This is a genomic window from Bacillus sp. FDAARGOS_527, assembly GCF_003812125.1.
Classification (GTDB): domain Bacteria; phylum Bacillota; class Bacilli; order Bacillales; family Bacillaceae_G; genus Bacillus_A; species Bacillus_A paranthracis.
Genome location: NZ_CP033795.1, coordinates 3,152,452 through 3,209,631 on the forward strand (window position 1 = coordinate 3,152,452; position 57,180 = coordinate 3,209,631).

General features: G+C 35.2%; 67 protein-coding genes, 2 pseudogenes and 2 riboswitches (2 of these 71 cut by a window edge). Of the genes and pseudogenes, 20 read left to right on the top strand and 49 right to left on the bottom strand.

What is annotated here, in order from left to right:
- From malD to EGX95_RS18825, 3 genes are all read right to left on the bottom strand, one after another.
- Nucleotides 1–93, bottom strand: partial view of a maltosaccharide ABC transporter permease MalD gene (gene malD / locus EGX95_RS18815; RefSeq protein WP_001022608.1) — the start only. It extends 750 nt beyond the left edge of the window; only the first 93 of its 843 coding nucleotides appear in the window; it begins with the start codon at nt 91–93; its stop codon lies beyond the left edge, outside the window.
- A complete protein-coding gene (gene malC / locus EGX95_RS18820) occupies nt 94–1,395 on the bottom strand; it encodes a maltosaccharide ABC transporter permease MalC (RefSeq protein WP_001194989.1) in 1,302 nt (433 codons plus the stop codon).
- Nucleotides 1,396–1,460: 65 nt separating this feature from the next.
- Entirely contained in the window at nt 1,461–2,720 is a 1,260-nt protein-coding gene (locus tag EGX95_RS18825; RefSeq protein WP_000709919.1) for an extracellular solute-binding protein, read from the bottom strand.
- A 324-nt stretch (nt 2,721–3,044) separates the two neighbouring features.
- Between EGX95_RS18825 and EGX95_RS18830 the strand changes: the two genes are divergently transcribed.
- Nucleotides 3,045–4,805 (top strand): alpha-glycosidase, encoded by a 1,761-nt coding sequence (locus EGX95_RS18830; protein ID WP_000910091.1) that lies wholly within the window; start codon nt 3,045–3,047, stop codon nt 4,803–4,805.
- Between the two features lie 40 nt (nt 4,806–4,845).
- On the opposite strand, the gene malL is transcribed toward EGX95_RS18830, so the two are convergent.
- The gene (gene malL, locus EGX95_RS18835; RefSeq protein ID WP_000415195.1) at nt 4,846–6,522 is read right to left on the bottom strand and encodes an oligo-1,6-glucosidase; all 1,677 of its coding nucleotides are present in this window, start codon (nt 6,520–6,522) and stop codon (nt 4,846–4,848) included.
- A 261-nt stretch (nt 6,523–6,783) separates the two neighbouring features.
- Here malL and EGX95_RS18840 point away from each other — a divergent pair, with 261 nt between their 5' ends.
- Nucleotides 6,784–7,884 carry an ABC transporter ATP-binding protein gene (locus tag EGX95_RS18840; protein ID WP_000818923.1) on the top strand — a complete coding sequence of 367 codons (1,101 nt, stop codon included), beginning with the start codon at nt 6,784–6,786 and terminating at the stop codon, nt 7,882–7,884.
- A 55-nt stretch (nt 7,885–7,939) separates the two neighbouring features.
- On the opposite strand, the gene EGX95_RS18845 is transcribed toward EGX95_RS18840, so the two are convergent.
- The 3 genes from EGX95_RS18845 to EGX95_RS18855 form a co-directional block, all read right to left on the bottom strand.
- Complete coding sequence (locus tag EGX95_RS18845) at nt 7,940–8,449, bottom strand: SDR family NAD(P)-dependent oxidoreductase (protein ID WP_000218426.1); 510 nt, start codon at nt 8,447–8,449, stop codon at nt 7,940–7,942.
- Nucleotides 8,450–8,513: 64 nt separating this feature from the next.
- Nucleotides 8,514–8,612, bottom strand: coding sequence for a hypothetical protein (locus tag EGX95_RS18850; RefSeq protein ID WP_000145651.1), 99 nt, complete (start codon nt 8,610–8,612; stop codon nt 8,514–8,516).
- 174 nt (nt 8,613–8,786) lie between these two features.
- Nucleotides 8,787–9,242 carry an RDD family protein gene (locus EGX95_RS18855; RefSeq protein ID WP_000769088.1) on the bottom strand — a complete coding sequence of 152 codons (456 nt, stop codon included), beginning with the start codon at nt 9,240–9,242 and terminating at the stop codon, nt 8,787–8,789.
- 132 nt (nt 9,243–9,374) lie between these two features.
- On the opposite strand from EGX95_RS18855, the gene EGX95_RS18860 reads away from it, so the two are divergent.
- Entirely contained in the window at nt 9,375–9,806 is a 432-nt protein-coding gene (locus EGX95_RS18860) for a DUF3997 domain-containing protein (protein ID WP_000758783.1), read from the top strand.
- Nucleotides 9,807–9,853: 47 nt separating this feature from the next.
- Here EGX95_RS18860 and EGX95_RS18865 read toward each other — a convergent pair whose 3' ends face one another.
- Both EGX95_RS18865 and EGX95_RS18870 read right to left on the bottom strand, forming a co-directional pair.
- A complete protein-coding gene (locus EGX95_RS18865; RefSeq protein WP_000973892.1) occupies nt 9,854–10,618 on the bottom strand; it encodes a hypothetical protein in 765 nt (254 codons plus the stop codon).
- A 36-nt stretch (nt 10,619–10,654) separates the two neighbouring features.
- Nucleotides 10,655–11,383 carry a DUF4184 family protein gene (locus EGX95_RS18870; RefSeq protein WP_001116880.1) on the bottom strand — a complete coding sequence of 243 codons (729 nt, stop codon included), beginning with the start codon at nt 11,381–11,383 and terminating at the stop codon, nt 10,655–10,657.
- Nucleotides 11,384–11,531: 148 nt separating this feature from the next.
- Here EGX95_RS18870 and EGX95_RS18875 point away from each other — a divergent pair, with 148 nt between their 5' ends.
- Nucleotides 11,532–11,801 (top strand): hypothetical protein, encoded by a 270-nt coding sequence (locus tag EGX95_RS18875; protein ID WP_000059970.1) that lies wholly within the window; start codon nt 11,532–11,534, stop codon nt 11,799–11,801.
- A gap of 10 nt (nt 11,802–11,811) precedes the next feature.
- Nucleotides 11,812–12,564, top strand: a complete 753-nt coding sequence (locus EGX95_RS18880; RefSeq protein ID WP_000567994.1) for an AAA family ATPase — start codon at nt 11,812–11,814, stop codon at nt 12,562–12,564.
- A gap of 30 nt (nt 12,565–12,594) precedes the next feature.
- Here the strand turns inward: EGX95_RS18880 and EGX95_RS18885 are convergent, their stop codons facing one another.
- The 3 genes from EGX95_RS18885 to EGX95_RS18895 form a co-directional block, all read right to left on the bottom strand.
- Nucleotides 12,595–13,770: an acetyl-CoA C-acetyltransferase gene (locus EGX95_RS18885; RefSeq protein WP_063246707.1), complete on the bottom strand. Its 1,176-nt coding sequence runs from the start codon at nt 13,768–13,770 to the stop codon at nt 12,595–12,597.
- Between the two features lie 139 nt (nt 13,771–13,909).
- Nucleotides 13,910–14,359, bottom strand: a complete 450-nt coding sequence (locus EGX95_RS18890) for an NUDIX hydrolase (protein WP_000540524.1) — start codon at nt 14,357–14,359, stop codon at nt 13,910–13,912.
- 107 nt (nt 14,360–14,466) lie between these two features.
- On the bottom strand, nt 14,467–14,760 hold the full coding sequence (locus EGX95_RS18895) for a DUF3928 family protein (RefSeq protein WP_000288327.1): 294 nt from the start codon (nt 14,758–14,760) through the stop codon (nt 14,467–14,469).
- A 160-nt stretch (nt 14,761–14,920) separates the two neighbouring features.
- On the opposite strand from EGX95_RS18895, the gene EGX95_RS18900 reads away from it, so the two are divergent.
- Nucleotides 14,921–15,538 (top strand): ImmA/IrrE family metallo-endopeptidase, encoded by a 618-nt coding sequence (locus tag EGX95_RS18900; RefSeq protein ID WP_000371611.1) that lies wholly within the window; start codon nt 14,921–14,923, stop codon nt 15,536–15,538.
- Between the two features lie 15 nt (nt 15,539–15,553).
- Here EGX95_RS18900 and EGX95_RS31070 read toward each other — a convergent pair.
- The 4 genes and pseudogenes from EGX95_RS31070 to EGX95_RS18920 all read right to left on the bottom strand — a co-directional run.
- Nucleotides 15,554–15,724 (bottom strand): annotated as a pseudogene (locus EGX95_RS31070) (DNA-binding protein); the annotation flags it as partial.
- Between the two features lie 52 nt (nt 15,725–15,776).
- Nucleotides 15,777–16,445, bottom strand: a complete 669-nt coding sequence (locus tag EGX95_RS18910) for a DUF1129 domain-containing protein (protein ID WP_001167281.1) — start codon at nt 16,443–16,445, stop codon at nt 15,777–15,779.
- 13 nt (nt 16,446–16,458) lie between these two features.
- Nucleotides 16,459–17,226: a DUF1129 domain-containing protein gene (locus tag EGX95_RS18915; protein ID WP_000950442.1), complete on the bottom strand. Its 768-nt coding sequence runs from the start codon at nt 17,224–17,226 to the stop codon at nt 16,459–16,461.
- A complete protein-coding gene (locus EGX95_RS18920) occupies nt 17,226–17,558 on the bottom strand; it encodes a PadR family transcriptional regulator (protein WP_000107966.1) in 333 nt (110 codons plus the stop codon). Before EGX95_RS18920 ends, EGX95_RS18915 begins: the two co-directional genes overlap by 1 nt.
- 195 nt (nt 17,559–17,753) lie before the next feature.
- Between EGX95_RS18920 and EGX95_RS18925 the strand changes: the two genes are divergently transcribed.
- A complete protein-coding gene (locus EGX95_RS18925) occupies nt 17,754–18,530 on the top strand; it encodes a 3-hydroxybutyrate dehydrogenase (RefSeq protein WP_000258438.1) in 777 nt (258 codons plus the stop codon).
- Between the two features lie 30 nt (nt 18,531–18,560).
- Here the strand turns inward: EGX95_RS18925 and EGX95_RS18930 are convergent, their stop codons facing one another.
- The 6 genes and pseudogenes from EGX95_RS18930 to EGX95_RS18955 form a co-directional block, all read right to left on the bottom strand.
- On the bottom strand, nt 18,561–18,722 hold the full coding sequence (locus tag EGX95_RS18930) for a YvrJ family protein (protein ID WP_000393331.1): 162 nt from the start codon (nt 18,720–18,722) through the stop codon (nt 18,561–18,563).
- A 74-nt stretch (nt 18,723–18,796) separates the two neighbouring features.
- Nucleotides 18,797–19,852 carry an S-methyl-5-thioribose-1-phosphate isomerase gene (gene mtnA, locus EGX95_RS18935; RefSeq protein ID WP_000109054.1) on the bottom strand — a complete coding sequence of 352 codons (1,056 nt, stop codon included), beginning with the start codon at nt 19,850–19,852 and terminating at the stop codon, nt 18,797–18,799.
- Nucleotides 19,849–21,030, bottom strand: a complete 1,182-nt coding sequence (mtnK, locus tag EGX95_RS18940; RefSeq protein WP_000542705.1) for an S-methyl-5-thioribose kinase — start codon at nt 21,028–21,030, stop codon at nt 19,849–19,851. The genes mtnA and mtnK overlap by 4 nt, the downstream gene beginning before the upstream one ends.
- A gap of 91 nt (nt 21,031–21,121) precedes the next feature.
- Nucleotides 21,122–21,263, bottom strand: a riboswitch (SAM riboswitch).
- Between the two features lie 72 nt (nt 21,264–21,335).
- Nucleotides 21,336–21,458 (bottom strand): annotated as a pseudogene (locus EGX95_RS18945) (carbon-nitrogen family hydrolase); the annotation flags it as partial.
- 116 nt (nt 21,459–21,574) lie between these two features.
- Complete coding sequence (ltrA, locus tag EGX95_RS18950; RefSeq protein ID WP_000914978.1) at nt 21,575–23,407, bottom strand: group II intron reverse transcriptase/maturase; 1,833 nt, start codon at nt 23,405–23,407, stop codon at nt 21,575–21,577.
- Between the two features lie 715 nt (nt 23,408–24,122).
- Nucleotides 24,123–24,878: a carbon-nitrogen family hydrolase gene (locus tag EGX95_RS18955; RefSeq protein WP_140421434.1), complete on the bottom strand. Its 756-nt coding sequence runs from the start codon at nt 24,876–24,878 to the stop codon at nt 24,123–24,125.
- Between the two features lie 14 nt (nt 24,879–24,892).
- Here EGX95_RS18955 and EGX95_RS18960 point away from each other — a divergent pair, with 14 nt between their 5' ends.
- The 6 genes from EGX95_RS18960 (at nt 24,893) to EGX95_RS18985 (ending at nt 29,910) form a co-directional block, all read left to right on the top strand.
- A complete protein-coding gene (locus EGX95_RS18960) occupies nt 24,893–26,071 on the top strand; it encodes a pyridoxal phosphate-dependent aminotransferase (protein WP_000834735.1) in 1,179 nt (392 codons plus the stop codon).
- 64 nt (nt 26,072–26,135) lie between these two features.
- A riboswitch (SAM riboswitch) is annotated at nt 26,136–26,241 on the top strand.
- A gap of 64 nt (nt 26,242–26,305) precedes the next feature.
- Complete coding sequence (gene mtnW / locus EGX95_RS18965) at nt 26,306–27,550, top strand: 2,3-diketo-5-methylthiopentyl-1-phosphate enolase (protein WP_000014185.1); 1,245 nt, start codon at nt 26,306–26,308, stop codon at nt 27,548–27,550.
- Nucleotides 27,547–28,206: a 2-hydroxy-3-keto-5-methylthiopentenyl-1-phosphate phosphatase gene (mtnX, locus tag EGX95_RS18970; RefSeq protein ID WP_000027468.1), complete on the top strand. Its 660-nt coding sequence runs from the start codon at nt 27,547–27,549 to the stop codon at nt 28,204–28,206. Before mtnW ends, mtnX begins: the two co-directional genes overlap by 4 nt.
- Nucleotides 28,203–28,841, top strand: a complete 639-nt coding sequence (locus tag EGX95_RS18975; protein ID WP_000811326.1) for a methylthioribulose 1-phosphate dehydratase — start codon at nt 28,203–28,205, stop codon at nt 28,839–28,841. The genes mtnX and EGX95_RS18975 overlap by 4 nt, the downstream gene beginning before the upstream one ends.
- On the top strand, nt 28,819–29,331 hold the full coding sequence (locus EGX95_RS18980) for a 1,2-dihydroxy-3-keto-5-methylthiopentene dioxygenase (protein ID WP_000057306.1): 513 nt from the start codon (nt 28,819–28,821) through the stop codon (nt 29,329–29,331). Before EGX95_RS18975 ends, EGX95_RS18980 begins: the two co-directional genes overlap by 23 nt.
- Nucleotides 29,332–29,634: 303 nt before the next feature.
- Nucleotides 29,635–29,910: a hypothetical protein gene (locus EGX95_RS18985; RefSeq protein WP_000054669.1), complete on the top strand. Its 276-nt coding sequence runs from the start codon at nt 29,635–29,637 to the stop codon at nt 29,908–29,910.
- A 38-nt stretch (nt 29,911–29,948) separates the two neighbouring features.
- Here EGX95_RS18985 and EGX95_RS18990 read toward each other — a convergent pair whose 3' ends face one another.
- The 4 genes from EGX95_RS18990 to EGX95_RS19005 all read right to left on the bottom strand — a co-directional run bounded on the left by EGX95_RS18990 (nt 29,949) and on the right by EGX95_RS19005 (nt 33,689).
- Entirely contained in the window at nt 29,949–30,281 is a 333-nt protein-coding gene (locus EGX95_RS18990; protein ID WP_000365613.1) for a DUF3909 family protein, read from the bottom strand.
- 5 nt (nt 30,282–30,286) lie between these two features.
- Nucleotides 30,287–31,165, bottom strand: coding sequence for an NAD(P)-dependent oxidoreductase (locus EGX95_RS18995; RefSeq protein WP_000681094.1), 879 nt, complete (start codon nt 31,163–31,165; stop codon nt 30,287–30,289).
- A 4-nt stretch (nt 31,166–31,169) separates the two neighbouring features.
- Entirely contained in the window at nt 31,170–32,306 is a 1,137-nt protein-coding gene (locus EGX95_RS19000; RefSeq protein ID WP_000591947.1) for a serine hydrolase, read from the bottom strand.
- 90 nt (nt 32,307–32,396) lie between these two features.
- Nucleotides 32,397–33,689, bottom strand: coding sequence for a GGDEF domain-containing protein (locus EGX95_RS19005; protein ID WP_001023204.1), 1,293 nt, complete (start codon nt 33,687–33,689; stop codon nt 32,397–32,399).
- A gap of 332 nt (nt 33,690–34,021) precedes the next feature.
- Between EGX95_RS19005 and EGX95_RS19010 the strand changes: the two genes are divergently transcribed.
- From EGX95_RS19010 to EGX95_RS19020, 3 genes are all read left to right on the top strand, one after another.
- Nucleotides 34,022–34,639 carry a nitroreductase family protein gene (locus EGX95_RS19010; protein WP_000180604.1) on the top strand — a complete coding sequence of 206 codons (618 nt, stop codon included), beginning with the start codon at nt 34,022–34,024 and terminating at the stop codon, nt 34,637–34,639.
- Nucleotides 34,640–34,928: 289 nt separating this feature from the next.
- A complete protein-coding gene (locus tag EGX95_RS19015; RefSeq protein WP_000100487.1) occupies nt 34,929–35,147 on the top strand; it encodes a hypothetical protein in 219 nt (72 codons plus the stop codon).
- A gap of 196 nt (nt 35,148–35,343) precedes the next feature.
- Nucleotides 35,344–35,715: a DUF3915 family protein gene (locus tag EGX95_RS19020; RefSeq protein ID WP_000468014.1), complete on the top strand. Its 372-nt coding sequence runs from the start codon at nt 35,344–35,346 to the stop codon at nt 35,713–35,715.
- Between the two features lie 97 nt (nt 35,716–35,812).
- Here the strand turns inward: EGX95_RS19020 and ptsP are convergent, their stop codons facing one another.
- The 4 genes from ptsP to glcT all read right to left on the bottom strand — a co-directional run bounded on the left by ptsP (nt 35,813) and on the right by glcT (nt 41,176).
- A complete protein-coding gene (ptsP, locus tag EGX95_RS19025; protein ID WP_000174221.1) occupies nt 35,813–37,525 on the bottom strand; it encodes a phosphoenolpyruvate--protein phosphotransferase in 1,713 nt (570 codons plus the stop codon).
- A complete protein-coding gene (ptsH, locus tag EGX95_RS19030) occupies nt 37,525–37,788 on the bottom strand; it encodes a phosphocarrier protein HPr (protein WP_000411079.1) in 264 nt (87 codons plus the stop codon). The genes ptsP and ptsH overlap by 1 nt, the downstream gene beginning before the upstream one ends.
- A 136-nt stretch (nt 37,789–37,924) precedes the next feature.
- The gene (gene ptsG / locus EGX95_RS19035; protein WP_000473192.1) at nt 37,925–39,988 is read right to left on the bottom strand and encodes a PTS glucose transporter subunit IIABC; all 2,064 of its coding nucleotides are present in this window, start codon (nt 39,986–39,988) and stop codon (nt 37,925–37,927) included.
- A 339-nt stretch (nt 39,989–40,327) separates the two neighbouring features.
- Nucleotides 40,328–41,176, bottom strand: coding sequence for a glucose PTS transporter transcription antiterminator GlcT (gene glcT, locus EGX95_RS19040; protein ID WP_000073863.1), 849 nt, complete (start codon nt 41,174–41,176; stop codon nt 40,328–40,330).
- 165 nt (nt 41,177–41,341) lie between these two features.
- Between glcT and EGX95_RS19045 the strand changes: the two genes are divergently transcribed.
- A complete protein-coding gene (locus EGX95_RS19045) occupies nt 41,342–42,148 on the top strand; it encodes a Cof-type HAD-IIB family hydrolase (protein ID WP_000594229.1) in 807 nt (268 codons plus the stop codon).
- Between the two features lie 70 nt (nt 42,149–42,218).
- Here EGX95_RS19045 and EGX95_RS19050 read toward each other — a convergent pair whose 3' ends face one another.
- The 6 genes from EGX95_RS19050 to scpA all read right to left on the bottom strand — a co-directional run bounded on the left by EGX95_RS19050 (nt 42,219) and on the right by scpA (nt 47,479).
- Complete coding sequence (locus EGX95_RS19050) at nt 42,219–42,950, bottom strand: GntR family transcriptional regulator (protein WP_012644586.1); 732 nt, start codon at nt 42,948–42,950, stop codon at nt 42,219–42,221.
- Nucleotides 42,880–43,668, bottom strand: coding sequence for a glucosamine-6-phosphate deaminase (gene nagB, locus EGX95_RS19055; protein WP_001024206.1), 789 nt, complete (start codon nt 43,666–43,668; stop codon nt 42,880–42,882). Before nagB ends, EGX95_RS19050 begins: the two co-directional genes overlap by 71 nt.
- Nucleotides 43,669–43,672: 4 nt before the next feature.
- The gene (nagA, locus tag EGX95_RS19060) at nt 43,673–44,815 is read right to left on the bottom strand and encodes an N-acetylglucosamine-6-phosphate deacetylase (protein WP_001993693.1); all 1,143 of its coding nucleotides are present in this window, start codon (nt 44,813–44,815) and stop codon (nt 43,673–43,675) included.
- 208 nt (nt 44,816–45,023) lie between these two features.
- Nucleotides 45,024–45,926, bottom strand: coding sequence for a ComEC/Rec2 family competence protein (locus EGX95_RS19065; RefSeq protein WP_001214088.1), 903 nt, complete (start codon nt 45,924–45,926; stop codon nt 45,024–45,026).
- Nucleotides 45,927–46,004: 78 nt separating this feature from the next.
- A complete protein-coding gene (scpB, locus tag EGX95_RS19070; protein ID WP_000376223.1) occupies nt 46,005–46,577 on the bottom strand; it encodes a segregation/condensation protein ScpB in 573 nt (190 codons plus the stop codon).
- A 158-nt stretch (nt 46,578–46,735) separates the two neighbouring features.
- Nucleotides 46,736–47,479, bottom strand: a complete 744-nt coding sequence (scpA, locus tag EGX95_RS19080) for a segregation/condensation protein A (protein ID WP_123805729.1) — start codon at nt 47,477–47,479, stop codon at nt 46,736–46,738.
- A gap of 169 nt (nt 47,480–47,648) precedes the next feature.
- Between scpA and EGX95_RS19085 the strand changes: the two genes are divergently transcribed.
- Entirely contained in the window at nt 47,649–47,744 is a 96-nt protein-coding gene (locus tag EGX95_RS19085) for a YjcZ family sporulation protein (protein WP_000510194.1), read from the top strand.
- 98 nt (nt 47,745–47,842) lie between these two features.
- The gene (locus EGX95_RS19090) at nt 47,843–48,361 is read left to right on the top strand and encodes a DUF309 domain-containing protein (RefSeq protein ID WP_000283586.1); all 519 of its coding nucleotides are present in this window, start codon (nt 47,843–47,845) and stop codon (nt 48,359–48,361) included.
- 20 nt (nt 48,362–48,381) lie between these two features.
- On the opposite strand, the gene ribT is transcribed toward EGX95_RS19090, so the two are convergent.
- From ribT to EGX95_RS19105, 3 genes are all read right to left on the bottom strand, one after another.
- On the bottom strand, nt 48,382–48,750 hold the full coding sequence (gene ribT, locus EGX95_RS19095) for a GNAT family N-acetyltransferase RibT (RefSeq protein WP_000908397.1): 369 nt from the start codon (nt 48,748–48,750) through the stop codon (nt 48,382–48,384).
- A 68-nt stretch (nt 48,751–48,818) separates the two neighbouring features.
- A complete protein-coding gene (locus EGX95_RS30830; RefSeq protein WP_002028396.1) occupies nt 48,819–49,001 on the bottom strand; it encodes a hypothetical protein in 183 nt (60 codons plus the stop codon).
- 213 nt (nt 49,002–49,214) lie between these two features.
- The gene (locus EGX95_RS19105; RefSeq protein ID WP_000853792.1) at nt 49,215–49,652 is read right to left on the bottom strand and encodes a peptidylprolyl isomerase; all 438 of its coding nucleotides are present in this window, start codon (nt 49,650–49,652) and stop codon (nt 49,215–49,217) included.
- A gap of 187 nt (nt 49,653–49,839) precedes the next feature.
- Here EGX95_RS19105 and EGX95_RS19110 point away from each other — a divergent pair, with 187 nt between their 5' ends.
- Nucleotides 49,840–50,706: a DUF1002 domain-containing protein gene (locus EGX95_RS19110; protein WP_000850502.1), complete on the top strand. Its 867-nt coding sequence runs from the start codon at nt 49,840–49,842 to the stop codon at nt 50,704–50,706.
- 30 nt (nt 50,707–50,736) lie between these two features.
- Here the strand turns inward: EGX95_RS19110 and EGX95_RS19115 are convergent, their stop codons facing one another.
- From EGX95_RS19115 to EGX95_RS19160, 10 genes are all read right to left on the bottom strand, one after another.
- The gene (locus EGX95_RS19115; RefSeq protein WP_001993687.1) at nt 50,737–51,540 is read right to left on the bottom strand and encodes a Cof-type HAD-IIB family hydrolase; all 804 of its coding nucleotides are present in this window, start codon (nt 51,538–51,540) and stop codon (nt 50,737–50,739) included.
- 96 nt (nt 51,541–51,636) lie between these two features.
- Nucleotides 51,637–53,109: a spore germination protein SpoVAF gene (gene spoVAF / locus EGX95_RS19120; RefSeq protein ID WP_000165582.1), complete on the bottom strand. Its 1,473-nt coding sequence runs from the start codon at nt 53,107–53,109 to the stop codon at nt 51,637–51,639.
- Nucleotides 53,096–53,665, bottom strand: coding sequence for a stage V sporulation protein SpoVABEA (locus EGX95_RS19125; protein ID WP_001254415.1), 570 nt, complete (start codon nt 53,663–53,665; stop codon nt 53,096–53,098). Before EGX95_RS19125 ends, spoVAF begins: the two co-directional genes overlap by 14 nt.
- A gap of 5 nt (nt 53,666–53,670) precedes the next feature.
- Nucleotides 53,671–54,021 (bottom strand): stage V sporulation protein AE, encoded by a 351-nt coding sequence (gene spoVAE / locus EGX95_RS19130; protein ID WP_000384637.1) that lies wholly within the window; start codon nt 54,019–54,021, stop codon nt 53,671–53,673.
- 3 nt (nt 54,022–54,024) lie between these two features.
- Nucleotides 54,025–55,041, bottom strand: coding sequence for a stage V sporulation protein AD (gene spoVAD, locus EGX95_RS19135; protein WP_123805731.1), 1,017 nt, complete (start codon nt 55,039–55,041; stop codon nt 54,025–54,027).
- A 13-nt stretch (nt 55,042–55,054) separates the two neighbouring features.
- A complete protein-coding gene (spoVAC, locus tag EGX95_RS19140; RefSeq protein WP_000147736.1) occupies nt 55,055–55,513 on the bottom strand; it encodes a stage V sporulation protein AC in 459 nt (152 codons plus the stop codon).
- Between the two features lie 14 nt (nt 55,514–55,527).
- Nucleotides 55,528–55,944, bottom strand: coding sequence for a stage V sporulation protein SpoVAB (gene spoVAB, locus EGX95_RS19145; protein ID WP_000572932.1), 417 nt, complete (start codon nt 55,942–55,944; stop codon nt 55,528–55,530).
- Nucleotides 55,937–56,557 carry a stage V sporulation protein SpoVAA gene (gene spoVAA / locus EGX95_RS19150; protein WP_000438356.1) on the bottom strand — a complete coding sequence of 207 codons (621 nt, stop codon included), beginning with the start codon at nt 56,555–56,557 and terminating at the stop codon, nt 55,937–55,939. The genes spoVAB and spoVAA overlap by 8 nt, the downstream gene beginning before the upstream one ends.
- Nucleotides 56,558–56,673: 116 nt before the next feature.
- The gene (locus EGX95_RS19155; RefSeq protein ID WP_000016826.1) at nt 56,674–56,772 is read right to left on the bottom strand and encodes a methionine/alanine import family NSS transporter small subunit; all 99 of its coding nucleotides are present in this window, start codon (nt 56,770–56,772) and stop codon (nt 56,674–56,676) included.
- Nucleotides 56,772–57,180, bottom strand: partial view of a sodium-dependent transporter gene (locus EGX95_RS19160; protein ID WP_000450064.1) — the end only. The gene runs 1,118 nt beyond the window's last position; 409 of the gene's 1,527 nt are visible here — the last part of the coding sequence; its start codon lies beyond the right edge, outside the window; it ends in the stop codon at nt 56,772–56,774. The genes EGX95_RS19155 and EGX95_RS19160 overlap by 1 nt, the downstream gene beginning before the upstream one ends.

Sequence of the window (57,180 nt, forward strand, 5' to 3'; positions counted from 1 at the left end):
CCATAATAATGGATAGAAAATGATGGCACACATTACGAAAATAACGAGATAACTTAATGAGAGACGTAACATCTTTTGTCTTTTAATATTCATTTACATCATATCCTCTTCTTGGAATGATTTTGTTCTCTTAAATTGCCATAACGCAACTGTAATAACGATTAACGATAAGATCATTGTAAGAGCTGCTGCTTTTCCGTACTGCGCGGAAGTCATCGTTAACTTATAAATCCATGAAATTAAAATATCTGTTCCACCTGCGTCTTGTCCAGCTACAGCAGGACCTCCGCCGTTAAATAGATAGATGATACTAAAGTTATTAAAGTTAAACGTATATTGCGTAATTAATATTGGTGCTGTTGCATATAGAACAAGTGGCAATGTAATTTTACGAAACTGTTGCCAAGCTGTAGCTCCATCTACTGTAGCCGCTTCGTATAATTCTCCTGGAATCGATTGCAGTATACCTGTTGTCATTGCAAAGACGAACGGGAATCCAAGCCACGTTTGAATCATAATTAAAGCAATCTTCGCCCAAAATGGATCTGTCATCCAAGCAATCTTTTCAATTCCGAATAAAGCTAATACTTGATTGTTAATCGCTCCAAATGTTTCATTAAACATACCAGAGAAAACAAGAATAGATACGAATGCTGGGACCGCCCACGGTAAAATGAAGATTGTTCGAATAATCGCCTTCCCTTTAATACCAGGCTGATTTACGATAATCGCTAAGAAAATACCAAGTGCAACTTGTAATGTCGTTGCAACGAATGTCCAGATGACAGTCCAAGAAAATACACTTAAAAACGTTTCTCTCCACATCGGTAATGTAAAGATATCAATAAAGTTTTTAAATCCTACCCAATCTACTAATTTAGCTGGAGGAGAATGATATAAATCATAGTTCGTAAATCCAATTAAAATTACGAAAATGATTGGAAATACAACGACAAAGATAAGTAATAAAAACCCTGGTGAAACCATTAAATACGGAAAACCTTGGTCTAGTAAATTACGGTATTGCTCTTTTACAGAGTTTAACGGTGTTCCTATATCCCGTTTCTTTCCGTTTTGGTATGCATCATATAAATTAAATGCATATATTCCGAGTCCAAACACGATGACAATGAGTGCCAAGATTCCTTCTACTAATAGAAAGACAGAATGGTCACGTGGAACTTCTGTACCAAGCGTTACAATTCCCCATAATCCCATATTTAATAAATCAGCAAAGGCTACAATAAATGAACCTGTTAATACTAGAAAAATAAGACCTTTTACAAATTGTTTATTATACATTTGGCCCACGCCTGGAATGATTGATAACATGGTTGCCATTTTCCTATGTTTTGAACCGTTTAAGCCGTTTGCTGGTTCCATAGATGTTTGCATGTTCCTTCCCCCTTTTTTCTTGGGAGAGAATTCGTGCCCCTCATATTAGAGGCACGAATTTCACCTTATTTTTTCTTACTATGATTTGCCTCAATATTACCTTTAATTTGCTTCACTGCATTATCAAGTGCTGCTTTTGGTGCCTCTTTATCCGTAACAACTAATTGAAGCGCATCTCCAGCTGGTTTCCATACTTCTTGCATTTCTGGAATGTTTGGCATTGGAATTCCATTTTCAGATTGTGTTGCAACTGCTTTTGCAGCTTCGTTATCTTTAATAATTGGATCTTCCATTACTGCTTTTACTGGAGGAATTTCTTTCGTCTTCTCAAATCGAGTTTTTGCGTTTTCTTCATTCGTTACCCATTCAGTGAACTTTGTAGCTAAATCATTTTGTTTAGAGAAACTTGTTACATGCCATCCTTTAACCCCAACAAACGTTTTCATTGGTTGACCATTTGGTAATTTCGGCATTGGAGCAACGCCATAATCAATTCCGTTCTTTTCCATTGCTTGGAACGCCCAAGGGCCGTTCATGATAGATGCTGCTTTTCCTTCATTAAATAGCCCATCAGCAGCAGGTCCACCAGATTCACCGATAATACCTTTCGGGAATAACTTTTCTTTGTACCATTTTTGAAGATACTCAGCACCTTGTACTGCTCCGCTATTATTTAATCCAACATCACTTGCATTTGGCTTTCCATCTTTTTCACCAAACACATAACCACCCATACCTGCCATGAATGCATTAGCAAAGTAGAAGTTATCTCCTAATGCTAAAAATCCGTACTTGCCATCTTTCGTAAATTCTTTTGAGAAGTTAAACAGCTCGTCCATCGTTTCTGGCGCTTTTGGCATTAGTTTTTTATTGTAAATAAAGACTGGTGTCTCAATTGCTTTTGGTAAACCATATAATTTTCCGTTATATGTCTGTGCTTCTATTGATGAATCAGTAAATTTACTCTTTACAGCATCATCAGCTTTCACTTCAGAAAGTAAACCTTCTGTTACTGCATTTCCGATTTGATCATGTGGCAATGTTACAACATCTGGTCCCGTCCCCGCTGGTCCATCAAGGCGTAACTTCTTCACTTGATCTGTCATTTGCATTTCAACAACTTTTACTTTTACTTTATATTTTTCCTCAAAGCTTTTCACTGCTGGTTCTAACCCAACACCTTTTTTATCATCTTCCCAAACGAGTAGATCGTAATCTTTCTTTGCTTTACTTTCTTCTTTTTTCCCTGAATCTTTCGGTCCACATGCAGATAACATACCAATTGATAATGCTGAAACCGTTAATAATGATAATGCTTTCTTCATCCCAAAAACCTCCCTGAATTGTATATGTACCTTACTAATTGAAAACGTTTGCATTGAATAGTTTAATAGAAGCGCAAACGATATCTTAATCTATGAAAACGTTTGCGCTATTTGTCTATCATTATACATTCTTTTATTCATTTTGCAAATATTAATTTTTAAAATATTATTACTACACTCTTTATAGATTGACTTTATATGAAATGAATACTACTCTTATAAGCAATATTAAAGCTATGCAAAAAGCAATCGTTTGCAACATATGCTTTAATATTATACTTAAGGGAACAATATGCATAGAGATAGTAAAGGGGGATTTTTTATATGCTTAAAGACGCCATCTATCATAGGCCAAAAGATAATTACGCATACGCTTACGATGAAAAAACGATTCATATCCGAATACGTACGAAAAGAGACGATGTTCAAAGCACCAATCTTATTTATGGTGATCCTTATGAATGGACAGACGGGAAGTGGATTTCTTCAAGTGCACCGATGAAAAAAACTGGTTCTACTGCATTATTTGATTATTGGTCCATTTCCATCGAGCCAAAATTTAAGCGCTTACGTTATGGATTTGAATTAAAAGCAGAGACAGAAACGCTTATTTATGCAGAACGCGGATTTTTTTCCAGCATTCCAAATGATGACGTTGGTAACTTTTTCTGTTTTCCATTTATTCATGCAAATGATGTATTCAAAGCACCTTCCTGGATTAAAGATACTGTTTGGTATCAAATTTTCCCAGAACGGTTCGCTAATGGAGATCATACGTTGAATCCAGAAAACACCCTTCCTTGGGGCAGCGCTGAACCAACTCCAACTAATTTTTTCGGCGGAGATTTTGCTGGTATTATGCAAAACCTCGATTACCTTGTTAAGCTTGGAATTTCAGGAATATATTTCACACCTATTTTCAAAGCACATTCAAACCATAAATATGACACAATTGACTACATGGAAATCGATCCTCAATTTGGCACAAAAGAAACATTCAAAGAACTTGTTGAGGCATGTCATACACACGGTATAAAAGTAATGCTCGATGCCGTATTCAATCACAGTGGATACTTTTTCGATAAATTTCAAGACGTACTAAAAAATGGTGAACAGTCAGCATATAAAGAATGGTTTCATATTCATGAGTTCCCAATTAGAACTGAGCCACTTCCGAATTATGATACTTTCGCGTTTACACCGTATATGCCGAAATTAAACACTGCACACCCGGATGTAAAAGAATACTTACTTGAAGTAGGGCGTTATTGGGTAAAAGAATTCAATATAGACGGTTGGCGCCTTGATGTAGCAAATGAAGTCGACCATAAATTTTGGAGAGAGTTCCGAAGTGAGATAAAAGCATTAAATTCTGAAGTATATATTTTAGGAGAAATTTGGCACGATGCACTTCCTTGGCTACAAGGAGATCAATTTGATGCTGTAATGAGCTACCCTGTTACAAACGCTCTACTGTCTTACTTTGCTAACAATTCCATTAAGGCAAATGAATTTATGAAACAAATTATAGAATCTCTACATTCCTACTCTATGAATGTAAATGAAGCAGCATTTCATTTATTAGACAGCCATGATACACCAAGAATATTGACAACATGTAACGGAGATAAAAATAAGTTAAAGTTACTTTATGTATTCCACCTTTCTTTCATCGGCTCTCCTTGTATTTATTATGGAGACGAAATTGGTATGGATGGCGGTATGGACCCTGATTGCCGCAAATGTATGGTTTGGGATACGAAAGAACAAGATCATCTATTATTTACACATGTACAAACATTAATTTCGTTACGAAAGCAATATAAAGCATTTGGAGGACATGGTACTTTCCAATTCATTGAAGCAAATGATGAACATAATTATATTTCTTATACAAAAACATATGAAGATGAAACTATCTTTTTCGTTTTAAATCCGACTAATAGTGATATTACAGCTTCACTGCCTCTCCATGTTACTGGAAAGAAAATCATTAATATTTATACAAACGAAGAATTTTCAGCGGAAGCAAGTGTATTACAAGTTACACTTCCTCCATATGGATTCTCCATATTAAAATGGTAACCAAAAAAATCCTTATACCAAAGTGGTATAAGGATTTTTCTTATTTCAATTTGAACACGATTGCTTCATACGGACGTAATGTCATGTTATCTATCGGTCCATTCTCTACGTCGTAATTGTGTATAAATAACTCTGCTTCACTATAACTAATGTCCTCAGGCAATTCAAATACACATTCTTCCGCAGTAAAGTTTGCAATAACAAGAAGTTTTTCTTCTCCATACGTTCTTACATATGCAAAAATAGATGGATTATTCTCCAATATTAAATCATATGATCCATACACAACTATTTCGTTATTTTTGCGTAACTCAATTAATTTTTTATAATAATAAAAAATTGAATCTTTATTTTGGATCGCTTGTTTCACATTGATTTCTTTATAGTTAGGGTTTACCGTAATCCAGGGCTCACCTGTTGTGAATCCAGCATGATTTTTATCATCCCACTGCATCGGTGTTCTAGCATTATCTCTGCCTTTTATATAAATAGACTGCATCACTTTATCTATATTTTCACCGCGCTCTATCACTTTTTCCTTATACATATTTAATGTTTCAATATCTCGATATTCATCAATCGATTCAAATCGAACATTTGTCATTCCGATTTCTTCGCCTTGATAAATATAAGGTGTTCCTTTCATCATATGAAGCACCGTCGCTAACATTTTCGCAGATTCAATGCGATACATTCCATCATTACCAAAACGAGATACAACACGAGGCTGATCATGGTTATTCCAATACAGACTATTCCAGCCTGTATGTTCTAATGCTTTTTGCCACTTCGTTAAATTCTCTTTTAAAGTAAGAAGTGAACATGGTTTTACATCCCATTTTCCGCCTTCTCCTGAGTCTAAATCCATATGTTCAAATTGGAATACCATCTGCAGTTCTTTTCGTTCTTCCCCGGTATACAATTTCGCTTCTTCTGTCGTTACACCAGGCATTTCACCAACCGTCATAATATCATAATGAGACAATACTTCTTCATTCATTTCATGTAAATATTTATGAATGTTTGGACCGTTCATAAAATACTTATGACCTGAAACATACCCCTCTTCTTCTGTTTCAACAGCTGGTAATCCCTCTTCTTTAGAAATAAAATTAATAACATCCATACGGAAGCCATCAATTCCTTTTTCTAACCAAAACTTCATCATTTCATAAACATCTTGTCTTACCTTTTCATTATCCCAATTTAAATCTGGCTGTTTTTTAGAAAACAGATGTAAATAATATTCATCTGTCATTTCATCATACTGCCATGCAGATCCGCTAAACGCTGCTCCCCAGTTATTCGGCTCTTTTCCTTCTTTTCCAGGGCGCCATATATAGTAATCTCTATATTTATTATCTTTTGATTTACGTGATTCAATAAACCAATTATGTTCATCAGAAGTATGATTAACAACTAAGTCCATCATAAGTTTCATATTACGTTCGTGCATTTCATGTAATAGCTCATCCCAATCTTCCATTGTTCCGAACTCATTCATAATTTTACAATAATCACTTATATCATAACCATTATCATCATTTGGAGATTCATAGACTGGTGATAACCAAATTACATCAATCCCTAATTCTTTTAAGTAATCTAACTTTGAAATAATACCACGAAGATCCCCGATGCCATCACCGTTGCTATCCATAAAGCTACGAGGATAAATTTGATATACTACACTTTCTTTCCACCACTGTTTTTCCATTATGCTACCCCATTTCATTCATAATTCGATTTTCTCTTTTTAAGGCGCAAACGTTTTCATTAATGAATGATAACAGATTCTATCTTAATTTAAAATAGCGCTTACAACTTTTATTCTTATTTTTCTAAGAAAACATATGAAAATCACTAATAACTATCCAATATATGAAAACGTTTTATTTTTTTGTTTATTTTTTGAATCTATTCGTTTATAATGAACTCAAAGAAAACGTTTGCATAATTATTTCTAGGGGGAAATACCATGGCAGAACTGAAATTAGAAAACATTTATAAAATATATGATAATAATGTAACAGCTGTAACAGACTTCAATTTACACATTCAAGATAAAGAATTTATCGTATTTGTCGGTCCTTCTGGATGCGGAAAATCTACAACATTACGAATGGTTGCTGGACTAGAAGATATTTCAAAAGGAGAGTTTTCAATTGATGGTAAGCTAATGAATGATGTCCCTCCAAAAGATCGCGATATCGCAATGGTCTTCCAAAACTATGCCCTATATCCACATATGAGTGTATATGATAATATGGCATTTGGATTAAAACTTAGAAAAATACCAAAAGATGAAATTGATCGTCGTGTAAAAGATGCAGCAAAAATTTTAGGACTGGAACAATATTTAGATAGAAAACCGAAAGCATTATCTGGTGGACAACGTCAACGTGTTGCGTTAGGGAGAGCAATCGTTCGAGACGCGAAAGTGTTCTTAATGGATGAGCCATTATCTAACTTAGACGCTAAATTACGTGTTGCAATGCGCTCAGAAATTTCTAAGTTACACCACCGCCTTGGTACGACAACAATTTATGTAACGCATGATCAAACTGAAGCGATGACAATGGCTTCTCGTCTTGTTGTTATGAAAGACGGAAAAATTCAACAAATCGGTACTCCAAAAGAAGTATATGAAACACCTGAAAACATTTTTGTTGGTGGATTTATCGGCTCTCCAGCGATGAATTTCTTCCGTGGTAAATTAACTGAAACCGATTTCGTTATAGACAATGCTGCAAAAATTAAAGTAACTGAAGGAAAAATGAAGATATTACGTGAACAAGGCTATGTAAATAAAGACATTGTTTTAGGTATTCGTCCTGAGGACATTCATGATGAACTATTATTTTTAGAAGCTTCACAATCTACTGCCTTCACAACAAAAATTGAAGTTGCTGAGTTATTAGGTGCTGAATCTATTTTATATATGAAACTTGGAAATCAAGATTTTGCAGCACGTGTTGATGCAAGACATACATTTTCACCTGGTGACCAAATTAAACTAGCATTTGATATGAATAAAGCGCATTTCTTTGATAGTCAAAACGAACAACGCATTCGTTAAAAAATAATTTTCATACAAAAAAACCGTCCACATATATTGAGGGCGGTTTTCACTATTATACGAGGGCTTCTACTGTATGAAATGATTGTCCTTTCGTGCTAATAATACCGAAAATCGGTAAGTCACTTAGCACCACTTCTTCTTGCTGTTTCATAAAAGATGACGTTAATTGTTTTATCTCTATCCATACGTCATTAATACAAAGTACATTGGAATCGTTCTCTTGTTGGCGTGAAAATATAGAATCTATTTTATATAAACCAGCATTTTGAAAAAGCATATCAATGCGACTGAATGCATTCAAAGTAATGCTGATTACGCGTTGCCAATCTCCTTGTTTTTCCATATTATAGGATACAAAAAGTGCTTCTCCGCCTAGATTCGTAATTTCCTCCACTGTTGCTTGTCCACTTTCTTGATCAATGTCCGTCACAATTACTTTTGCGCCTTGTTTAGCCAACAAAAGAGCTGTATTACGTCCAATACCGATGCCACCGCCAGTTACGATAGCAACTTTTCCTGCAAGCTTCATTTTCATTACCCCTTCTATAAGTCTTACCGTCATTCAGTATACTCCTTTATGAGATTAGTCTGCAAGCAAGAAAAGTTGCTTACTCATTTGTAAACGGTTACTTTTTTACTCCTTCTTTTTTCTTATTATTACGCTGATCGAAAACTAAACCGATGAAAATTAAAATCCCCCAAAAGATTACGCTACCTCCAGTCACTTCAATTTCCCCCTTATTATATAAACATATTATTTTAATCATTATAACATTTTCTTAATTTTCAATCTATTAAATTCGAAAATGATATAGATTAACTTTTTCCCTATTATATATCCATTAAAATATATTTGTATAACAAAAAGAGACCTTTTTACATAAAAAGGTCTCTTTTTGTTATACAAGACTTATCACTTTCGTTTTTGTAATTAAATCCTGAAAACCACAATTATCTTTGCGGAATAACATCATATATACGTTACATAATATCGGAATTCCAAGCAGTAATATGTTCGGTAATAACAATACAAAAAATCGAATCGTTAATGTTTGTAATGTTAACTTTTCACTCTTCAATGAAATTAATTTTATTCTCGTTACCTTTTTACCAAGTGTTACACCGTTCCAAATAAAGGGTAGCAAAATAAAATATATCGCCATTAATATAAAAACTACTGCAAGATCATATCTATAATCGCCAAAACTAATATTAAAGCGATTAAAAATAGCACTATAATTTCCAGTCATAACAGCTACTACTGCACCATACATAACCGAGATTAAAAACATGTCAATTAGGGAAGCACCTATGCGGTTCATTACAAGCGCTGGACGATGCATCTTTAACTTCATTTTTATGTCGACTCCTTCATATCCTTCTTTACCCGTCTCATCGTACCACTTCTAAAAAACATTGTAAACTAGCGTTTCTCTTACTTTTCTTGTACAATGTGTTACAACAGCATTGTAAAGGAGGTTCCCATATTGAAAAAATGGATAATCCTATTCGTCGCATTCCTATTAGCCGGTTGTGCTGGAAATACAAATCATATAACATATACGATTAACGATGAATACGAACTCATACGTACTTCTGGAAATGCATTTGAACTTTTCCCCACGCAAGATGCTGTATATGCCACACAATACATTCCTGCAAAAATTACAGACATAGCCTGGGATGATAAATACATTATTGCAAAACAAACTGAGGAAAAGTCAGATCCTAATAATCCTGACGCAGCAATTGCAAATAAAAAAAGCGAGCATTATTGGATTATTGACGTAAAGCATAATAAACGTTTTGGCCCCTATAATGAAAAACAATTTCATGAACAAAAAGATGCGTTTAAAATTAAGGTACCTTTTCAAAGTGTAGATTCATACATAGAAGAACAGAAAAAACAGTCAGCATAATAGTTTGAGCGCTGACTGTTTTTTTCTTACATATATTTAAAAACAACTTACTCAGAAAGTGAGATGTTAAAAGTTTGTGGCTCTTTTACAACATCTTGCGTTTCTGTATTTGCTGCGATTACATTATCTGTTGTAAATTTAATATCCTTTACCTTTTCTTTTCCATCATCAAGTATTAGGCCGATAATACCATCTCTTGTTTCACCAGGCTTATAGTCTTCCCTTGATACATTTTTTGTACCAACGAGCGTATCTTCATCATATAAAAAGTTTTGCGTTGCTACTTTAAAATGTTGTTTATCATTAATCGCAACATCATTCATAGAGAAAAATTGTATATTTTTATTCCCGCTATTTTCCACCTTATATGTAATTTCAACGTAACGAATCGTATCACTAATCTCTGTACCACTTAGCGATGCATATAACTCCGCATCTTCTTGACTGACTTTATCTCCTAATCTACGCTTTACTTCTTCAGGAGTTAATGCCGTATATACTTTTAATGTATTTTTTGCATCTTTACTCATCTGTGATAAAGAGATTACTTTCACATCTTGTACGTGAATTTTCATTGGTGCTACTTCAAATGTTTGATTTACTGAATGAATCTGCTCTAACTTAAAAGTACCCCATCCAGTTTCTTTCACTTTTTGTCCTACTTTTTTCAGCTCACGCCCACCATATTCTTTTGTTTCAGGAATAGATTCTTTCTTCTTCGGTTCAGCTTTCTTTTCTTCTTGATGGAAGCAACCACTTAACATAAGAAGAAAACTACATAAAACAAAAATACTTTTCCATGCTTTCATCATATAATTTCTCCTAACACTATCATTCATTAATATTAATTAGTCCTTTGCTTTGTAAACTATAGAAACAATGAGAAGTCCACAAAACGAACTTGTCAGTCCAGATACTATTATACCCCCTATTTGGAAAATATGAAAATAGGGATCTACGAACGCGTGCACGATAAATATAATAGCTGCCACAACAATTATCGAAATCCAATATTTTATTTTTTCCGAAGCTAAAATAAGGTCTTTACCCATTTCATTTCTACACTTCCATAAAACGTATACTAATAACAGAAAACCAATACATGTACTTCCATGTTGCATATATTTATAAACAGAGATACCGTACCATTCTCTTTGCAATAATGGTATTTTCATAACAAAATAGCCTGTCTTATGAGTGAATGCATCCCAAACAACATGCGTTAACATACTGAATAATGCTGAATAACAAAATACAAAGAAATCTTTCCTTGTGTAAAGCCCCCACCTCTCATCTACTGCATATGTATAGTAGCCAGCAAATGGTTTAGGTAAATGTGTTATAAACGGCTTTTTTAAAATGTAGTGATATATGTATGCTAATAAAAATACGAGTGGTAAATTAAAATATAAGAATCCAAGCCACGTATGCCCAATTACACCATACGGTCTAAAGTGTAGGAAATATTCAAAGTCAGGCGCCATACTACCTAATATAAGAGCTGTTACTGAAATATGTTGAGAATACTTTTTTGCAAAAGGAAGAACTGCTGCTGGATGTGCAAATGTAAACGGCATGTTTTAACTCCTTTTTATAATTACAATAGATTACATACTATCATAACGACATGAATAATCTCCATGCAATATTTATTTTCACATTGGAATATGATAGTTTAAATGATATAATCCACATAAAATATTCAGAAAATAAGGAGGGATTCACGTGTCATTAACACTTGTCTTTTTTCTTGTTCTGTTTACCTTGTTTTTAAGTACATACATTGGCTTCTATCTATGGAAGCACTACAAAATTATAAAATATATACCTGCTCTCGTTGGTTTTATAAGCATTCTTTTTATTTTCATATGGAAGAGAATGACTTTCGGCTGGGAAGGTCTTGGCTTTGGCGCACTTCAATATACAATACTATTTGCAAGTTGTCTTACCCTTGTATTTGCTGCTTTTTTAGAATCAAAATCCGTTATGAATTGAGGTTTCTATATTGATTGACGTACCCTTTTTACAAAATGTCACATTAAAAAAAGAAAATATCCCTAGTTTCTCCGCATATCCTTACTGTTTACCCGCTATTCGAACATTACAATCACTAGCTTTCCATCCAAATGTAACATTCATTATTGGAGAAAACGGAACGGGGAAGTCAACATTACTCGAAGCGATTGCAATTGCTTTAGGATTTAATGCAGAAGGTGGAACGAAAAACTTCCGTTTTAGTACAAACGATTCACATTCATCTTTACATGAACATCTTCGAATTTCCAAAAGTTTCAATACACCAAACGATGGTTTCTTTCTTCGTGCTGAATCGTTTTATAATGTTGCTTCTTATATTGATGAAATGGATGCCGATTCAGAAGCACGTGGAAATCCAATTATTGACTCATATGGTGGTACTTCACTACACGCCCAATCACACGGTGAGTCATTTTTCTCCTTATTTATGAATCGTTTTTCAGGACAAGGCTTATACATTTTAGATGAGCCCGAGGCCGCTCTATCACCAATGAGACAACTTTCTATGCTCATTCGAATGCATGAACTAGCGGAACAAGGTTCACAATTTGTTATCGCAACGCATTCTCCTATTTTAATGGCTTATCCCGAATCCACTATATATTCTTTAACACAAGAAGGGATTCATGAATCCACATTAGAAGAAACTGAGCATTACCAAACGACGAAACTTTTCTTTGAAAATCGTGATCGATTATTTCATCATTTATTTGAATCATAAAAAAAGAAGCAGCGATTGCTGCTTCTTTTTTTATAGTGCTTCTATAAATAATGCTACCCCAATACCGCCGCCGACGCATAGAGAGGCAATTCCTTTTTCTAATCTGCGTCTTTTCAATTCATGAATTAAGCTTACAGTGATACGAGCTCCTGTACAACCGATTGGATGTCCAAGTCCTACACCACTACCGTTTACATTCACCTTTTCACGATCTAAACCTAATTCTTTCTCTACAGCTAAGTATTGTGCAGCGAAAGCTTCGTTAATTTCCAGCAAATCTGCATCTTCTAATGACCAATCTACTTTTTCTAACCCTTTACGAATTGCTGGTGCTGGTCCAATACCCATAATTGTTGGATCTACTCCAGCTACTGAATATCCAACAATTCTAGCTAACGGTTGTAAGCCTTTTTCTTTCGCTTTTTCTTCGCTCATTAATACTAGAACCGCACTTCCGTCATTCAGGCCAGATGCATTCCCTGCCGTTACAGATCCGTCTTTACGGAAAGCTGGTTTTAATCCTGCTAATTTTTCTGCTGTAATGTCAGCACGTGGATGTTCATCCTTTGAAAATACTACTTCTTTTCTACGTTCTTTTATTGTAATAGGAACAATTTGATCGTCAAAGTATCCAGACTCGATTGCCTTCAATGCCAATGTATGACTACGAAGCGCAACTTCATCTTGTTCCTCTCTTGTAATTTCATATTGTTCAACTAAATTTTCCGCTGTTTCCCCCATCATAATATGATGAATTGGATCTTCTAATACTTCCCACACCGTATCACGAATTTCTCCGTGTTGTAGGCGTTGTCCCCAGCGGTGTTGTTTTAATGCATAAGGGCTTGAACTCATTGCTTCTACTCCACCTGCAACGACAACTTCACTTACACCTAATTGAATTTGCATTGCAGCCGACATAATTGCTTGCATACCTGAAGAACATTGGCGTTGGATTGTATAACCTGTAACTGTGTCAGGAAATCCTGCCGCTAATGCAGCCGTTCTTGCCGTATTTGCTTCATCAGTTCTTTGAATACAATGACCTAAAATCACTTCATCAACTTCGTGTGGTTCTACCCCGCCTCGTTTTACAGCTTCCTGAAGTACAGGAACAGCTAATTCTACTGGCGTTACATTTTTTAGCGCTCCCCCAAAAGTTCCAATTGGCGAACGAACTGCCGCTGTAATAACAACATTATGCATTTTGCACTTGCCCCTCTCTTATGTACCCTAGTCAGTTTTTAGGTGAAATTCCATAAGATGTATGTCTACACCTATCATACTATAAACATACTAAAAAATCAAAATATTTAATATAATAAAAATAGAAGGAATTAACCTTCTATTCTGTTAATGCATATAGAAATTTTTGTAAAATTTTCTCAGTTGTTTTATTCAAATTCGGTAACTTATCTACAGGAAAATATTGAAGCTGTAATCCTTCATGGTCAAGCCTTAATTCCCCGCTCACATGATGCCCCTGATACAGATGAATGACATTAAAAATTTCATCTCCATTTGGATATTGGAAGTACACTTCTTTTCCCGAAAGAACCCCGATAAATTGCATAATTTTCGCATTTAGTCCCGTCTCTTCAAATAGTTCTCTACGAGCAGTTTCTTCTGTCGTTTCTCCTAGCTCCATCGCTCCACCAGGTACACCCCAATCATATGTATCTGAACGATATTGAAGCAATACTTCTTGATTATCATTTAAGATAATAATTGCTGATCCTACTAGAATAAGCGGCCTTGTACCAACGACTTTGCGTAACTCTTCAATATACCCCAATATGTAAACTCTCCTTTCCTCACCCTCCCTTATCATAACAAAATTTTTCTCCTTTTGTTGATGTAATTTTAAAGAAAAAAGGAAGCTTTCGCTCCCTTTTTTCACCTTTATTTCTTAAAACTTTCATATTTTACAGCTTCAAAAGCTTCTTCTATTTCATCATTACGATAATGGACATATGTAAAACGCCCTAATTCTACTAATCTTGCTATTTCTTGTAACGCTTTATGTTGCTCATATGTTTCCTCAAGCTTAATATGTACATAAAATTTCATTAAAGGATGTTCATATAAAGGTTCTCCCACCTCTACATATACATCTTCCACCCCTTGTACAACTCTTACATAACTTGCAAATTGATACAGTGCTTCTCTGTCTGAAACGATTTTTAATGTATACATATATTCTCCCCCTTTCCTTTACTATATCAAAAAGACAGCCAAACCATGTTATAGAACTATGAAATTTTTTCGACTTGTAATAAACAAGGCGTTTATCCATACATAGGATCTTTTCCCAACATATATTATAGAAAGAATTTTTTCAGTTGAGGTGTTCCTTATGGATCCATACGTCAATATATGTATTTGCATTACGCCAGGCGCCGATATTTCTGATGACCGTATTGCAAAAGATTTAGCAGTTGCAGAGTCAATTTGGCACCCCATTACATTTCAAATTCAAGAAGTAATTGTTTTAAATGAACTTTTTCGTTTTTCTGACCGTGAAATTAGTTATAAAGATTCTATTCAAAGTCAGGAAAAATTAGCATCCTTTTTTCAAACTTGTGTAAATGAAGCTCCTGCATGCGACCTTTACATTTGTTATATTGGCAGTGATTATTTCAAAGAAACAGCAGTAATTGCCTGTGCCTACTCTTTAGCAAAACAACAGCAACTTACAGGGTATATCGTTTTAACAAACTCGGCTGCTCCTATGAAAAATATATATACGCTCGCTCATGAAATTGGTCATATTTTATTTACAAGACGTGTTCACGGAAAACTTACTCACGCAGATCCTCATTCCCCAACTGGCTCGGAGCACCATCCTTCTCCAACAAATCTTATGTATCCGATAGTCCCACGCCCTGAAAATGTTCCTATTCAATCCCTATTAACGAACGAACAAAAAGCACTCTCTTTACAAAGCTCTTTATTGCAAAGAAAAAAACAGTAACGATTTTGTTACTGTTTAAAACAATAGATTCCAATCAATAAACCACATTCCGGCTGCAACGGATGCAAATATACAACTAAACATAAATACAATTACTCTAAAAATCTCTATATAATATTTCTTTGGAAATATTTTTTTGCATATCCAGAGCAGCCACTTTCCTATTAAACCGAAGAACAAAACATATCATAATATACAGTATAATTATGATTATCCTTTGTATTTCTAGAGCTTCTTCTTAGAAATACACTCTTACTATTTGTTCAACCATAAATATCATAAAAATTGGGATTCCTAAAACAAGTAAACCAATCCAACCAAGAGACCGAACATTCACAATCGTTGTTATCAATAGCATAACTCCTCCAATTAAATATCTTCCTAATTGAGGGAGTTCATATAAAGGCAAACTGTACCAACCCTTTAAGAACATTATTAATATTGGTAAATAAGTGAGTATTACTGCTCCAAATAGCAGTAAGCCTTTTTTCAACATACTCCTTTGAAAACTAGCACCTCTTAAAAATAAAACCCCTCCCATAATCATTAACAGTAAGATAACCGGATATCCGATTAATCCTATTAAAGAAATGGTATAAGGTTCATTTAAATTTCGAAATAAAAGATCTGGAATAGTCCAATAGCATAATATACTCATAACAGCTGTAGCTAGCCATCCTAAATTCCGTTTATAATCAACTTGCATTTCTTTTACAAGTTGATTTGCATATTCCTTTGGTGAATCACCAAATATATCCTCTACATTCTTGCCTCTTTTTTCACCTTCTATTAAATGAAGCTCTGCATCTTCTAAAAAGGCATCCACATCTTCTTCTTTCATTCCTTTTGTTGTTAAATACACTTTCGTATCGATTAAAAACTTTTCTCCTTCTTTAGAAATCTGCATGATACTCCCTCCCTTATTTAATCGCTTCTCTTCTATTCGTCTTCATCATAATTTCAACAAAAATTAAAATAAACAAACTTCCGTATAAACATATAATTTGAAATAACATTGGAACAAGGTCTTCTGATGTAAATGTTTTAAACACTAACATAATAGAAAGCGGGATGATTAAATATAAGTTTTTAAACCATCCATTAAAATATATATTTATTGCTACTGTAATGATGAAAATACTACCAGCTAATATATAACTTTGCATTTGGGTGAATATAAACATTTTTGTAGGATAAATCACATCTAATATCGTTACAGCCCCTATTAGAAACATTGGTGCGATTATGACTAACGACCACATAGCAAACCATGTTTTTGTAAAACTTGTTACGAAGGTCATTTTGCGAAGTAGAAAATTAGGACCTATCACAACTAAAATCAATGACAAACTATATCCAACGCACTGAATAAGTGACATCTGTAATAATCCGTTATTCACTATTAGGATAGAAGCAATAATCCAAAACGATACGATATTCATTACTGTAAAACCAATTTGCTTCCACGTTTCCTGTCTATCCCTTTCCATCACTTTTACAAGTTCATTTGCATATTCTTTCGGTGAGCTTCCGAAAATTTCTTCTACACTTTTCCCATCACTCTCACCTTCTATTAAATGAAGTTCTGCGTCTTCAATAAAGCTTTCAATATCGCTTTCTTTCACACTCTTTGCAGTCAAAAACAATCTCATATCTAATAAAAATTTTCGTGCTTCATTTGATAGCATTATTTTCTTCTCCCCTTCCCTTCAAGTAGACGTTCCACACTACTTTGCATCGCTTCCCAGCGATCCATAAATTCATCCAGTGCATCTTCGCCATTTTCTGTTAACGTATAATACTTCCGTTTTGGACCAGATGGGGATTCCTTCATTACACTTTTTATGAATCCTTCTTTTTGCATTCGTATTAATAACGGATAAATACTTCCCTCACTCGCCATTGTAAAGCCATACTTTGCTAGCTTCTCACTCATTTCATAACCGTATATTTCACCTTCAGAAATAATAGCAAGTAAGCATCCTTCTAAAATCCCTTTCAGCATTTGACTTGTCGACATAATTCAAATCCTCCTACTATCTTGTTTTACAAGATAGATAAGCGTAAGTATCTTGCTTTACAAAATAGTATAGCAGAGACTATTTTGCAAAACAAGATAGCCAACAATATTTTTCCAAATCTTTGCAGGATTTTTCTTATCCACTCTCTAAATAGAGCAATATGAGAACTTTATTACGAAGGGATGTTTTTCATCATGGTTACAAATCGAGTTGTTTTTTTAACAGGTGCTGCAAGTGGTATTGGATATGAAATGGGAAACGCTTTTGCAAAAGAAGGGGCAAAAGTTGTTATTACCGATCGTCTTGAAGAACGTGCAAAAGAAGCTGCTGAACAACTACAAAAAGAGGGCTTTCAAGCTATCGGCTTAAAATGTGATGTTACATCCGAAGAAGAAATAGAAGCATCCATTTCTCAAACTGTTACTCATTTCGGTTCATTAGACATATTAATTAATAACGCAGGCATGCAACACGTTTCACCAATTGAAGATTTTCCAACCGAAAAATTCGAGCTACTCATTAAAATTATGCAAATCGCTCCTTTTATCGCCGTTAAGCATGCCTTTCCCATTATGAAAAAGCAAAAATATGGCCGAATTATTAATGTAGCTTCCATTAATGGCCTCGTTGGATTCGCTGGAAAAGCTGCTTATAATAGCGCAAAACATGGTGTAATTGGATTAACAAAAGTTGCCGCTTTAGAAGGGGCTACTCACGGAATTACTGTTAATGCGCTTTGTCCCGGTTATGTCGATACCCCTCTCGTACGGAATCAATTACAAGACTTGGCCACTACACGAAATGTACCACTTGAAAATGTTTTAGAGGATGTCATTTATCCACTTGTCCCACAAAAACGCTTATTACAAGTACAAGAGATTGCTGATTATGCGATGTTTTTAGCGAGCGAAAAAGCTAAAGGTATAACTGGACAAGCTGTCGTTATCGATGGTGGTTATACTGCTCAATAAAAAATAAAGTTTGCTCACGAAGAGCAAACTTTATTTTTTATCGCGAGGATCATCATACTGTAGTAATTGCCGTGGCAACTTCTCTATTGCAACAATTACCCCATCTAATTTACTTTCAATTCGATGAAGTAAATATAATGTTACAACAATTGGAAACCCTACATTACCTATCATCTTGATCCACTCTTCCATCTTTTTCTCCTCCCTTCATTATATAAATAAGAAAAAAGAACACATTTAGGCATAGAAAAACAAGCTATTATGTATTAGCTTGTTTTTTCAAACAATGATGCAATTTCTCGCTTATAATCTCCACGTATAATACCTTGCTCAGTAATAATACCTGTAATTAATTCATTCGGTGTTACATCAAATGCAGGATTATAAACAGTAGTTCCAACTGGCGTTACCTGTTTCCCAAAAATTTTCGTAACTTCTGTTTCATCTCTTTCTTCAATAACAATTTCTGCACCTGTTTGTTTCGTAATATCAAATGTAGATAGTGGAGCTGCAACGTAGAACGGGATATCGAAATACTTTGCTAATATAGCTAAATTCATCGTTCCGATTTTATTTGCTGTATCCCCATTTGCGACAATTCGGTCCGCTCCTACAATAATTGCGTTGATTTCTTTCGTTTGAATAGCATGAGCTGCCGTATTATCTGTAATAAGTGTTACATCAATACCTGCCTGTTTTAATTCCCAGGTCGTTAAGCGACCGCCTTGTAAAACCGGTCTCGTTTCACATGCATATGCATGTAAATGTACACCTTTTTCTTTCCCAATATAAAACGGTGCTAATGCAGTACCATATTTAGCAGTTGCAATACTGCCAGCGTTACAAATTGTTAAAATGTTATCACCGTCTTTAAAGCATGTTAATGCATGTTCTCCAATACTCCGGCATACCGCTTCATCTTCTTGCTGAATACGAAGCGCTTCTTCTTCTAATATTTTTTGCGCTTCTTTTATTGTAGTAATTTCTTGAATAGATTCTCTCATACGATCGATTGCCCAAAATAAATTGACTGCTGTCGGGCGTGACGTCCCTAAATAATTACAATCTCTATTAAACTTCTTTTGAAATTCTTCAATATGTAAAGTAGTATATTTTTTTGATGCAAGCGCCAAGCCAAATGCAGCTACAATTCCAATTGCAGGTGCTCCTCGTACTTCTAGCATGACAATACTTTTCCATACCTCTTCAATCGTCGTTAATGTTTTGTATTCTGTGCTATGCGGCAACTTTGTTTGATTTAATACTGCAATGGCATCACCTTTCCAACTGACAGACCTCGGAATCGTAACAACTGTACTCATGCTTTTACCCCTCCAGAAACTGTCTGTTGGAATAATGCTCGGAACAGTTGAATATCAGCGTTCTTAGATTCATATTTTATTAGTTCTCTACCTAAGGATAACGCTTGTTTCTTAGCTTGAATTCTCGTTTCTTTATTTGCTATTTCATCTAAATCAGCTACATGTGCTAAGCCAATTGTTCTTCGGATAAGCTCACATCCAGCAAATCCGACCACATCCGTAAAAATATTTTGCAAAATAATCGGCAACCATTGTTTCTCTTTCGTATATGCTTCTACACCTTCTCCAATCCATAACTTCGTAAAAGTGTCTACGAAATAGCTCCATGTTTTCTCAATATGGAAAAATAGCACACTTCTCTGTTCTTCCTCTCTAGATAGAGCATTTAATAATAGATTTGCAATAAATTGCCCGATGTCAAATCCAAATGGACCGTACGTTGCAAATTCTGGGTCAATCACTTTCGTTTCAGAAGGTGATGAAAAAATACTTCCAGTATGTAAATCTCCATGAATGAGTGCCTCTTTTCTCGTTAAAAATTTATATTTATATTGCGCTACTTTTAGTTTTAAAGTTTTATCACTCCATAGTTCATCTACAGCCAATTGTAACTCCGACTCATAATCATTCGTATCGTAATGCCCAAACGGATCTGTAAACACTAAATCTTCTGTAATTTTGCAAAGGTCTGGATTTACAAATGTACCTTCTAGTACCCTTTTCTCTTCTGACTGTAAACCAAAATCTGAAGTATAAAATAAAACATTCGCTAGAAAACGACCGATATGCTGGGATAGAAGTGGATACTCTTCTCCATCTATTAATCCTTTTCTTGTAATAGTTAATTTTGATAAGTCTTCTATGATTGTTACCGCTAATTCTTCATCATGACTATACACTACCGGCACATATTCCGGCACATACTTTGCAAAAATTTGCAGCGCCTTACTTTCAATCGTCGCTCTTTTTATAGACAACGGCCAGCTCTCACCAACTACTTTCGCATATGGTAGTGCTTGTTTTATTATAATAGACTTCTCTCCATCATCTAATTTGAACACGTAATTTAAATTTCCATCTCCAATTTCATGACAAACTACATTTGCTTTCTTTTCAAAATAGCCATGTTCTTTCGCATATTGTACAGCGGTTACTTCTGTTAATGAATAATATCCCATCGTCTTCTCCCCCTTTTTTTAATTCAGAGGTTTTTCTAACACAGAAAAACCTCTTTCCACTAAGAAAGAGGTTTGAAGTTTATCTTCTCCCCTCTTATCTGCCAGAAAGTTTTACTTTCTGCTGGAATTAGCACCGTGCCTTTTGGCGTCATAAACGCCCCATTTCACAATGGTATTACGGTCGGTTGCTGGGCTTCATCGGGCCAAATCCCTCCACCTGCTCTTGATAAGAGTTGTATAATTTTTTAGAATTTTTAACTTTATGTTGAAGACTATACCAAGAATAAAAATCACTTGTCAACATTTTATTTGTATAATTCTGGACGTCGATCCGCAAAAACTGGAATTCCTTTGCGTACTTCTTTAATTTTCTCGAATGTAAGCTCTCCAAATAGAATTGATTCTTCTTCATTTGCTTCTACAACAACTTATGATGATAGGTAAGGCTTTGATGTAATCTCCACCTTTTCCCCCACCTCACACCGTACGTGCTAGTTTCCTAGCATACGGCGTTCCATCGTTTCCAACTGACTTTAAAATCAAATTATGTTACTATCGGTTCATTTCCAGCTTTAGTTCTTAGCACATTCAGTTTATCCATTTGTTTCTTGTTAAGTTTAAAAGACCGAAGGTAATGTGTAATCTTATTAAGATTCGTCATGTGAATCAGTTTGTGTATAAACCAATCTACAATTACCAAGTTGTTGTACTTGTCATCCCCACCTTGTTTAATGGGAACAATGTGATGACAATGAACACGTTCAATACCAATTTCCTCACCAGTTACATAACACTTACCATATTGAGCAACGTATTTTGATATCCTATTATCGTTGTACTCAATACTTTTATTCTTCGAATAAGTCCTCATAACTTGGTTGAGAACATCCTTAGGTATTGCCTTAAGATTACTATGTACTTTATTACGCCCCGTTTCCGTATAGTTACAGATAACCTGCGAAAAATTCCACGGGTTTTTATGATGTATTCCTGTAACTGGTAAGAGTGGAGTGTTCTGTACAACGTAAATCTTAGTGTTAGGTTGTATTCCTTTGGTCTTCCTTTTAAAATTCACAGATGTTTCACAGAACTTCATGTGCTTCATATTGTTTCTAAGTCTGGTTCTTATGACTCTTCGCAGAGAGTAATTTACCTCCGTTAAATCCATGTAAATTGTAACCGCATATTTAAAGTAATTTTGTATACCAAGAAGGGTTGAATTAAATTGAGTAACTTTCTCTGAAGTGGGCTCCTTTTGAATTCCTTTGATTCGTTCTTTTAGTTGTCTTTTAGCTTTTGTAATAGCTTTGTCGGACATACTGGTTTTTGCAATATATCCAAATTTAGCTTTACCTTGTTTAACCACTTTGATTTTGAATCCAAGGAAAACTGACGAGTTTTTCTTGAGATTAACCACTTTGGACTTTTTGGGGTTAATTTCTAATCCCAAGCGGGATTTGAGAAAATCAACTGTCGCATGATAAAAGCGTTGTGCTTCATCATAAGTCCGACACATTATTTTGAAGTCATCCGCGTATCTCACTACATAACCACATTTTAGATTCGTGTACTTCCTAGCATATTGTCGAAACCCTAAATGCCGAGTAGAGATTCTGTGAGGTTTGTAGGTTTCCCATTGGCTACTTATCCACCAATCAAGTTCATTTAGAACAATGTTGGAAAGTAAAGGAGAAATAATTCCTCCTTGCGGAGTACCCTTATTGGGAATACCCTCTCCTTCTATCTCAGATTTAAGGATTTTTGAAATAACACATAGAAGTGATTTGTCTCTTATTCCCAGAGTCCACATTTGCCTTAATAGCTTTTTGTGGCATACATTATCAAAGAACCCCTTAATGTCAATATCAACACAGTAGTGTTGGTGACCTATGTTAATAAGACTTACAACTCTACTTAGTGCATGGTGTGTACTTCTGTTCGGTCTAAATCCATAACTATGGTTATGAAACTTAGCTTCACAAATAGGTTCCAATACTTGGAGGATAGATTGTTGTACTAATCTGTCCCAAATTGTTGGAATCCCCAGGGGTCGCTTCTTATCACTGCCCTCTTTTGGGATAAGGACTCTTTTAACTGCTTGTGGTTGATAGTTATTTAATCGTTTCCTAACTTCATGAATAATCTTTGTATCGTTTAGGTGCCAAATATCTTTAATGGTTAAATTGTCAACTCCAGCCGTGTTACTCCCCTTATTAGTTTTGATGTTGCGGTATGCTAATCTAATATTTTCTTCCGAACCGATAATATCAATTAATTTATAGAAATTGTTACCATTAAGGCTATTAGAATATAACTCATCATACTTTCTTTGCATGTCGTAATATTCACTGTGCCTTAGTTTAGTTTTCTTTAACATGGGCTGTAACCTCCCCTTATTTACTGGAGGTTTACATCTCTTTAGTCTTACTCGAAACCATGTCAACCATAAGTAACAGTCAGTTTTCAATCGACTAGTGGCTATCCCTCCACGTTCATTACACGTTTCATAGGTACTGTGCCACCACTTTCACTGTCATAAACCTAGGTTATACAATTTACAATTGTTTTCCCTAGAACCACTTCATCGGAAGCAAGCCCTCAGTGTTGACAGCTTACCACGTTCCGTCATTCCTATCTGTGCATATACCGTTAGGTTTCTCCTATGAGCCTGCTACCTTGATATTGCCTGTAACAATATATGGACTTTCATAAAGGCGAGTTTTACTCATCCACAGTAGCGACACTAATTGTGTCAGTAAGCCTTTCGACTTACTTCCGATATAGACCCGTACCATCAGAGATTCGTCCGCACATACCATACTCTATTGGTTCATAGTGCATACTAACCATAGGTAATTTATAGACTTCCGGTTTATAGGTTACACCACCCACCTCTGAGTGACTTTCGTATCCTATAGGATTACGGTAACTCTCAACCGACTTCACCGAGCTTCATACAGTTCAGTTCTTGCTAACTTCACTGCATGTCGGAGTATTAAAGGAAGCCCTTCAAGGCGTTACCCTATCATTTGACTTCTTGGAATGACAGTTCACTGTTGAACTGTAAGTTCGACAATGCCTAAGCTTTTCACTTAGGAACGTGTCGCACCGCCCCAAGGATCGACAATTAAAGAATGGCCAGCAAACTCATTATTTGGATCCTTCCCTGCCCTATTACATGCTACAACATAACACTGATTTTCAACTGCTCTTGCTTGTAATAGTAAACGCCAATGCGCTAAACGAACTAATGGCCATTCAGCTACAACAAATAAAACTTTTGCACCTTTAGCAGTATGAACGCGCATCCACTCCGGAAAACGAATATCATAGCAAATGGTGCCGGCGCACTCTACATCATCTAACTTAAATTCACCAGTACGATTTCCAGCGATTAAATATTTATGTTCATCCATAAGCTGAAATAAATGCACTTTACTATATTCATTGACTAGTTCTCCTTTATTCGTTACAACATACATTGTATTTGTAACACCTTGTTCCGTTTGCTTTGCTATAGAACCACCAACAATATGTACACCATATTGTTTCGACCATTCTATCAACTTTTCTTTCGTTTCCAATCCATCCCTATCTGCAATTTCAGAGAGTCTCGTTAAATCATAACCTGTTGTCCATAGTTCTGGTAAAACAATAACATCTGGTCTTTCTTTCATCGCTTCACTTATTTTATTTTTAGCATTCTCAATATTTTTTTCTACATCTCCAAAGACAATATCCATTTGAATACATGCGACTTTCATTTTTTCAGCCCCATTCTTATTTTTTTCTTTACAAAATACTGGAAAGATTATATCATTTGTCACTAGAATTGTAACAACTTTCAAAAGAGGTGGAAAGTATGAAATCATTTCAACCTTCTGAGATAGTAACATCATTGCCAACACAATTTTTCGCTTCACTTGTTGCAAAAGTTAACAAAGTTGTAGCAGCTGGTCACGATGTTATTAATCTAGGTCAAGGTAATCCAGATCAACCAACACCGCAGCATATCGTAAAAGCTTTGCAAGATGCTGCAGACAAGACCATTCATCATAAATATCCGCCATTTCGCGGACATGAAAGCTTAAAAGAAGCCGTGGCAACATTCTATCAACGTGAATATGATGTAGTAGTAAATCCGAAAACTGAAGTTGCTATATTGTTTGGTGGAAAGGCTGGATTAGTAGAATTACCAGTTTGCTTTACAAACCCTGGTGATACCATTCTCGTTCCCGATCCAGGCTATCCAGATTATTTATCAGGAGTTGCTTTAGCGAAAGCACAATTTGAAACAATGCCGCTTATTGCAGAAAATAAGTTTTTACCGGATTATACAAAAATTGACGACTCTATTGCCGAGCGTGCAAAATTAATGTTTTTAAACTATCCAAATAATCCGACCGGTGCTACTGCATCAAAAGATTTCTTTGATGAAACCATTCATTTTGCTAATAAACATAATATATTAGTCGTTCATGATTTTGCTTACGGTGCGATTGGATTCGATGGTCAAAAACCTGTTAGTTTCTTACAAGCAGATGGTGCCAAAGATACAGGAATCGAAATTTACACATTATCGAAAACTTTCAATATGGCTGGCTGGCGCATCGCTTTTGCGGTAGGGAATGAAAGTGTCATTGAAACAATTAACTTATTACAAGATCATATGTATGTTAGTATTTTTGGTGCCATTCAAGATGCTGCCCGCGAAGCACTATTAAGTTCACAGTCTTGCGTCATAGACCTTGTAAATAGTTACGAATCTCGAAGAAACGCTCTTATTTCAGCTTGTCACTCAATTGGTTGGAATGTAGACATTCCAACAGGGTCATTTTTTGCATGGCTTCCTGTTCCAAAAGGATATACTTCTGAGCAATTTTCTAATATTTTACTAGAAAAAGCACATGTCGCAGTTGCTCCTGGTGTTGGATTTGGTGAGTATGGTGAAGGGTACGTCCGTGTTGGTCTCTTGCATACAGAAGATAGATTACGAGAAGCCATTAATCGAATTGATAAATTAAATTTTTTCAAAAAGTAATTGACAACATGAAAAATATCTGACAAAATTCAGTTATCTTAAAAATTTAAACATTTCTAAATACTTCTTATCAAGAGCAGGTGGAGGGACGAGCCCGACGAAACCCGGCAACCGATCTACAATTGTAGACACGGTGCTAATTCTCGCAGCATTACGCTGACAGATAAGGAGCTGGTTGTAAAAAAACCTCTCCTTAGCTGAGAGGTTTTTTTATTTAACTAGGAGGTTATAACAATGAGCGGAATTATAGCGACATATTTAATCCATGATGATTCACATAACTTAGAAAAAAAAGCTGAACAAATTGCACTCGGTTTAACAATTGGCTCTTGGACACATTTGCCACATTTATTGCAAGAACAATTAAAACAACATAAAGGCAACGTCATTCATGTTGAGGAATTAGCTGAACATGAACATACCAATTCGTATTTACGTAAAAAAGTAAAACGCGGAATTATTAAAATTGAATATCCGTTATTAAATTTCAGTCCAGATTTACCAGCTATTTTAACAACTACATTCGGAAAGCTATCTCTTGATGGCGAAGTAAAATTAATTGACTTAACTTTTTCAGACGAGTTAAAAAAACATTTTCCTGGTCCAAAATTCGGGATAGATGGTATTCGAAATCTTTTACAAGTACATGATCGTCCCCTTTTAATGAGTATTTTTAAAGGAATGATTGGACGAAATATTGGGTATTTAAAAACGCAATTACGCGATCAAGCAATTGGTGGTGTAGATATCGTAAAAGATGATGAAATATTATTTGAAAATGCATTAACACCACTTACGAAACGCATCGTATCTGGAAAAGAAGTTTTACAATCCGTATATGAAACGTACGGACATAAAACGTTATATGCCGTAAATTTAACAGGACGAACTTTTGATTTAAAAGAAAATGCGAAACGTGCAGTGCAAGCTGGAGCCGATATTCTATTATTTAACGTATTCTCTTACGGACTAGATGTACTACAATCACTTGCAGAAGATGATGAAATCCCAGTTCCTATTATGGCACATCCTGCTGTAAGTGGTGCTTATTCAGCATCCAAGTTATATGGAGTTTCATCACCATTATTACTTGGAAAGCTACTACGTTATGCTGGGGCTGACTTTTCATTATTCCCATCTCCATACGGAAGTGTTGCGCTAGAAAAAGAGGAGGCTCTTGCTATCTCAAAATATTTAACTGAAGACGATGCATTTTTCAAGAAGAGCTTTTCTGTTCCGTCTGCTGGTATTCATCCTGGTTTCGTTCCCTTTATTGTACGAGATTTCGGTAAAGATGTTGTTATTAATGCTGGTGGCGGAATACATGGACATCCAAATGGGGCGCAGGGCGGCGGTAAAGCTTTCCGTGCTGCAATTGATGCTACTTTGCAAAATAAACCACTCCATGAAGTAGATGACATAAATTTGCATAGCGCACTACAAATATGGGGAAATCCCTCTCATGAGGTGAAATTATGAGTATTCAAGTATTTTGTGATTTCGATGGCACGATTACAAATAATGATAACATTATGTCCATTATGGAAAAATTCGCACCACCAGAAGCTGAAGAAGTAAAGAATAGAATTTTATCACAAGAGCTATCTATTCAAGAAGGTGTTTCTCAATTATTTCAATTCATACCTACTAATCTGCACGATGAAATTATTCAATTTTTAATAGAGACTGCTGAAATTCGTAACGGTTTTCATGAATTTATACAATTTGTAAATGAAAACAATATTTCCTTTTATGTTATATCAGGTGGAATGGATTTCTTCGTCTATCCACTCTTACAAGGACTCATTCCAAAAGAGCAAATTTACTGTAATGAAACAGATTTTTCAAATGAATACATTACGGTGAATTGGCCTCATCCTTGTGATCGTCTTTGTCAAAATCATTGCGGATTATGTAAATCATCACTCATCCGTAAATTGAGTGATACGAATGACTTCCATATTGTAATTGGAGATTCAATTACCGATTTACAAGCTGCGAAACAAGCGGATAAAGTGTTCGCTCGTGATTTCCTTATTACAAAATGCGAAGAAAATCATATTTCTTATACAGCATTTGAAACGTTTCACGATGTTCAAACTGAATTAAAACATTTGTTGGAGGTGAAATTATGAAACAACTTTTTCGTCAATGGTATGACTTAAGCGAGATAAAAAAAGAATTAACAACACGAAATTGGTTTCCAGCAACGAGTGGTAATATTTCTATAAAGGTTAGTCATGAACCACTCACTTTTCTCATTACAGCAAGCGGTAAAGATAAAACAAAAACGACTCCAGATGACTTTCTACTAGTAGATCATCTAGGGGTTCCCGTATTAGAGACTGAATTACGCCCTTCAGCAGAAACAATCTTGCATACACATATTTATAACAATACGAATGCTGGGTGTGTCCTTCATGTTCATACAACTGATAACAATGTTATCACAAATTTATATAGTGATGCAGTCACACTTCAAAATCAAGAAATTATTAAAGCTCTCGATATTTGGGAAGAAGATGCAACAATTCACATTCCTATTATCGAAAACCATGCTCATATCCCAACGCTTGGAGAAAACTTCCGCAAGCATATACAGGGAGATTCGGGGGCAGTATTAATCCGTAACCATGGTATTACCGTATGGGGCCGAGATAGCTTTGATGCAAAGAAAAGATTAGAAGCTTATGAGTTTTTATTCCAATTTCATATAAAACTATTATCAATTCAAGGAGGCGTTTCTAATGGCGCAAATTCGTATTCATGAAATAAATACTCGCATTGAAAATGAAGTGGAAGTATCAAAATTTCTACAAGAGGAAGGCGTTTTATATGAGAAATGGAATATTTCCAAACTTCCTACTCATTTAAAAGAAAATTACTCATTAACAGATGAAAACAAAGCTGAAATATTAGCTGTGTTTTCAAAAGAAATTGCTGATGTTTCAGCACGCCGAGGTTATAAAGCACATGATGTAATTTCACTTTCAAATAGCACACCTAACCTTGACGAATTATTAATTAATTTTCAAAAAGAACACCATCATACTGATGATGAAGTTCGCTTTATTGTTAGTGGTCATGGCATCTTTGCCATTGAAGGAAAAGATGGGACATTCTTTGACGTTGAACTTGAGCCAGGCGATCTCATATCTGTTCCTGAAAATGCAAGACATTATTTTACCTTGCAAGATGATCGTCAAGTTGTAGCTATTCGTATTTTTGTTACAACTGAAGGTTGGGTTCCAATCTATTAAGGTAGTTAGTTGAATAAAAGGTCTTGGACCCCCTTTTCCAACCTTTTATTCACTCTACATATATACATCCTCCTATGGAACAGGCTTATTTCATTTTGAAATAAGCCTGATTTTTTATGGTTCTAACCGTATTATTCCTTCTTTTCAGTACAATCTCTTCCTTCAATTTTTCAAGTATATTTATTAATACTTTTTGAACATTTATTGAACTTTTTTTGAATTTTTTCTGAAAATTCTGTTTTATATATGATATACTACAATTAACTAAGAAGGAAAAAATATCGCAAACAGAGGGGGATAATCATGAGTTTACTTATCGCACTTATACTAGGGGTTACGTGTGGAGCACTTCCTATTATTCTAGGAGCTATTATGGAAGAATTAGAAGTTGGTGTTTTAGGTTTTGTTGCATCTTGTGTAAGCGCTTTATTTTTTGGTTTGTTCGGTGCTATTCCTGTTTCAATTCTGTGTGCATTTTATATAATACGCCATGCTCGTACAAAACAATTTGGTCCTAATCACATCGCACAAGTTATTCCATTCCCAATGGAACGATGCCGCCGTGCTTCTAGCTTATAATTACAAAATTAAAAATAAAAGTCCTCAAATGAGGACTTTTATTTTTTTTCTTCTAGAAATTGAAACAATTCTTGTAGGTGCAAAGCGTCTTCACTATAGCTAACAGATACATGATATATACCATCAATCTCCGCTTCCATGTAAAGGTCAACTCCATCTCGATCATATTTCAATGCCAAATAAAATTCCATTTCTTCTAGCATCTTTTTTGAAGTTCGAATAACGTAATGCCCTTTCTCATCTCTTCCATATTCGAAATTCGGTTCAAAATCATATTTTTGTTTAAAAGCTTCTTTTTGTTTTTCATTAATTTGTATACATGTTGCTCTTTGTACAGTATCAATCATCTCATCAAATTTTTGAAGATCCATCTCATTTACCCCCTTACATATTTTTTGTATAACACTTGTGTTCCGCTATTTTCTTCCCCATCTTTTATTAGCTCTTCATACAATTCCTTCGCCAAACTTAAACCTGGTACTGGTAATTGTAATCTTTCAGCCTCATCTAACGCGATCTTCATATCTTTCATAAAATGCTTTACATAAAAACCTGGTTCAAAATCTTCCTTTAACATTCGAGGAGCTAAATTACTTAATGACCAGCTACCTGCTGCTCCCGTTGAAATACTCTCCAATACTTTATCAGGATCTAATCCAGCCTTTTTTGCATAAGCAACAGCTTCACATACTCCAATCATATTAGAAGCAATCGCAATTTGATTGCACATTTTTGTATGTTGTCCACTTCCAGCAGGCCCTTGCAACTGAATATTTGTTCCTAGTTTTTCAAATAACGGTAAACATCTATCATATATTTCTTTCTCTCCACCGACCATAATTGCGAGTCTTGCTTCTTTCGCACCAACGTCTCCTCCAGATACAGGTGCATCTAACGTATATACATTCTTACTTTTACCGGCTTCATTAATACGTTTTGCCAATGTTGGTGTAGATGTCGTGAAATCAATTGCAATCGTACCTTCATTTGCATTCTCCAAAATTCCATCTATCCCAAAGTACACTTCTTCTACATCATGTGGATACCCAACCATAGTCATTACAACATCAACTTGCTTTACTAACTCTTTCGGTGTATCACACCAATTTGCACCATCTTGTACTAAAGAGTCTGTTTTCGATTTTGTTCTATTATATACATATACTGTATGACCGTCTTGCATGAAATGACGCACCATACTTTTTCCCATTACACCAATACCAATGAAACCAATTGATACATTTTTATGTTTCATTTTCTCATCCCCTTTGTTCTAATAAATCACTTACCATCTTTCGGAAATCTTTATTGAAGTCATCATCCATACTATTTTTCACATTTGAAAATAAAATAACAAAAGTCCCTTTTTCTTTATTAAAATTATTGAAAGTGTTCCAACCAGATAGTACACCATGATTATGAAAATAATCCGGATATATGTAAAAACTAAATGCATATTTTCGTTCTGGTGAAGGTGAAAACATCGCTTGTATACTTTGTTCAGAAAGAAGTTTTCCATTTATAATTGCTTCGTCTAATTTCTTCATATCTCCAACTGTCGTATACATCTCACCACAACCATATAGCCAATCCATGCCTACCTTCTGCGCTGGTACAAGCTCTTGATTTTTTTTCACATAACCCTTTGTAAAATTTTTATCTCCAGGTACCATATTTCCCATACCAGATTCATGCATATCTGCTTTTGCAAATATATTTTCTTTTATATAATCTCCTAAAGGTTTTTTCGATATATGTTCTATTATATAGGCAAGCACCATATAATTATAATCTGTATATCTCCAACCTGTTCCTGCAGGAAATTCTAAATTTTGACGTCCAATCCAATTAATTAACTGTAAACGGGAAGCAGCATTAACATTGCCTTTTGCGTGTTCAGGTAAACCAGAGGTATGCGTTAATAAATGATATAACGTAATATTTTTATTCTCCGGAAATGAAGGAATATATTTATTTACATTATCTTGAATATTTAGCTTACCTTGATCCTGCAGTTGTAAAATAGATGTAGCCACAACTGTTTTCGTAATAGAACCGATACGATATTTTGTGTGAGGCGTATTTTCTATTTTATTTTGAACATCAGCATACCCATATCCTTTATTCAATATAACATGCTCTTTATCTGTTACCAAAACTGTTCCATTGAATTGCTTTCCGACTAAATATTGATCTAATTTTTGAGATATGCTAGCGTAATCAATTTGCTTTTCTTTTTCTTCTTCTATATTCTCTTGTACTTCTGATTCAACAGCAGGATTCACCTTAGTTGTTAATTCTTTATTTTCCTTTATATTAGAATTATAGAGAAAATAGTATACTCCTCCACAAACTAAAGCACATATTGAAACTATCATCATTATTTTTTTTATCATTTTGTTCCTCCATAATTCCTTCGTTCAAAATCCCCCCTACACTCTATTATCAAGTAATAAAAAAAAATCGCAACAATTTGTTGCGAAAAATCACTTTTTTTCTTTTCTATATACACACACTTGATTTTTTCCATTTTTTTTCGCTTCATATAATGCAATATCCGCTCGTTGCATTAATTCTTCTCTTGTAATCCCTTTTTCATATAATGCAACTCCAAAGCTCGCTGTTAATTTCGAAATTCCTGAGAATTGCTTTGTTTCAATGAAAAATCGTAATGATTCCGCAACTTGAAATGCTTCTTTTTCTACTGTATTCGTTACTAAAATAATAAATTCTTCTCCTCCCCACCTAGCAAATACATGTTGCTGCTCCACTTTAGATTTCATGAGCTCTGCAAGCTCAATTAATGCTAAGTCACCAAAGTCATGGCCATACGTGTCATTTACTGCTTTAAAATTATCTATATCAAATAAAATAAGTGCTATGTTTTCATTATTACGCATCGCATTATCCCATTCTGCCTCGAGTATTTGTTGGAATTTCAAACGATTATAAATCTCTGTTAACGAATCTATCATAGCAAGTCTTTCTTGTTCTTGATAGATTTCATCTAATTCGGTAATCTCTGTACACTTCACAATAAATCTTGATAAATCTTCTGGCAATGGTGTCGCACGCAATAAAAAAGTTGACACTTCCCCTTCATAGTTGGACATCTTAATTCTTCTATCATATGATAATGTATCATCTAACCATGTTATATCATGAGTTGTTGAATAGTATCCATTTTCTCTAATAAGATGTTCAGCAAATACTAAATGTTGCTCACGATAAGCAAACAAATTTTCATATCCGAAAAACTCTAAAAAATTTGTATTACAATCAACAATCTCATCGTCTTCTACTATAAATAATAGATCATTTCGAAAATCAAACATCGTTTGAAGTAGTTCTTGTTGCAAACTTACTTGCCGCACTAAAGAAAGCTGATATAAACTTTTATTTACTTCCTCTAACACCATTTGCGGAGTCACAGGGGCTATCACAATATTACGTATTCCTAACGTAAGCACCTCTGCAAACTCGCTTGTTATTTGTTGATCCCAAATGACAATAAATGTACTCTGTGGATTATACATATTCTTTATATATTTTATTTGAGAAAAATCTGTTACATACATAATTACAATATGTGGTTTAGTCCTCTGAAATAATACTTCTCCTTCTTCAAAACTATTTGCTATAAACATACATTTTGGATGGATATTTTCTATCGTTTGTTGATGTGTGCATCCATTTTCTATATAAAGGACATTTAACTGAAGATCTTGTAATACATTTTGGAAAACCGTATTCTCTAATAAAAAATGTAGTATGTTCATCACTAGTCTTCACTCACTTCATATATCTTGTTCTACAGAATTCCTCACAAACATTTTATAAAAAACTGTTCTCTAAAAACTTTAATGAGTGAGGGATACATGTTAACAAGCTAATTGAGAATGTTATCTTTGCTTTTTCACTCTATAAATTCCTTTTTTAGTGTATGATTATAGGAATTGTATCGTTTGTATGAATGCCCTAGCTTCCGCTTGAAAACTTGACAATTAAAATAAAGATATTATATTCTTAAATTCGATAACTTACAAAATGTAAGTAGAATATATTACATGTATTTTTTTCATAATTTGATATGTAATTTGGAGGATATATAATGACAAACGAAAACTTTTTTAATGTTTTATATGAACGCACATCTACACGTGCATTCAACCCAGAGAAAGAAATTTCATCTACAGAGTTACACGAGATTTTAAAGGGAGCTGCCCAAGCACCTTCCGCTTGGAATTTACAGCATTGGAAATTCCTTGTATTCCAAGGTGAAGATGTACAGAAACGATTACATCCAATTGCTTATAACCAACAACAAATTCTTGATGCTTCTGCTGTAGTCGCTATTTTAGGTGATTTAGAAGCTTATAAAAACGTTGAACCCGTTTATGGTCCAATTGTAGAACAAGGATTTATGAAAGAAGAAGCAAAAGAACGCTTAGCTAAAAATATTGAGTCTGCATATGCCCGTGAGCAATTCCCAAGAGATGCAGCCTTTTCAAATGCATCTTTAGCAGCAATGCAACTTATGCTTGCAGCTAAAGCGACTGGCTGGGATACTTGTGCGATTGGTGGTTTCAACCCACAAGCACTTACAGAAGAATTCAATGTTTCATCTCGCTACGTACCAATTATGCTTATTACAATTGGGGAATCCACTTTAAAAGGCCATCCTGCACCACGAATGAGCGTAGAACAAGTGAGTGAATGGGCAAAATAATAAAGCGAAACTTGAATCAGTGTGAGGGTCTTACTGCCCTTTCATACGAATAAAAAAGAAACGAAGGTAATTTCATTACCTTCGTTTCTTTTTTATTCTGTCACACATCCGTAATACTAAAATGTATGATTCGACATCCACACATAAAAAACAGTAAATTTCATGCTATTCGCATACATATAAATGACGTTTCGTGTCGAATTTTGTTAAAGTATCGAAATATAACCGTGTGTTTTTGTTACAATTATGATACAATGATAACAAATAGATAACAAGAGAGGGATTTTCATTGAGTTCATACGGAAGCTTTATTGCACTTTTATGTTACATAGTAACTGTACTGCTTCTATATTTTATTGGCGATGCTGCAAATATTTCAGTTTTACAATTTCCAAAAGAAGAAGCATTCCAATTAGAATCAGAAAAACATACTGCACGATCCATTGTACCGCTACTGTTAGCTCTTCCTGTATATATCATCGTTTTATATAAAAGCAAAAAAGTGTAAAGGCTACCTATTTCATTCATTTCGGTGGTCTTTACACTTTTTTGTGATATCTATCCTATTTTAAACATCATTCCGTAATAAACACCCAGCTAGTCTTTTAAAATGAGAAATTCCCCTAGAAAAAATTCCACTCTCTGTCCAGTCACTCACTACCGAACTTACATAGATTATAAGTGTGAAGGGGGTGATGAGGATTATGTTTGGATCATTTGGATGCTGTGATAACTTTAGAGACTGTCATCATCATGAAAGAGAGTGCAGACATCATGAGAAAGAGAAAGAGAAAGAAGTAGTTAGACCACAACAACCAGCTGTATGTAACGTACTTGCTAGCATTTCAGTTGGAACAGAGCTTTCTCTATTAAGCGTTAAAGGTGTTGGATCTTTCAACAATGTAATTTTTGAAGGTTTCTGTAACGGTGTTGCTCTTTTCTCTGCTTTAGCTCGTAATAACAATGACAAAGATAACAAAGATAACAATAAAGACGATAAGCACAATCAAAACCGAAATACTTTTACTGGTATTTTACGTGTATGCCCAGCTGATATCGTTGCTATCGCTATCTAATTTTGTTCCTTATCTTCAAAAGTAAGAAAATAAGTTTTACTTTTCTCATAGAAAAAACCTGAGACCGATTTCAAATCGACTCAGGTTTTTTTATTGATTATATACTTTTAACTAGTTCAACAACTTCTTCAGCAGTTGACATCATTAATGCTTTTTCTGCTAATGTTTCCATTTCTGCTTTTGACAACTTGCTTAGTTGTGTTCTTGCAGGAAGAATAGATGTTGCACTCATACTGAACTCATCTAAACCTAATCCTAATAATAATGGGATCGCAAGTGAATCTCCCGCCATCTCACCACACATACCAGCCCATTTGCCTTCTTTATGAGCAGCATCGATAACCATTTTTACAAGACGTAAAATAGATGGGTTATATGGTTGGTATAAGTAAGATACTTGTTCGTTCATACGGTCTGCAGCCATTGTGTATTGAATTAAGTCGTTTGTTCCGATAGAGAAGAAATCAACTTCTTTTGCAAATTGATCTGCTAATACTGCTGAAGCTGGGATTTCAACCATCATACCAACTTCAATAGAATCAGAAACAGTTGTACCCGCTTCTACAAGTTTCGCTTTTTCTTCTAATAGGATTGCTTTCGCTTGACGGAACTCATCAAGAGTTGCAATCATTGGGAACATAATTTTTAAGTTACCGTATACGCTAGCACGAAGTAATGCACGAAGTTGTGTACGGAACACATCTTGCTCATCAAGACATAAGCGAATTGCACGGTATCCTAAGAATGGGTTCATTTCTTTTGGTAAATGTAAGTATGGAAGCTCTTTATCTCCACCGATGTCAAGTGTACGAACAACAACAGGTTGACCTTCTTTTACACCTTCAAGAACTGCTTTATACGCTTCGAACTGCTCTTCTTCTGTTGGAAGATTATCACGGCCCATGTATAAGAATTCTGTACGGTATAAACCAACGCCTTCTCCGCCATTATCGATAATACCTTGTACATCATTTGGTGTTCCGATATTTGCAACAAGCTCAACGTGATGTCCATCACTTGTTACAGTAGCTTGATCTTTTAATTTTGCCCATTCAGCTTTTTGCTCTTCAAATTTCGCTTTCTTTTCTTCAAACGAGCGAAGAGTTTCTTCTGATGGATTAACAATTACTTCTCCATCTAAACCATCGATGATTACGATATCGCCGTTTTGGATTTTCTCCATAACAACTTTCGTACCAACAACAGCTGGAATTTCCATAGAGCGAGCCATAATTGCAGAGTGAGATGTACGTCCACCGATATCAGTTGTAAAACCTTTTGCATACTTACGGTTTAACTGAGCTGTATCAGATGGTGTTAAATCTTCAGCAATAATGATTACTTCTTCAGAAATTGTACCAGGATTTGAGAAGTTAATGCCTAGTAAATGTGCAAGAACACGTTTTGTTACGTCACGAATGTCCGCAGCACGTTCTTTCATATATTCGTTATCCATGTTTTCAAACATAGAAATAAACATTGATGCAACTTCATCCATTGCAAATTCAGCATTTACTTTTTCACTATTTACTTTATCTTTTACTGGGTTTACTAGTTCTGGATCATTTAACACTAATAAATGTGCTTCAAAGATCGCAGCTTTGTCAGCACCTAGCTCAGCAAAAGCGTGGTCTTTAATAGCTTCTAATTCTGTTTTTGCTTTCTCAAGCGCAGCTTCTAAGCGTGCAATTTCTGCAGCTTCGTTTGTAATTGATTTCTTTTCGATGTTAAATTCAGGATTTTCAAGTCTGAAAGCCTTTGCAATAGCAATCCCACTTGATGCAGCGATCCCTTGAATGTTAAGAGTCATTATTCTCCTAATCCTTCGTTTTTCATAGTTTCTTCGATAGCTGCTAGTGCTTGAGCTGCATCATCACCATTTGCAGTGATTTTAATTTCCGCGCCTTGTTGAATACCTAAAGACATAACGCCCATGATTGATTTTAAGTTAACGTTCTTTCCGTTATACTCTAAGTTAATGTCAGAACCAAATTTGCTTGCAGTGTTTACAAGTAGAGTTGCTGGACGAGCATGAATTCCTGAGTCGCTAGTTACTTTAAAGATTTTTTCCATGATAATTTATCTCCTTTAAATTACAGTATTTTTTTAGTTGTATAGACGTGAGTACTACATCATCTATTGTATATAATAGGCGATGTTCGGTCAACCACATCACCTATTATAATTATAAACATTTTGCGTCAAATTCCTACTGAATGTCAATAATAGCGTTTTCGCCCTTCTTAACATTTCCATCTTTTTTCAATTCGACTTGCTGCCCTTGCTGTAAATTCGTAAATACAATTGGTGTAATGATAGATGGTGCATTTTCTTTTACAAATGCAAGATCTACTTTTAATAATGGTTGTCCTTGTTTCACTTTGTCACCTTGCGCTACAAGTGCTTCAAAACCTTCACCATTTAATTTTACAGTATCAATACCGAAGTGGATTAAAATTTCTTTTCCACCTTCAGATTGAATACCAATTGCATGCTTTGTAGGGAATACGTTGACAATTTCACCGTTAACTGGAGAAACTACTGTTCCTTCTGTTGGCTCAATTGCAAATCCATCTCCCATCATTTTTCCTGAGAATACTTGATCCGGCACTTCTGTAATAGGTAGGATTTTCCCTTCAATTGGTGAAACGATTGTTTCGTTTTCATCAACTTTTTGAGGAGCTTCTTCTACTTTTACAGGCTCTGCTTTTTCAACATGAGGTGTACGACCTGACATAATATCATGAATTTGTGATTTTAATGTGTCAGATTTCGGTCCAAAAATAGCTTGAATGTTATTTCCAACTTCAAGTACACCAGCTGCTCCAAGTTCTTTCAAGCGATCTTTATTTACATTCTTTTGTTCGTTAACTTGAACACGTAAACGAGTAATACAAGCGTCTAAAGAAGCAATGTTTTCTTTACCACCAAGTGCTACTAATACTTCACGAGGAAGTTCACCTGCTTCTGCTTTTCCTGCACCTTCATTCGCATTTGCAACTTCACGGCCAGGTGTTTTTAAATCCCATTTACGGATTGCAAATCGGAATCCGAAGTAGTAAATAACCGCTAGTACAAGACCAACAATAATTACCCACCACCATGCCGTACGGCCTGGTAGTACACCGAATAATAGGAAGTCGATTAAACCACCAGAGAATGTCATACCAATTTTAACACCTAAAATTTGCATTGTCATAAATGATAGACCAGCGAATACAGCGTGAATTCCGAATAATACTGGTGCTACGAATAAGAATGAAAATTCAAGTGGCTCTGTAATACCTGTTAAGAAAGATGTTAATGCAGCAGAACCTAAAATACCAGCTGCTAATTTTTTATTTTCTGGGCGTGCTTCATGGTACATTGCTAAAGCTGCTGCTGGAAGACCGAACATCATGAACGGATACTTACCAGTTGTAAATGTACCTGCTGTTAATTCTACACCGTCTTTTAACTGTGCCATAAAGATTTTTTGGTCACCACGAATTAATTCGCCAGCCGCATTTGTATACTGACCGAATTCGAACCAGAACGGTGAATAGAAAATGTGATGTAATCCAAATGGAATTAATGAACGTTCAATTAAACCGAATATGAATGCTGCTAATGTTCTATTTGCATCAATCATTTGATGTGAGAACGTGTTTAAGCCACCTTGAATGTATGGCCAAACGAAGCACATGATAATACCTACTATTAAAGAGAATGTTGCAGTTGCGATCGGTACGAAACGCTTACCTGCAAAGAAACCTAAGTATGATGGTAATTCAATGTTGAAGTATTTATTATAACAATATGCCGCTACTATCCCGACGATAATACCACCAAATACTCCTGTTTGTAGCGTTGGAATTCCTAATACGTTTGCATATGCTGGATCGGTAAATCCAATTTTTACTGGATCTGCTCCAGAACTTGTTACTTTCACTAGCTTATCTACTTCTAAGAACACACTCATCGTTTTGTTCATAATTAAGTAGCCAACGAATGCTGCTAAACCAGCTACTCCGTCTCCACCAGCTAAGCCAATTGCTACCCCAACTGCGAATAGTAATGCAAGGTTAGCGAAAATAATATCACCAGATTGTTCCATAATTTTTGCTACCATTACGAACCAATCTGCTTTTAAAGCAGGAATAACATTTGTTAACTGTGGATTTTGAAATGCATTACCAAATCCAAGTAAAATACCTGCTGCCGGTAAAATCGCTACTGGAAGCATAAGCGCTTTTCCGACTTTTTGAAGAACACCAAAGATCTTCTTAAACATGGAAACCCTTCCTCTCTTATCTATATTGATACCTTCCGACAAACGCCAAAAAGGCATGAGGAAAAAAAGATAGAACGATAGCTATACAAAGGGTAGTATATCCCTTTCTCTAGCTTACATTCCTTACTTTTCTCCACTCATGCCTGATCGAATCAGTAACACGTGTCAAAAATAGGTTTACGTATAAGTTCACTATAATTAAGGCAAACGTTTTCGTTTTATACCTTAATGTGTTTGTCGAAATTTGTATAACTTTGCAATAGTTATTATACATAACTATTGTAAGCGATTCAATGATTTTTTTTAACGTTTTCATTTTCGACAAAAATATATGTCATTTTACACATGCTCTGCCTTCACTAAGCGCTGCAGGTGCATCGTTAAATATATACTCTCTGCTTCATAAACAGGAAGTTGCAATTCTTTTTGCATAACCTTAACTAGCTTCCAAGCTAAATTATAACAGACAGGATATTCCGCCTTTAATAAATCAGCAAAACTTTGCGATTCCTCTACTTTTTCTCCTTTTTTCACCCTCTCAATAGCATATTGAAGATGACGAATAAGGCGTAAATAGTGAATACTTTCTTGGTCTAATGTAATTTGTAAGTTCGTCTCAATTAAAGATACAAGCTGTGCGATGAGACGGGAGTTTTGATTAACTGAAGATAAATCTGAATTTGTAAGTGAACTGTAAATATGGAGTGCAATAAACCCGATTTCTCCTTCTGGCAATGTAATTTGCAAACGAGAATTTAAAAGGTTTACAACACCTTCAGCAATTTTATATTCCTCTGGATAGAGCATTTTCGTTTCAACTAAAAAAGGATTATCAATTGTAAACCCTTGTTTTAAACGCTTAATTGCAAAAGAAATATGATCTGTTAAAGCGATATGAATATGTTCATTCAATGGGGATTTTGCTTTTTCTTGAATATAGAACATAATATCATTCATTAATTCAATTAATTTTTCACTCACATGCGGAACTAGCAGTTTGTATTGTTCACGATCACGTTCATTTTTTAGAACAAACATTTTTTCAATTTGTTCTTGCTCCAATACATCTTTCGCTTTTTTCCCAAATCCAATTCCTTTACCAATCACTACTACTTCCTCATGTTCAGGATGGCTAGCAATGATGACATTATTATTTAAAACTTTTTTAATTTCTAGATAATTACTCATATAACACCACCCTCGTACTTAAATAGCCTGCTTTTATGTTACAGAATATTCTTCTTTGTCGTCAATGTAAAACATCTACCATTTCATAAAAATTCATTTTTTAGACATGTTTATATATGATGCGTATAATGTAAGAGCAACTGTACATAGAAAGGAGATAACAACATGATTAAAATGTTTGTAAGTGATATCGACGGTACAATGATGCAACACGGAGGTTTAATTGACGAACAGGATATTGTAGCACTTCGTAGTCTTGCTGAACATAATGTGATTCTTTGTTTCGCTTCTGGCCGACTTGATAATGAAATTGCAGACTTAATGAAAGCTGTAAATACAAATTTTCACCGCATTAGTGTTAATGGTGTTTTTGTATATACAAATGAAAATAAGCAGCTATTATCTGCAACTTTTGATTCCAGCATTCTTCCTGAATTGTTACACATGACGAATGAAGATCCTTATTTCCGTTATGTTAGTGATGAACATAATTACTACATTGAAGAAAAAACACCGTTTATTCACGAACTTGAGCAACACGTAACGATGACTTCTGTCGAAGAACCAAATTTATTACAGAAAATAGATGATACAATTTTCCCGAATAAAATTTCTGTCGGTGGAACAAAGGAGAGCTTACAACTCCTTCAGAAAAAAATTGATGAAAAATTTCATGGAAAAGTTAGTACGTTCATTTCAGCAGAACAATGCTTAGATGTAATGCCACCTAATATTAGTAAAGGTTCTGCTATTTCTGTTTTATTAAAAGAGTTTCAATTACAACCAGAGGAAGTTGCTTGCATAGGGGATTCTTATAATGATATTCCAATGTTTGCTCTAACTCCTCACAGTTTTGCTATGGCTCAAGCAGATGACGCAGTAAAAGAACACGCTCACTATGTAGTAAATACAGTTAAAGATGCTGTTAACCACGTAATTGCTCATAATAAAAATACGACTCACTCCTTGTAAGGATGAGTCGTATTTTTTCTTTACATGTTAAACAATTTGACATTTACTGTACTTCACAAACTGAAATATATTATTTGTTACGTGCGATGTTTGTAATAAACTTATAACGATCTCCACGATAAATACATTTCACATACTCTAACGGTACTTCACCTTCTGAATATGACCATTGACGCATGACAAGCACTGGCGCCTTTTTAGGAATATGCAGATGTTCCGCTTCATTATCCGTTGCAATTGAAGCTTCAATTGATTGAGTAGCGCTAACAAGTTTGAAGCCCAGTTTTTTCTCTAAATGTTCATATAAAGATTGTTGCAATATTTCTTCGTTAATATCTTTTACAAGAGCTGGCGACAAATATGTCGTCTCAAAAGCAATCGGTTCATCGTCAGCTAAGCGAATACGCCTCACTTCATAAACCGACTCTCCCTCCTGTATTCTCAGCCGGTCTGCTATTTTCACAGTAGCTGGAACTAGGCGGAAACTTAATAATTGACTACTTGGGTTCATCCCACGAGAAATCATATCTTCCGTGAATCCTGTCATTCCTTGCAGTTTTTGTTCCACTTTCGGAAGTTGGACAAACGTACCGATTCCACGTTTCCGATATAAATAACCTTGTTCCACTAAATTATTAATCGCCTGTCTGATTGTCATACGACTCACTTCGAACTTATCGCAAAGTTCATTCTCAGATGGGATTTTATCTCCCGGCTTCCATTCGCCGTCCTCAATTAGCTGTTTCACCCACTCTTGAATCTGATAATAGATCGGAAATGGTGAATACTTGTCGATGTTCATCAGCAATCGCCTCACTGCATAAAGATAGAGCTTCTTGATCAGCGATTACGGTTACATTCGGATGACGTTGTAAAACTGTAGCAGGACACGCTTCACTATATGCACCTTGCAATAATTCTTTAACAGCTTCTGCCTTTTTAGAACCCATAGCAACAAGTAGAATTTGTTTCGCTTTCATAATGCTTCCAATTCCCATTGTAATTGCATGAGTTGGCACATCTTCTTCTTTTTCGAAGAAGCGAAGGTTTGCTTGGCGTGTAGATTCTGTTAATTCAACAATGTTTGTTGGAGAATTAAACGGTGTTCCTGGTTCGTTAAATCCGATGTGACCGTTTTCACCGATTCCAAGAATCTGTAGGTCAACTGGGTTAGCAGCTAGAATGCCCTCGTAACGTTTGCACTCTTCCTCTAAATCACTTGCCATCCCGTTTGGTACATAAGTTTGTTTAAATGGAAGATGATCAAACAACTGTTCTTGCATGAAATAGTGATAGCTGTTTTTATCTTCATGTGGTAAATTTACGTACTCATCTAAGTTTACAGTGGTTACACGGCTTGTATCAAGTTTATTTTTTCGCATTTCTGCATAAATACCTAATGGAGAGCTTCCTGTAGCCATTCCTAATGTTGGATTTTCTTTTGTTTTTACAACTTCTTCAATTAATTTATAACCTGCTTCTGCTAGTTCTTCTGGAGTTTTTACAACAAGAATATTCATTTCATTACTTCCCTTCCTTCATATGAATTCCTAAACGAACCGTATCATATACATGTAAATCTTCATTCATCACAACAAAGTCTGCATCTTTTCCTACCGCTAATGCACCTTTATTATTTAATCCAAACTCTTCTGCTTGGTTCACTGATGTCATTAGTACTGCATCTTCGATTGAACAACCTGTAAATTCAATTACATTTCGGAAAGCTTGATCCATTTTTAGAATACTACCAGCTAACGTTCCATCTTCTAATCGAGCACTACCATCTTTTACATGTACTGGCTGTCCGCCAAGCTCATATAATCCATCTTCAAGACCTTTTGCACGCATTGCATCAGTAATAACACTTACTTTTTTCGGTCCTTTTAATTTATATGCTAATTTCACCATATCCGGGTGAATGTGAATACCATCTGTAATTACTTCAACCATTACATCTGGATTTAATAACACATGACCAACAACTCCTGGTTCACGGTGATGTAATCCACGCATTTGATTGTATAAATGCGTTGCATGTGTAATGTTTCTATTTTTTAGTTGCGCATCAATTGCATCGGTATGTCCCATTGTGCCAACAACACCAGTTTCAGTAAGATATTGCTCAAACTCTAACGCACCTTCTTCTTCAGGTGCATATGTTACTAATTTAATTAAATTTCCGCTTGCTTCCTGCCATTGTTTAAATTGTTCAATATTCGCAGGAACAATATGTTCAAGTGGTTGTGCACCCGCACGTTTTTTTGAAACATACGGTCCTTCTAAGTGAATATATTCGAAATGCGCTCCTTTTTCTTTCGCTTCCTTCGCAGCATGTAGTGCTGCTTCGATTGCTTCTGGAGCTTGTGTCATTGTTGTTGGGAAGTAAGTTGTAACTCCTTCTTTTAACATTTCTTTCCCTAGAGTTACTAACCCATCGCTATTTGCATCCATCGCATCAATATCGTATCCACCATGAATATGAACATCAATCATACCTGGAATCACAATTTTCCCTGCCGCATCTAAAACAGTTTCATTTTCTTGTGATACATATTGAGCCATCAAACCAATTTCTTTAATTGTTTCTGCGTAACGAATAAATCCGTTTTCTACTACTTCTTGACCTGTATAAATTTTGGCATTGATGACAACTTGCGTTTTCATTTTCATCGATCCTTTCCCATGAAATACCTACTTGTTATTATTACCTTATTCGCCTAATTCCATCTTAATATATGCACGAGTAGTTGTCTATACATTCTAATGAAATTTCCTCTTTGCTTAACAAAAAGGAAGCTTAGTACGTCTCTCGCAATTATAATATATGTTATTCATTTTTTCCAAAAAGGAACAATATCATCTATTGTATGAATCACTTAAGTAATGGCATTAATCCGCTAGACCCTATTGTAATATGTTCGCCGTCTGTTTCCATTTCTACCGTACGTCTATTTGTTCCATACATCATTATACCATGCTGTTTTAATCGTCTCACTACACTTTGATGCGGATGCCCATACGGATTTTTGCTACCATAAGAAAGAATCGCGAACTGTGGTTCTACCTTCTTTATAAACCTTTCACTTGTTGAAGTATATGAGCCATGATGTCCCACCTTTAGCACATCTGCATGTACATCAAATTGCTTTAATATTTCAGTTTCCGTCCGCACATCAGCATCACCCATTAGTAAAAAATCTGCCTTACCATACCGAACCTTTAATACAATTGAAGATTCATTATTTTCATCTTTGGACTTCCCATTGTTTAATACTTGTATGGAAACATGCGGATCTAGCGGTATGTATTGGCCCTCTTTTACTGAAATGAAAGGGATTCCCCTTTTCTTTATATGATTTCGATACGTATGATAAGTAAGAGAACTATATGTTTTTCCACTATCTAATATAAGTGATACCGGCATTTGCTCTACAATCGGAATGAGCCCTCCAATATGATCCATATCAGGATGAGTACTGACGATAGCATCTAAATGGTTAATTCCTTTTTCAATTAGCTTTTGGATGATAACCTCACCAGCTTCATAAGGTCCTCCATCAATTAACATCGTTTGTCCATTTGGCAATATAATAAGTGTTGCATCACCTTGCCCAACTTTTAAGAAACTCACTTTCATTTTACCAAAATGTTGCCGCTGCATATGTAAAGGAGACGCGGTATGAATAGACATCATATACCTTTTTGCCGATGCACTATTTAAAGAAAAGCATAACAAAACAGAAACTAATAATAAAATACTTCGTATACCTCTCATAACTCGTCTCCTTTTTTCAATTAGTATGGCACGGTATATAATTGATATACAAAAAAAGCTTAGCAAAATGCTAAGCTTTTATTTCGATATCTCTTGTAAAGAACCAAAGAATAAATCCGCTTCATTCATTTGTTCGTTTTCTTCAGAAAGCGGAGGTAAATCATCTAATGTTTTTAATCCAAACGTGTCCAAAAATTCTTTCGTCGTTCCATATAAAATCGGACGCCCAGGTCCTTCTGCTCTTCCCATTTCTTTTATAAGTAAGTGTGATACTAACGTTTGTAACGCCTTATCAGTTTTTACTCCTCTAATCTCTTCCATTTCAGTTCTTGTAATGGGTTGACGATATGCAACAATTGCTAACGTTTCTAGCGCAGCCTGAGAGAGTGAAGCAGCTGTTGGGATATCTATTAGTTTTTGATAGTACGACGCATGTTCTTTCTTTGTAGCAAAACGATATACTTTTGCATACTGTACAATTTGCAAACCGCGGTGTGCACCTTCACATTCTTTTTGCATTTCTTCTAAAATATTGATTACTTCGTTTCCTTCAATTTCAAGGACTTTTGCTATTTGTTCAGGAGAAATCCCTTCATCACCAGAAACAAATAAAAGCCCTTCAATGATTGATTTCTGTTCTGTTCTATCCATTTTACGAGCTCCTTCCTCCTATTTTCTCCATAAAAATACACATCAAAAAACCGAATCACAATCAATGCGTTCGGTTCAATATTTTTTCTCTTGTTCCAAACGATACATTCAAACCTAGCATGAGATATACTATTTCTATCCCATTTTCCATACTAACTCTATGCAGATTTAGTATAGCTTGATACGAAAATTTCATCAAAATTATGTTCTTGTTCAATTACGATTTGTTGATTTTTCATAAGCTCAAGAACCGCTAAAAATGTTACAACCATTATTTCCCGTTCATCATCAACAAACAAATCATAAAAACTTTGACGACCACCTTGTATTTCTAACAGCTTTAAAATATCCGTCATACGCTGTTCAATTGGTATTTCTTGATGAGTAATACGTGTTGTCACAGGTTTCTTTGCTTTTTTACGGCGCATTAATTTTTGAAATGCCGCTAGCATATCATATAACGTAACATCAAGAGGCAAGCTTGTCTCCTCTTCTTGTTGCAACGATGTAAAATCAATTGGCGGACGTGTATATAGCTGTGCTCTTTCTTGTTCTCTTTCTTTTAGTTCAGTAGCAACTTGCTTATATTTCTTATATTCAATTAACCTCTCCATCAATTCTTGACGAGGATCATCTATAAAGTCATCACCGTTATCAAGTACATCTTCTTCATGTTTCGGCAACAACATTTTACTTTTAATTTGTAATAACGTTGCAGCCATTACTAAATACTCACTTGCAACATCTAATTGTAATTCTTTCATCGTATGAACATAAGATAAATATTGCTCTGTAATTTCCGCTACAGGAATATTATATATATCAATTTCATAACGATGTATTAAATGTAACAATAAATCTAAAGGCCCTTCAAAAGCCTCTACTTTAAAATTATACTGCACAAAGCATCCCACCACATTTTTTCTATAACAACATAAGTATAGAGCATACTCATGTTCTATCCAACCTTTTTAAGAAATTTAATTAAAAATAGACCTATGCCTATGGCATCATGCCCACCACTTCATATGATAACAGTGTAGTAAGAACAATGTAGGAGGTCAAAAAACTATGGGTCACGTTGATTGTGGTTTTAGCGGTGGGTTCGCATTACTTGTTGTATTGTTTATTTTACTCATTATTGTAGGGGCAGCTTGCTTCTGCTAATATGAACAATAACGACTAGGGAGAAATTCCCTAGTCGTTTATTGTTCATATTTCTATGATAAACTTATACTTATAACCGTTAGATAGGAGCGAAGAAAATGTATCCTACGGAATACATACAGTTTTTAATTCATTTTCACGGAGATTATGATTATTTTGAATGCCACGAAATACTGGAAGAATATTGGAAAACAAAACCGAGAGGAAATCGGGATCATTATTTAGTCGGCCTCATTCAAATTGCAGTTTCTTTATACCATCACAGACGCTCTAACTGGAATGGCGCAGAGAAGATGATGAAAAGCGCCATAACGATTTTAGAAAAAAACAGTGCACATTTACTTCGTTTAGGAATAAATGAGGCACAACTTCTGTTCTTACTCAAAGATAAATTGCAATCTATCCAGAAAAAAGAAAGTTTTACACCGTTATTTTTACCATTGTCGGATACAACATTAGAAAAGTACTGCATAGAATTATGTCAGAAACAAAACCTTCCTTGGAAAGACGTGAATGCTACTTCTAATGAATTTATAATACATAAGCACACATTACGTGATCGAACAGAAGTCATCGCTGAACGAAACGAACAATTACAAAAAAGAAAGCAGAGATAATAAACTACTTATCTCTGCTTTCACGAATGTATATTTTGTTCAAGCCCTTTACACTTTTTGCAAAAACTTGCTGTTTGCTCATTTCCGCAAATTGTAAATTCAAGAAATTTACTCTTTAACTCTTGAACCATCTTCGTCCCAATACCCATATGACGGTGAGATGGATTCACACTCAAATGCTGAATTTCCAAAACTTGATTCTCTTTTTTTACAATCCCCATTATCCCAACAAAATCTTCGTTTTGTTTCCACAAATACAATTGCCAATCATCCTTTGCTTCATAATCTTTCATAGTCAATTGTAATGTTTTCACATCTTTTTCAGTTGGCATAAATGAAAGAAGCCCCATTGCAATCTTTTCATAACTTTTTTTAAAACGAATTAACATAACCCTTATCCCTTCTTACAAAAGTTACAAACTATTAAATCCCCTCAATCACTCTTTTCATATCACATTCATTTTACAATATTTTCAACAGAGTGAGAAGAGCTTAAAACAACTTGATAATCATACAAAGCGAAAAGAAGAAAGTCAAATATACATTTCATTACTATTTTTGTTAAGTAGATAAAAGAAGAAACACTGTTATATGAAAGTGAAAAGAAACATCCACCGCTCATTATCACTTCACTATTCATCACCTTAGAGCAGATGAATTCTAGCAAAATGAATGTAATAAACAACTTTTATTGAAATGTGGAATCTAATGTATTCTATGTAATTTGTTAATATTTTGTTCTCATAAGCGACTTATTTTCACTACAATCACATTACTACTTGTATCATGTACCGTAAACGAAATACCCATTCCTATTAAAAAAAGAGAGCAATAGCTCTCTTTTCTCATTCACTTATTCTTCCCAAACTTTAACTTCTTTCATTACATCACCTTGACGCATGTTTAATACTGTTTCAATACCGCTTGTTACTTTACCGAATACAGTATGTACACCATCTAAGTGTGGCTGCGGCTCATGAACGATAAAGAATTGGCTACCGCCTGTGTTACGGCCAGCATGAGCCATAGAAAGTGATCCTACAAGGTGTCTATGAGGATTTCCATCAGTTTCACATGGGATAGAGTAACCTGGGCCACCCGCACCCGTTCCTGTTGGGTCTCCACCTTGGCTTACGAAGCCAGGAATAACGCGGTGGAATGTCACACCATCATAAAATCCTTGCTCTGCTAGTTTTTTAAAGTTTTCTACTGTTTTTGGTGCCTCTTCTGGGAAAAATTCCAAATCGATTTTTTCACCATTTTCCATTACTATGTATCCTAAAGTTTTCATACGTATATGTCTCCTTTCAACTATCTCAGCACTATATTACCACATTCATGACTAGAAACAAAAAGAATCCGACAATCTACATACTTCTTTTTTGAAATGTGGAAAAAGCTAGGTGACAAATAAGAAATATATACTATAATAACTGTGTTGCCCGAAAATTTTAGAAAGAGAAAGGGAGCGATTTTTCGTGAAAACGAAATTACTAGCTCTGCTATTAGCTGTAGCAGTATTTATTATGCCAACAGCTTCGTTTGCAGACATCATCGAAGGAGAATCAATTGTTACACTAGGAGAAAACTTGTCTGAACAACAAAAACAAGATCTGTTAAAAGAAATGAAAGCACCAAAAGATGCTACAATTATTACTGTGTCTAATGCGGAAGAACATAAATTTCTAGAAGGGATTGTTCCAAAAGCGCAAATTGGTACGAGAGCAATTTCCTCTTCTATGATCACATACACAAAGCCAGGTTCTGGTCTCATTGTACGTTCAAAAAACATTAATTCAATAACAGATGCAATGTACACAAACGCACTTATTACAGCAGGTGTGAAAGATGCAGAAATTCAAATTACTGCACCATTTAAAGTTTCTGGAACTGCTGCTTTAACTGGTTTAATGAAAGCCTATGAAACAACATCAAACAAAGCAATTCCTGAGGAAGTAAAAAAAGTAGCCAATGAAGAAATGGTGCAAACATCCCAGCTCGGCGATAAAATTGGTGAAGAAAAAGCAGTTCAACTTGTTGCGAAAATTAAAGAAGAAATTGCGAAAGAGCAGCCAAAAACGACTGAAGATTTACGTTCATTAATTAAAAAAATTGCGGATCAACTTGGTATTACATTAACGGATGAACAGTTAGATAACTTAGTTGCTCTATTTGATAAAATGAAAAATCTTAACATTGATTGGAATCAAGTTGGCAGTCAGTTAAATAAAGCAAAAGAACACGTTTCTGCCTTTTTAGGATCTGAAGAAGGGCAAAGTTTCCTAGATAAAGTGAAAGATTTCTTCTCAAGTATCATTGATTTTGTTAAATCGTTATTCAAGTAAAAAGAAGCTCGCTAGTAGCGAGCTTCTTTTTTATACAAGTAACGGCAATTTCATAATAGCTTCTTCAACCGAACGAACAATATGATTCGCTTTCTCCTTCACATATGGATGAGCATGGTGCAGAGTAAATGAATGCGGGGTTATTTCAAACATAGAAATATCATTGAAAGAATCTCCAATGCATGCAACTTCATTTGCTTCAATTTGCAAATGTTCCATTAGTCGTCTTAAAGCACTCCCTTTACTTACTCCCCTTGGCATAATGTCAACATAGCGTTTACCAGACATAAAAACTTCCGCTTCGTTCTGAAATGTATCTCGTAATTCTTGATCTAATGCTTCAATTGTCTCTTCTTCCCCAAAAACAAACAATTTCGCAGGATGTACAGTTTTACCAAATTCCTCTTCTAACGCTTCAATTTCAGCGATATGCACTCCCATATACGCTTCAAAATTATGGTGATGTTCATTCTTCCTTTTTGTATATCGCTGCTCATTTGCACAAACAATATCCGCTAGTCCTTTTTTATGTATATATCGATATATTTCCTGGGCAACCGTATTTTCAAAACTCGATTCATAAAATAAATTCCCATCCGGAAGTAACATTGTCGCTCCATTTAAGCCAGTTGTGTAATATGGGAATTCAAACCTATTTACGACTTCATCAATTCGATGAGTAAAGCGGCCTGAGGCAAAACAAATATTTGTCCCTTTTTCAGCTAACCAACAAATTGCACGTTCATCTTCTTTTTGCATATGATTTACATTGTAAACGAGCGTGTCGTCTAAATCACTTACAAATAATTTAATCATGTCCTCTTCCCCTTCCATACACAATATCTACTCTAAGTGTACACAAAAAATGTTTGATTTTTGTTAAAAAACAATAAATTTTTGCTAAAAAAATAAACGGGTGTATAATCCCGTTTATTTTTGTCTTTTTACATTTTGAGGTCTTACAATACTTGGTCGTACTTTTAAACTAGACATCGTCGGACGGAGTAGAATTTTTGTTAATGCGCCCCAATCAAATGGTAAAAACGGCCATAAATAAGGGGTTTGCAAACTTTTTATAGACGTTAAAAATAAAATCAATATCGTCATACCAATTACAAAGCCCATCTCATGGAAGAGACCTGTTAAAATAATAACAAATAATTTTCCAACCTTATTCCCTAGCCCTAATTCATAGCTCGGTGTTGCATAAGCACCGATCATAGAAACTGCTACATACAAAATAACTTCTGGTACAAACAAACCTACATCGATTGCTATTTGACCAATTAATATGGCAGAAATTAATCCTGCTGCTGACGATAACGGCGTTGGAGTATGAATGGCTGCCATCCTTAAAAATTCAAGTCCTACTTCTGCCATTATCACCTGTAATAAAATTGGTAAATGTGTCATCTTAGTCGGTCCAATAAAAGCAAGATTTTCTGGTAAAAGAGTTGGATCAAATACAAACACTAACCAAAACGGTAGTAAAAACAAGGAGAATAAAACACCTAAAAAGCGTACCCAACGTAAAAATGTTCCGACTGCTGGATTTTGTCTAAACTCTTCTGCATGCTGTAAATGATGAAAATATGTTGTTGGCGTAATCATAGCACTCGGTGATGTATCAACTAGTACTAGAACATGTCCTTCTAATAAATGATTTGCTGCTACATCCGGTCTTTCTGTATATCGAATAAGCGGGAATGGATTATAGCTTTGCTTTACAACAAATTCTTCCACTGTTTTATCCGCCATCGTAATGCCATCGACATCGATATTATTTAATTCTTGTTTTATAATCTTTACTAAATCTGGATTTGCAACATCTTGTACATATGTAATACAAATATCCGTTTGCGATCGATCCCCTACTCGAATAATTTCATTTCGAAGACGTGGATCTCGAATTCTTCTACGAATTAACGCTGTATTTACAACGATATTTTCAACAAATCCATCCCTCGCACCGCGTACTACTTTTTCAGTATCTGGCTCTGTCGGTGTTCGTCCTGGATAGCTACGAACATCTATCACGAACGCTTCTGTTTCGCCTTCCACAAATATAACAATAAGCCCTGATAACGCTTGAAGCATTACTTCATCCATCGTTTTCACTTTACTTACTTGCTGATGAATTAAACGATTCTCTAAAAGCTTTACAGTATCTTCTTCAACATCCCTTATTTCATTCGTATCCACAGCTTCTTCTAAAATAGGAATAATATAATTTGTATCACAAAGTCCATTTACGAATAATACTGCAATTTCTTTATTCAAAATTTGAAATTTACGAATACCAACATCAAATGTGACGCCTAATCCAGCCGTTTGTTTTAAATAATTTTCATTGTCACTTATGAAAGTTGAAATCGGAATATCTATTTTTTTAGGCTTCGTCATAAAATCCACTCCTTTCCAAAATTAACTGAATTGCTTTTTTCGTAATTGGTGAGCCTCTCTCCCATTCATCGTTTCCACACATCTTACCAATATCACCAACACCAACAATGACGGGAACATTCAAATCATCTAAACAATAAATTGTATCTCCGCTAATTCTGCCAATTTCACCATCTGGAAGTCCAAATTTATCAACACCATATTCCGTTAAATTCCCGTTCCGATCTACACTTACATCTACACGTGCCCATTCCCAATGGTGTGTATTAGACGCTACTGCCAAAATCCCAAGTACATCAATTTGTTTATGCGTGGCTACATATTTTAAAGCTTTTTCACCAGATCCTTCTCCAATAAATCCACTGTCATCAAACATGACAAATACAGGGTCATATGGCGTTTGCATAATAAGCTCAACAACTTTCTTCCCTGTCAATTTGGTTGGATTACTTTGTGATGCTGAAATACACCTTCCCCCAAATTCCTTCGTTAAAAGCTCAATTGTTCGCTTTGCATATTCATCTCCATCTGTGACCAAAACAACCCTTCGTCTCATTTGATTTATCCTTTCGGTTTACATATAAGTGCTACAAAAAATGAAAATAATATTGCTGCTGAAATACCTGCAGACGTTAAACTAAACATACCCATACCAATCCCTATATATCCGTGTTTCTCTGCAGCATGCATTGCCCCGTGTAATAGGGAATGTCCAAAGCTTGTAATAGGAACTGTCGCCCCAGCACCAGCAAACTTTATAAGCTTATCGTACAATCCGAATCCATCTAAAACTGCTCCTATCACTACAAAGGTAGCCATTAAATGGGCTGGTGTTAACTTTGCGAAATCTAACAATACTTGCCCAACTACACAAATAGCGCCTCCTACAAGAAATGCATATATATAATCCACAATTCACTCTCCCTTCACTCTCTCAAATACGACACCATGTGCAATTGTTGGAATTGTTTCTTTTTGTTGCATCGTCATCGGGCTTAATAACGCACCAGTAGCAACGACAAAAATTCGTTGTAAATTCCCTTTTTGCATCTCGCTTAATAAATGACCATATGTGACAACAGCTGAACAAGCACAACCACTACCACCAGCAAATACTTCTTCTTGACCGGGATCATAAATCATTAATCCGCAATCGTTATATATATGCCCAATATCATAACCTTCTTCCAGTAACAGTTGTTTCGCGATCGGTGTCCCAATAGCTGATAAATCACCGGTAACAATCAAATCGTAATCGGCTGCACTTCTCTTCAAATCCTCAAAATGTTGCTGAATTGTATGAGCTGCAGCAGGTGCCATCGCCGATCCCATATCTAAAGGGTTCGCAATTCCTAAATCTTGCACTTTTCCAATCGTAGCCGCTTTGATTTTAATGGCACTTTTTTCTTTACTAATTAATATGGATCCCGCACCTGTAACAGTGGAATTTGCTGTTCCTGGTTTTTGTCCCCCATACTCTGTTGGATAACGAAACTGTCTTTCAGCTGTTGCATTATGACTACTTACCGTCGCTAAAACACGATTTGCGAATCCACCATCTATAAAGGCTGATCCGACCGCTAAAGTCTCCATCGAGGTCGCACAAGCACTAAACATGCCTAAAAAGGGAATTCCCCACTTACGCGCAACGTAATTTGCTGTTACTGTTTGATTTAATAAGTCACCCGCTAAAAAGAAATCAATTTGTGATGTTTCTACATTTGCTTTTTGCATGACTTGTTGAATAGAATCTGACATTAATCTTCGTTCCGCAAGCTCCCAGTTTTCCTCTCCGCAATGTAAATCATCATATGAAATATCAAATTCCTTTCCAAGAGGGCCTTCAGCTTCTTTTGGACCGACGGCAGTACCGGTTGCATTCACATAAATATCATTTTGAAATACCCACGTTTGTTTTCCTGTCAACCTCATACTAGCCCCTCCTTTAAGACATAAAAATTTTAAAAGTATATCTTATTAACCCAATAATGTACGCACCGACAACACCAAAAACGATTACACTTCCCGCTAGCTTAAACATGTTTGTAGCAACCCCAAGTACAATTCCTTCACTCTTATGCTCTAGCGCAGCACTTGCCATAGAATTCGCAAATCCCGTAACAGGTACGGCCGAACCTGCTCCAGCAAATTGACCGATTTTATCATATACACCACAACCTGTTAAAATCGCCGATAATAGTACAAGAGTTGCGACTGTTGGATTCCCTGCCTCTTGTTCACTAAAATGAAAATAATGTATATAAAATTTCATCAATACTTCTCCGATTGTACAAATGAGTCCACCTACAAAAAATGCCTTAACACAATTTATAAAATAATTTGGCTTCGGATGGTATTCCTTCACTTTATTTACGTAATCGTCCTTTAGTTTTCGCCCTGTCATTTATATATTGCCTCCTACTTTACGAAATAAATCCAGTGAAACAACGAGCCTATTACTTTTCCAAGTACAAGAGCAACGAGTAAAACAACAATCTTCCCCTCTACCCCTACTCGTTTCGCTAAAATAGGTAGAACATTTAACACTTCCGTTAATGCGGCAGCGAGCATTCCAATGAATGTACCACAAAATATTCCTAATATAACAAGCCAATATTGCGACGTTTGAAATGTAATGTTTTTCAAACTACACCAAGCTCCTGTTAACGTACCTGCAATAACTGCCCACTCAAAATATTGAATGTGCTTTCCACTTCTCGTTAATTGAGCTAGACGAGGGATTATACCAAGTACAGCTAAAAACGCAACATATCCGCTACCTACAGCAATTCCTCCTGCTAAAGCAATTAAAATAACGAATCCAGACTCAATCATCGGTAAGTTGTTTCATATTATCCTTGTTTTCATGAACAATTACATATTGGTCAAGTGATTGCTGGTATTGGAACATCTCCACTTCTAACGGACTCGGCTCTTCATTAATACGCTTTTGAAATACATGATTAAAAAATAAAACCATGCCTAGCCCAAGACCTAATGAATAAGGAATTTGAAATAAAAGTGGTTGTGCCTTAAATTCTCCCGTAATCATGTAATATAACCGTTGGTGCACTTGTTGCATGCTTACATCTTCATGAAAATATATGATGGCAAGAGCTGCTCCAATGAAAAGTAACAACCATACAAGTCCTAAAAAAATCGGATGTACTTTCTTTTTTTCATATATAATTTCAACAAGAGTTTGTCCAGAACCGAGTAAATTAATTTGTATATGAGCGGTTTTTCGCCTAATAATCTCAATTATTTTCATAACATCAATTACAACATGCGTTTTATCACGCGCTGTAATTTTATAAATTACCTCATCCTGTAACGACTGAACTACTGCAGCATCTCCGGCAAGTTGAGCAACATCTCCCAGCTTTACTTCATACGTAGGAGAAACTTTTAATCGATTACGCATTTTAATATAAATTGTTTGTTCCAATTTCCATTCACCTCTTCACTCTTCCTCGTAGTTGTAGTATGGTTATTCAATTTTTTTCTAATACAATTTTTTCATAAAAAAACATCTGTACCATTTCGGTACAGATGTTTTTTAGTTTATGCTTTTTTCTTAAATAAATTTGCAATGCTTAATGCGAGCCCTCCCCAAATGACTACTATTCCAATAACCATCATCATAATCGCTGATCCACTCATTATGAAACACCTCGATCTTTCCATTCTTTTTCAAGCTTAGCAGAATCTGAATGTATTTGTGCATTCCATTTCTTTAAACTAATGATTAGCGCAATGATAAGGAACGCTGCTGCAATTGACCAACCATATGTTACGACAAACTCCGTTGGGTAACCTCCATAGTTCTTTTTAATATTTTGGATTGTACCATCAATTAACATGTACCCTAACATAAGCGGAGTAATAACGAGTAAACTCACTCTCCAAAACGTCCCTAACTTAATATCAGATACGAAGTTTGCGTGATTTTGATAAACTGGTAAACGACGTAAAATGAGTCCTATCGTAACTACTTCCGCTAGAGCAATTGTAATTAATCCGAAGTTATTAGCGAAGTAATCCACAACATCTAGGAACATAAGCCCGCCA

Bases quoted from the DNA above. Each gene is read 5' to 3' on its own strand.
- malC (WP_001194989.1), bottom strand. From the start codon at position 1,395: ATGCAAACATCTATGGAACCAGCAAACGGCTTAAACGGTTCAAAACAT.
- EGX95_RS18825 (WP_000709919.1), bottom strand. From the start codon at position 2,720: ATGAAGAAAGCATTATCATTATTAACGGTTTCAGCATTATCAATTGGT.
- EGX95_RS18830 (WP_000910091.1), top strand. From the start codon at position 3,045: ATGCTTAAAGACGCCATCTATCATAGGCCAAAAGATAATTACGCATAC.
- malL (WP_000415195.1), bottom strand. From the start codon at position 6,522: ATGGAAAAACAGTGGTGGAAAGAAAGTGTAGTATATCAAATTTATCCT.
- EGX95_RS18840 (WP_000818923.1), top strand. From the start codon at position 6,784: ATGGCAGAACTGAAATTAGAAAACATTTATAAAATATATGATAATAAT.
- EGX95_RS18845 (WP_000218426.1), bottom strand. From the start codon at position 8,449: ATGACGGTAAGACTTATAGAAGGGGTAATGAAAATGAAGCTTGCAGGA.
- EGX95_RS18855 (WP_000769088.1), bottom strand. From the start codon at position 9,242: ATGAAGTTAAAGATGCATCGTCCAGCGCTTGTAATGAACCGCATAGGT.
- EGX95_RS18865 (WP_000973892.1), bottom strand. From the start codon at position 10,618: ATGATGAAAGCATGGAAAAGTATTTTTGTTTTATGTAGTTTTCTTCTT.
- EGX95_RS18870 (WP_001116880.1), bottom strand. From the start codon at position 11,383: ATGCCGTTTACATTTGCACATCCAGCAGCAGTTCTTCCTTTTGCAAAA.
- EGX95_RS18885 (WP_063246707.1), bottom strand. From the start codon at position 13,770: ATGCATAATGTTGTTATTACAGCGGCAGTTCGTTCGCCAATTGGAACT.
- EGX95_RS18895 (WP_000288327.1), bottom strand. From the start codon at position 14,760: ATGTATACATTAAAAATCGTTTCAGACAGAGAAGCACTGTATCAATTT.
- EGX95_RS18900 (WP_000371611.1), top strand. From the start codon at position 14,921: ATGGATCCATACGTCAATATATGTATTTGCATTACGCCAGGCGCCGAT.
- EGX95_RS18910 (WP_001167281.1), bottom strand. From the start codon at position 16,445: ATGCAGATTTCTAAAGAAGGAGAAAAGTTTTTAATCGATACGAAAGTG.
- EGX95_RS18915 (WP_000950442.1), bottom strand. From the start codon at position 17,226: ATGCTATCAAATGAAGCACGAAAATTTTTATTAGATATGAGATTGTTT.
- EGX95_RS18920 (WP_000107966.1), bottom strand. From the start codon at position 17,558: ATGTCGACAAGTCAAATGCTGAAAGGGATTTTAGAAGGATGCTTACTT.
- EGX95_RS18925 (WP_000258438.1), top strand. From the start codon at position 17,754: ATGGTTACAAATCGAGTTGTTTTTTTAACAGGTGCTGCAAGTGGTATT.
- EGX95_RS18930 (WP_000393331.1), bottom strand. From the start codon at position 18,722: ATGGAAGAGTGGATCAAGATGATAGGTAATGTAGGGTTTCCAATTGTT.
- mtnA (WP_000109054.1), bottom strand. From the start codon at position 19,852: ATGAGTACAGTTGTTACGATTCCGAGGTCTGTCAGTTGGAAAGGTGAT.
- mtnK (WP_000542705.1), bottom strand. From the start codon at position 21,030: ATGGGATATTATTCATTAACAGAAGTAACCGCTGTACAATATGCGAAA.
- ltrA (WP_000914978.1), bottom strand. From the start codon at position 23,407: ATGTTAAAGAAAACTAAACTAAGGCACAGTGAATATTACGACATGCAA.
- EGX95_RS18960 (WP_000834735.1), top strand. From the start codon at position 24,893: ATGAAATCATTTCAACCTTCTGAGATAGTAACATCATTGCCAACACAA.
- mtnW (WP_000014185.1), top strand. From the start codon at position 26,306: ATGAGCGGAATTATAGCGACATATTTAATCCATGATGATTCACATAAC.
- mtnX (WP_000027468.1), top strand. From the start codon at position 27,547: ATGAGTATTCAAGTATTTTGTGATTTCGATGGCACGATTACAAATAAT.
- EGX95_RS18975 (WP_000811326.1), top strand. From the start codon at position 28,203: ATGAAACAACTTTTTCGTCAATGGTATGACTTAAGCGAGATAAAAAAA.
- EGX95_RS18980 (WP_000057306.1), top strand. From the start codon at position 28,819: ATGGCGCAAATTCGTATTCATGAAATAAATACTCGCATTGAAAATGAA.
- EGX95_RS18985 (WP_000054669.1), top strand. From the start codon at position 29,635: ATGAGTTTACTTATCGCACTTATACTAGGGGTTACGTGTGGAGCACTT.
- EGX95_RS18990 (WP_000365613.1), bottom strand. From the start codon at position 30,281: ATGGATCTTCAAAAATTTGATGAGATGATTGATACTGTACAAAGAGCA.
- EGX95_RS18995 (WP_000681094.1), bottom strand. From the start codon at position 31,165: ATGAAACATAAAAATGTATCAATTGGTTTCATTGGTATTGGTGTAATG.
- EGX95_RS19000 (WP_000591947.1), bottom strand. From the start codon at position 32,306: ATGATAAAAAAAATAATGATGATAGTTTCAATATGTGCTTTAGTTTGT.
- EGX95_RS19005 (WP_001023204.1), bottom strand. From the start codon at position 33,689: ATGAACATACTACATTTTTTATTAGAGAATACGGTTTTCCAAAATGTA.
- EGX95_RS19010 (WP_000180604.1), top strand. From the start codon at position 34,022: ATGACAAACGAAAACTTTTTTAATGTTTTATATGAACGCACATCTACA.
- EGX95_RS19020 (WP_000468014.1), top strand. From the start codon at position 35,344: ATGTTTGGATCATTTGGATGCTGTGATAACTTTAGAGACTGTCATCAT.
- ptsP (WP_000174221.1), bottom strand. From the start codon at position 37,525: ATGACTCTTAACATTCAAGGGATCGCTGCATCAAGTGGGATTGCTATT.
- ptsH (WP_000411079.1), bottom strand. From the start codon at position 37,788: ATGGAAAAAATCTTTAAAGTAACTAGCGACTCAGGAATTCATGCTCGT.
- ptsG (WP_000473192.1), bottom strand. From the start codon at position 39,988: ATGTTTAAGAAGATCTTTGGTGTTCTTCAAAAAGTCGGAAAAGCGCTT.
- glcT (WP_000073863.1), bottom strand. From the start codon at position 41,176: ATGAGTAATTATCTAGAAATTAAAAAAGTTTTAAATAATAATGTCATC.
- EGX95_RS19045 (WP_000594229.1), top strand. From the start codon at position 41,342: ATGATTAAAATGTTTGTAAGTGATATCGACGGTACAATGATGCAACAC.
- EGX95_RS19050 (WP_012644586.1), bottom strand. From the start codon at position 42,950: ATGAACATCGACAAGTATTCACCATTTCCGATCTATTATCAGATTCAA.
- nagB (WP_001024206.1), bottom strand. From the start codon at position 43,668: ATGAATATTCTTGTTGTAAAAACTCCAGAAGAACTAGCAGAAGCAGGT.
- nagA (WP_001993693.1), bottom strand. From the start codon at position 44,815: ATGAAAACGCAAGTTGTCATCAATGCCAAAATTTATACAGGTCAAGAA.
- EGX95_RS19065 (WP_001214088.1), bottom strand. From the start codon at position 45,926: ATGAGAGGTATACGAAGTATTTTATTATTAGTTTCTGTTTTGTTATGC.
- scpB (WP_000376223.1), bottom strand. From the start codon at position 46,577: ATGGATAGAACAGAACAGAAATCAATCATTGAAGGGCTTTTATTTGTT.
- EGX95_RS19085 (WP_000510194.1), top strand. From the start codon at position 47,649: ATGGGTCACGTTGATTGTGGTTTTAGCGGTGGGTTCGCATTACTTGTT.
- EGX95_RS19090 (WP_000283586.1), top strand. From the start codon at position 47,843: ATGTATCCTACGGAATACATACAGTTTTTAATTCATTTTCACGGAGAT.
- ribT (WP_000908397.1), bottom strand. From the start codon at position 48,750: ATGTTAATTCGTTTTAAAAAAAGTTATGAAAAGATTGCAATGGGGCTT.
- EGX95_RS30830 (WP_002028396.1), bottom strand. From the start codon at position 49,001: ATGAATAGTGAAGTGATAATGAGCGGTGGATGTTTCTTTTCACTTTCA.
- EGX95_RS19105 (WP_000853792.1), bottom strand. From the start codon at position 49,652: ATGAAAACTTTAGGATACATAGTAATGGAAAATGGTGAAAAAATCGAT.
- EGX95_RS19115 (WP_001993687.1), bottom strand. From the start codon at position 51,540: ATGGAAGGGGAAGAGGACATGATTAAATTATTTGTAAGTGATTTAGAC.
- spoVAF (WP_000165582.1), bottom strand. From the start codon at position 53,109: ATGACGAAGCCTAAAAAAATAGATATTCCGATTTCAACTTTCATAAGT.
- EGX95_RS19125 (WP_001254415.1), bottom strand. From the start codon at position 53,665: ATGAGACGAAGGGTTGTTTTGGTCACAGATGGAGATGAATATGCAAAG.
- spoVAD (WP_123805731.1), bottom strand. From the start codon at position 55,041: ATGAGGTTGACAGGAAAACAAACGTGGGTATTTCAAAATGATATTTAT.
- spoVAC (WP_000147736.1), bottom strand. From the start codon at position 55,513: ATGACAGGGCGAAAACTAAAGGACGATTACGTAAATAAAGTGAAGGAA.
- spoVAB (WP_000572932.1), bottom strand. From the start codon at position 55,944: ATGATTGAGTCTGGATTCGTTATTTTAATTGCTTTAGCAGGAGGAATT.
- EGX95_RS19155 (WP_000016826.1), bottom strand. From the start codon at position 56,772: ATGAGTGGATCAGCGATTATGATGATGGTTATTGGAATAGTAGTCATT.